57 protein-coding genes, 1 tRNA gene and 1 pseudogene (2 of these 59 only partly in view) are annotated in these 54,474 nt (G+C 69.8%); 25 read left to right on the top strand and 34 right to left on the bottom strand.

All coding sequences use genetic code 11. The features are described 5' to 3' along the window. A protein-coding gene (locus VGU03_RS13940) for a hypothetical protein (RefSeq protein ID WP_327481520.1) crosses the window boundary here: on the top strand, window positions 1-368 show its 3' portion. It extends 292 nt beyond the left edge of the window; 368 of the gene's 660 nt are visible here — the last part of the coding sequence; its start codon lies beyond the left edge, outside the window; it ends in the stop codon at window positions 366-368. 43 nt (window positions 369-411) lie between these two features. Here the strand turns inward: VGU03_RS13940 and hemF are convergent, their stop codons facing one another. Both hemF and VGU03_RS13950 read right to left on the bottom strand, forming a co-directional pair. Then, entirely contained in the window at window positions 412-1,323 is a 912-nt protein-coding gene (gene hemF, locus VGU03_RS13945) for an oxygen-dependent coproporphyrinogen oxidase (protein ID WP_327481522.1), read from the bottom strand. Between the two features lie 244 nt (window positions 1,324-1,567). Then, window positions 1,568-2,266, bottom strand: a complete 699-nt coding sequence (locus VGU03_RS13950) for a YdcF family protein (protein WP_327481524.1) — start codon at window positions 2,264-2,266, stop codon at window positions 1,568-1,570. Between the two features lie 147 nt (window positions 2,267-2,413). Between VGU03_RS13950 and VGU03_RS13955 the strand changes: the two genes are divergently transcribed. Genes VGU03_RS13955 through VGU03_RS13965 form a run of 3 tightly spaced genes read left to right on the top strand, consistent with a single transcriptional unit; the run spans window position 2,414 to window position 5,207 of the window. Further along, window positions 2,414-3,619: a beta-ketoacyl-[acyl-carrier-protein] synthase family protein gene (locus VGU03_RS13955; RefSeq protein ID WP_327481526.1), complete on the top strand. Its 1,206-nt coding sequence runs from the start codon at window positions 2,414-2,416 to the stop codon at window positions 3,617-3,619. Beyond that, on the top strand, window positions 3,616-4,413 hold the full coding sequence (locus tag VGU03_RS13960; RefSeq protein WP_327481528.1) for a beta-ketoacyl synthase chain length factor: 798 nt from the start codon (window positions 3,616-3,618) through the stop codon (window positions 4,411-4,413). The genes VGU03_RS13955 and VGU03_RS13960 overlap by 4 nt, the downstream gene beginning before the upstream one ends. Continuing rightward, on the top strand, window positions 4,410-5,207 hold the full coding sequence (locus VGU03_RS13965; protein WP_327481530.1) for a glycosyltransferase family 2 protein: 798 nt from the start codon (window positions 4,410-4,412) through the stop codon (window positions 5,205-5,207). The genes VGU03_RS13960 and VGU03_RS13965 overlap by 4 nt, the downstream gene beginning before the upstream one ends. Before the next feature lie 20 nt (window positions 5,208-5,227). Here the strand turns inward: VGU03_RS13965 and fabG are convergent, their stop codons facing one another. The 8 genes and pseudogenes from fabG to VGU03_RS14005 form a co-directional block, all read right to left on the bottom strand. After that, window positions 5,228-5,965, bottom strand: a complete 738-nt coding sequence (gene fabG, locus VGU03_RS13970) for a 3-oxoacyl-ACP reductase FabG (protein WP_327481532.1) — start codon at window positions 5,963-5,965, stop codon at window positions 5,228-5,230. Continuing rightward, the gene (locus VGU03_RS13975) at window positions 5,962-6,402 is read right to left on the bottom strand and encodes a phosphotransferase (RefSeq protein WP_327481534.1); all 441 of its coding nucleotides are present in this window, start codon (window positions 6,400-6,402) and stop codon (window positions 5,962-5,964) included. The genes fabG and VGU03_RS13975 overlap by 4 nt, the downstream gene beginning before the upstream one ends. Next, window positions 6,386-8,740 (bottom strand): MMPL family transporter, encoded by a 2,355-nt coding sequence (locus VGU03_RS13980; protein WP_327481536.1) that lies wholly within the window; start codon window positions 8,738-8,740, stop codon window positions 6,386-6,388. The genes VGU03_RS13975 and VGU03_RS13980 overlap by 17 nt, the downstream gene beginning before the upstream one ends. Before the next feature lie 2 nt (window positions 8,741-8,742). After that, the gene (locus VGU03_RS13985; protein WP_327481538.1) at window positions 8,743-9,381 is read right to left on the bottom strand and encodes a LolA-related protein; all 639 of its coding nucleotides are present in this window, start codon (window positions 9,379-9,381) and stop codon (window positions 8,743-8,745) included. Next, window positions 9,305-10,258 carry an acyltransferase gene (locus VGU03_RS13990; RefSeq protein WP_327481540.1) on the bottom strand — a complete coding sequence of 318 codons (954 nt, stop codon included), beginning with the start codon at window positions 10,256-10,258 and terminating at the stop codon, window positions 9,305-9,307. Before VGU03_RS13990 ends, VGU03_RS13985 begins: the two co-directional genes overlap by 77 nt. Next, complete coding sequence (locus VGU03_RS13995; RefSeq protein WP_327481542.1) at window positions 10,255-10,560, bottom strand: hydroxymyristoyl-ACP dehydratase; 306 nt, start codon at window positions 10,558-10,560, stop codon at window positions 10,255-10,257. Before VGU03_RS13995 ends, VGU03_RS13990 begins: the two co-directional genes overlap by 4 nt. Window positions 10,561-10,868: 308 nt before the next feature. After that, window positions 10,869-11,055 (bottom strand): annotated as a pseudogene (locus VGU03_RS15670) (hypothetical protein); the annotation flags it as partial. A gap of 291 nt (window positions 11,056-11,346) precedes the next feature. Then, window positions 11,347-11,616 (bottom strand): phosphopantetheine-binding protein, encoded by a 270-nt coding sequence (locus VGU03_RS14005; protein WP_327481546.1) that lies wholly within the window; start codon window positions 11,614-11,616, stop codon window positions 11,347-11,349. 89 nt (window positions 11,617-11,705) lie between these two features. Between VGU03_RS14005 and VGU03_RS14010 the strand changes: the two genes are divergently transcribed. Beyond that, complete coding sequence (locus VGU03_RS14010; protein ID WP_327481548.1) at window positions 11,706-12,701, top strand: pteridine-dependent deoxygenase; 996 nt, start codon at window positions 11,706-11,708, stop codon at window positions 12,699-12,701. Here the strand turns inward: VGU03_RS14010 and VGU03_RS14015 are convergent. From VGU03_RS14015 to VGU03_RS14090, 16 genes are all read right to left on the bottom strand, one after another. Further along, window positions 12,692-13,225: an AAA family ATPase gene (locus tag VGU03_RS14015; protein WP_327481550.1), complete on the bottom strand. Its 534-nt coding sequence runs from the start codon at window positions 13,223-13,225 to the stop codon at window positions 12,692-12,694. The genes VGU03_RS14010 and VGU03_RS14015 overlap by 10 nt on opposite strands. Then, window positions 13,222-14,592, bottom strand: coding sequence for a bifunctional UDP-N-acetylglucosamine diphosphorylase/glucosamine-1-phosphate N-acetyltransferase GlmU (glmU, locus tag VGU03_RS14020; protein ID WP_327481552.1), 1,371 nt, complete (start codon window positions 14,590-14,592; stop codon window positions 13,222-13,224). Before glmU ends, VGU03_RS14015 begins: the two co-directional genes overlap by 4 nt. Window positions 14,593-14,653: 61 nt before the next feature. Beyond that, window positions 14,654-15,736: a DUF748 domain-containing protein gene (locus VGU03_RS14025; RefSeq protein WP_327481554.1), complete on the bottom strand. Its 1,083-nt coding sequence runs from the start codon at window positions 15,734-15,736 to the stop codon at window positions 14,654-14,656. 73 nt (window positions 15,737-15,809) lie between these two features. Further along, the gene (locus VGU03_RS14030; RefSeq protein ID WP_327481555.1) at window positions 15,810-16,328 is read right to left on the bottom strand and encodes a hypothetical protein; all 519 of its coding nucleotides are present in this window, start codon (window positions 16,326-16,328) and stop codon (window positions 15,810-15,812) included. A 272-nt stretch (window positions 16,329-16,600) separates the two neighbouring features. Next, window positions 16,601-17,029, bottom strand: a complete 429-nt coding sequence (locus VGU03_RS14035; protein ID WP_327481556.1) for a F0F1 ATP synthase subunit epsilon — start codon at window positions 17,027-17,029, stop codon at window positions 16,601-16,603. 114 nt (window positions 17,030-17,143) lie between these two features. Further along, on the bottom strand, window positions 17,144-18,577 hold the full coding sequence (atpD, locus tag VGU03_RS14040; RefSeq protein WP_327473473.1) for a F0F1 ATP synthase subunit beta: 1,434 nt from the start codon (window positions 18,575-18,577) through the stop codon (window positions 17,144-17,146). Between the two features lie 188 nt (window positions 18,578-18,765). Beyond that, a complete protein-coding gene (atpG, locus tag VGU03_RS14045) occupies window positions 18,766-19,683 on the bottom strand; it encodes a F0F1 ATP synthase subunit gamma (RefSeq protein WP_327481558.1) in 918 nt (305 codons plus the stop codon). 121 nt (window positions 19,684-19,804) lie between these two features. After that, window positions 19,805-21,355, bottom strand: coding sequence for a F0F1 ATP synthase subunit alpha (gene atpA, locus VGU03_RS14050; RefSeq protein WP_327481560.1), 1,551 nt, complete (start codon window positions 21,353-21,355; stop codon window positions 19,805-19,807). A gap of 128 nt (window positions 21,356-21,483) precedes the next feature. Next, window positions 21,484-22,017: a F0F1 ATP synthase subunit delta gene (locus VGU03_RS14055; RefSeq protein WP_327481561.1), complete on the bottom strand. Its 534-nt coding sequence runs from the start codon at window positions 22,015-22,017 to the stop codon at window positions 21,484-21,486. 2 nt (window positions 22,018-22,019) lie between these two features. Further along, on the bottom strand, window positions 22,020-22,490 hold the full coding sequence (locus VGU03_RS14060) for a F0F1 ATP synthase subunit B (protein WP_291196643.1): 471 nt from the start codon (window positions 22,488-22,490) through the stop codon (window positions 22,020-22,022). Between the two features lie 94 nt (window positions 22,491-22,584). Next, window positions 22,585-22,863, bottom strand: coding sequence for a F0F1 ATP synthase subunit C (gene atpE, locus VGU03_RS14065; protein WP_291196641.1), 279 nt, complete (start codon window positions 22,861-22,863; stop codon window positions 22,585-22,587). Between the two features lie 53 nt (window positions 22,864-22,916). Beyond that, the gene (gene atpB / locus VGU03_RS14070; RefSeq protein WP_327473484.1) at window positions 22,917-23,723 is read right to left on the bottom strand and encodes a F0F1 ATP synthase subunit A; all 807 of its coding nucleotides are present in this window, start codon (window positions 23,721-23,723) and stop codon (window positions 22,917-22,919) included. A gap of 3 nt (window positions 23,724-23,726) precedes the next feature. Continuing rightward, window positions 23,727-24,092 (bottom strand): hypothetical protein, encoded by a 366-nt coding sequence (locus VGU03_RS14075; protein WP_327481562.1) that lies wholly within the window; start codon window positions 24,090-24,092, stop codon window positions 23,727-23,729. Window positions 24,093-24,347: 255 nt separating this feature from the next. Beyond that, window positions 24,348-24,734: a phasin family protein gene (locus tag VGU03_RS14080; RefSeq protein ID WP_327481563.1), complete on the bottom strand. Its 387-nt coding sequence runs from the start codon at window positions 24,732-24,734 to the stop codon at window positions 24,348-24,350. Between the two features lie 116 nt (window positions 24,735-24,850). Beyond that, window positions 24,851-25,213: a 6-carboxytetrahydropterin synthase QueD gene (gene queD, locus VGU03_RS14085; protein WP_327481565.1), complete on the bottom strand. Its 363-nt coding sequence runs from the start codon at window positions 25,211-25,213 to the stop codon at window positions 24,851-24,853. 78 nt (window positions 25,214-25,291) lie between these two features. After that, window positions 25,292-25,368: transfer RNA gene (locus VGU03_RS14090), tRNA-Met, on the bottom strand. Window positions 25,369-25,522: 154 nt separating this feature from the next. Between VGU03_RS14090 and VGU03_RS14095 the strand changes: the two genes are divergently transcribed. The 8 genes from VGU03_RS14095 (at window position 25,523) to VGU03_RS14130 (ending at window position 30,522) form a co-directional block, all read left to right on the top strand. Then, window positions 25,523-26,068, top strand: a complete 546-nt coding sequence (locus VGU03_RS14095) for an RNA pyrophosphohydrolase (RefSeq protein ID WP_327481567.1) — start codon at window positions 25,523-25,525, stop codon at window positions 26,066-26,068. A gap of 37 nt (window positions 26,069-26,105) precedes the next feature. Beyond that, on the top strand, window positions 26,106-26,312 hold the full coding sequence (locus tag VGU03_RS14100) for a (2Fe-2S)-binding protein (RefSeq protein WP_414655967.1): 207 nt from the start codon (window positions 26,106-26,108) through the stop codon (window positions 26,310-26,312). A gap of 91 nt (window positions 26,313-26,403) precedes the next feature. Beyond that, complete coding sequence (gene bfr, locus VGU03_RS14105; RefSeq protein ID WP_327481571.1) at window positions 26,404-26,871, top strand: bacterioferritin; 468 nt, start codon at window positions 26,404-26,406, stop codon at window positions 26,869-26,871. A 122-nt stretch (window positions 26,872-26,993) separates the two neighbouring features. Then, a complete protein-coding gene (locus VGU03_RS14110) occupies window positions 26,994-27,734 on the top strand; it encodes a DUF6776 family protein (protein WP_327481573.1) in 741 nt (246 codons plus the stop codon). 1 nt (window position 27,735) lies between these two features. Continuing rightward, window positions 27,736-28,176, top strand: coding sequence for a polymer-forming cytoskeletal protein (locus tag VGU03_RS14115; protein WP_327481575.1), 441 nt, complete (start codon window positions 27,736-27,738; stop codon window positions 28,174-28,176). 61 nt (window positions 28,177-28,237) lie between these two features. Next, window positions 28,238-28,606: an iron-sulfur cluster insertion protein ErpA gene (gene erpA / locus VGU03_RS14120; protein ID WP_327481577.1), complete on the top strand. Its 369-nt coding sequence runs from the start codon at window positions 28,238-28,240 to the stop codon at window positions 28,604-28,606. 9 nt (window positions 28,607-28,615) lie between these two features. Then, entirely contained in the window at window positions 28,616-29,563 is a 948-nt protein-coding gene (nudC, locus tag VGU03_RS14125; protein ID WP_327481579.1) for an NAD(+) diphosphatase, read from the top strand. Between the two features lie 89 nt (window positions 29,564-29,652). Further along, the gene (locus VGU03_RS14130; protein ID WP_327481581.1) at window positions 29,653-30,522 is read left to right on the top strand and encodes a beta-lactamase induction protein; all 870 of its coding nucleotides are present in this window, start codon (window positions 29,653-29,655) and stop codon (window positions 30,520-30,522) included. 33 nt (window positions 30,523-30,555) lie between these two features. Here VGU03_RS14130 and VGU03_RS14135 read toward each other — a convergent pair whose 3' ends face one another. Beyond that, window positions 30,556-32,430: an MFS transporter gene (locus tag VGU03_RS14135; RefSeq protein ID WP_327481583.1), complete on the bottom strand. Its 1,875-nt coding sequence runs from the start codon at window positions 32,428-32,430 to the stop codon at window positions 30,556-30,558. Window positions 32,431-32,646: 216 nt separating this feature from the next. Here VGU03_RS14135 and VGU03_RS14140 point away from each other — a divergent pair, with 216 nt between their 5' ends. Beyond that, the gene (locus tag VGU03_RS14140) at window positions 32,647-33,057 is read left to right on the top strand and encodes a TonB-dependent receptor (RefSeq protein ID WP_327481585.1); all 411 of its coding nucleotides are present in this window, start codon (window positions 32,647-32,649) and stop codon (window positions 33,055-33,057) included. 3 nt (window positions 33,058-33,060) lie between these two features. Here the strand turns inward: VGU03_RS14140 and purD are convergent, their stop codons facing one another. From purD to VGU03_RS14170, 6 genes are all read right to left on the bottom strand, one after another. Next, entirely contained in the window at window positions 33,061-34,344 is a 1,284-nt protein-coding gene (gene purD, locus VGU03_RS14145; RefSeq protein ID WP_327481587.1) for a phosphoribosylamine--glycine ligase, read from the bottom strand. Between the two features lie 166 nt (window positions 34,345-34,510). Further along, entirely contained in the window at window positions 34,511-35,887 is a 1,377-nt protein-coding gene (locus tag VGU03_RS14150; protein WP_327481589.1) for an AMP-binding protein, read from the bottom strand. A gap of 135 nt (window positions 35,888-36,022) precedes the next feature. Next, entirely contained in the window at window positions 36,023-36,595 is a 573-nt protein-coding gene (locus tag VGU03_RS14155; RefSeq protein WP_327481591.1) for an L-threonylcarbamoyladenylate synthase, read from the bottom strand. 2 nt (window positions 36,596-36,597) lie between these two features. Further along, a complete protein-coding gene (locus VGU03_RS14160; protein WP_327481593.1) occupies window positions 36,598-39,099 on the bottom strand; it encodes a DNA topoisomerase I in 2,502 nt (833 codons plus the stop codon). A gap of 182 nt (window positions 39,100-39,281) precedes the next feature. Beyond that, the gene (gene dprA / locus VGU03_RS14165; RefSeq protein WP_327481595.1) at window positions 39,282-40,412 is read right to left on the bottom strand and encodes a DNA-processing protein DprA; all 1,131 of its coding nucleotides are present in this window, start codon (window positions 40,410-40,412) and stop codon (window positions 39,282-39,284) included. 84 nt (window positions 40,413-40,496) lie between these two features. Further along, window positions 40,497-41,624, bottom strand: coding sequence for a LysM domain-containing protein (locus VGU03_RS14170; protein WP_327481597.1), 1,128 nt, complete (start codon window positions 41,622-41,624; stop codon window positions 40,497-40,499). A 191-nt stretch (window positions 41,625-41,815) separates the two neighbouring features. Here VGU03_RS14170 and def point away from each other — a divergent pair, with 191 nt between their 5' ends. The 9 genes from def (at window position 41,816) to VGU03_RS14215 (ending at window position 51,775) form a co-directional block, all read left to right on the top strand. Beyond that, window positions 41,816-42,325 carry a peptide deformylase gene (gene def / locus VGU03_RS14175; RefSeq protein WP_327481599.1) on the top strand — a complete coding sequence of 170 codons (510 nt, stop codon included), beginning with the start codon at window positions 41,816-41,818 and terminating at the stop codon, window positions 42,323-42,325. Next, a complete protein-coding gene (gene fmt / locus VGU03_RS14180) occupies window positions 42,325-43,254 on the top strand; it encodes a methionyl-tRNA formyltransferase (RefSeq protein WP_327482118.1) in 930 nt (309 codons plus the stop codon). Before def ends, fmt begins: the two co-directional genes overlap by 1 nt. Window positions 43,255-43,381: 127 nt before the next feature. Further along, the gene (gene rsmB / locus VGU03_RS14185) at window positions 43,382-44,677 is read left to right on the top strand and encodes a 16S rRNA (cytosine(967)-C(5))-methyltransferase RsmB (RefSeq protein ID WP_327481601.1); all 1,296 of its coding nucleotides are present in this window, start codon (window positions 43,382-43,384) and stop codon (window positions 44,675-44,677) included. 65 nt (window positions 44,678-44,742) lie between these two features. Then, entirely contained in the window at window positions 44,743-46,464 is a 1,722-nt protein-coding gene (locus tag VGU03_RS14190; RefSeq protein ID WP_327481603.1) for a glycosyltransferase family 39 protein, read from the top strand. Beyond that, window positions 46,461-47,762, top strand: a complete 1,302-nt coding sequence (locus VGU03_RS14195) for an O-antigen ligase family protein (RefSeq protein ID WP_327481605.1) — start codon at window positions 46,461-46,463, stop codon at window positions 47,760-47,762. The genes VGU03_RS14190 and VGU03_RS14195 overlap by 4 nt, the downstream gene beginning before the upstream one ends. Before the next feature lie 9 nt (window positions 47,763-47,771). After that, window positions 47,772-48,587: a glycosyltransferase family 2 protein gene (locus VGU03_RS14200; RefSeq protein WP_327481607.1), complete on the top strand. Its 816-nt coding sequence runs from the start codon at window positions 47,772-47,774 to the stop codon at window positions 48,585-48,587. 39 nt (window positions 48,588-48,626) lie between these two features. Continuing rightward, window positions 48,627-49,676, top strand: a complete 1,050-nt coding sequence (locus VGU03_RS14205) for a UDP-N-acetylglucosamine 2-epimerase (RefSeq protein WP_327481608.1) — start codon at window positions 48,627-48,629, stop codon at window positions 49,674-49,676. Window positions 49,677-49,736: 60 nt separating this feature from the next. Further along, window positions 49,737-51,458 carry an ArnT family glycosyltransferase gene (locus VGU03_RS14210; RefSeq protein ID WP_327481609.1) on the top strand — a complete coding sequence of 574 codons (1,722 nt, stop codon included), beginning with the start codon at window positions 49,737-49,739 and terminating at the stop codon, window positions 51,456-51,458. Next, entirely contained in the window at window positions 51,455-51,775 is a 321-nt protein-coding gene (locus VGU03_RS14215; RefSeq protein ID WP_327481611.1) for a tetratricopeptide repeat protein, read from the top strand. The genes VGU03_RS14210 and VGU03_RS14215 overlap by 4 nt, the downstream gene beginning before the upstream one ends. A 160-nt stretch (window positions 51,776-51,935) precedes the next feature. Here the strand turns inward: VGU03_RS14215 and VGU03_RS14220 are convergent, their stop codons facing one another. Continuing rightward, window positions 51,936-52,817, bottom strand: coding sequence for a lipid A biosynthesis acyltransferase (locus tag VGU03_RS14220; RefSeq protein ID WP_327482120.1), 882 nt, complete (start codon window positions 52,815-52,817; stop codon window positions 51,936-51,938). 115 nt (window positions 52,818-52,932) lie between these two features. On the opposite strand from VGU03_RS14220, the gene dtd reads away from it, so the two are divergent. Both dtd and rpoD read left to right on the top strand, forming a co-directional pair. Next, window positions 52,933-53,376 carry a D-aminoacyl-tRNA deacylase gene (gene dtd / locus VGU03_RS14225; RefSeq protein WP_327481613.1) on the top strand — a complete coding sequence of 148 codons (444 nt, stop codon included), beginning with the start codon at window positions 52,933-52,935 and terminating at the stop codon, window positions 53,374-53,376. Window positions 53,377-53,533: 157 nt separating this feature from the next. Further along, a protein-coding gene (gene rpoD, locus VGU03_RS14230; RefSeq protein ID WP_327481615.1) for an RNA polymerase sigma factor RpoD crosses the window boundary here: on the top strand, window positions 53,534-54,474 show its 5' portion. Its footprint extends 925 nt past the window's final position; 941 of the gene's 1,866 nt are visible here — the first part of the coding sequence; the start codon lies at window positions 53,534-53,536; its stop codon lies off the right edge, out of view.

The raw sequence follows: 54,474 nt of genomic DNA on the forward strand, positions 1-54,474 counted from the left end.
GCAAGATCGAGGCGGTCAACGGCGCCATCCGGCTCGGCCACAACGCCGACGTGGGCGGCCGCGTCTCCAACGTCAACGGCGCGATCACGCTGGACGCGGCGCACGTGGCCGAGGGCCTGGGCACGGTCGGCGGCGACATCGACGTAGGCGAGGGTTCGCGCGTGGAGGGCGGCATCCTGGTCGACAAGCCTGGCGGCTGGTTCCATTTCGGCGACAGCCGCCCGCCGCACATCGTGATCGGCCCTCACGCGGTGGTGCAGGGCACGCTGGAATTCCGCCGCGAGGTGGTGCTTCAGGTCAGCGACAGTGCCCAGATCGGCAAGGTCGTGGGCGCCACGCCGGTGAAGTTCAGCGGCGCGCAGCCTTGACCGTGCGGCCGACGGCGGCGGGCTGAAGCCCGCCCGGGGCCACCTAGGTTCCCGGCAACCAATCGCGCGGCTTGAGGTAGTCCTCCAGCCGCGCTTCCGCCGAGCCGGCTTCGGGCGCATAGGCGTACTCGAAGCGCACGCGCGGCGGCAGGCTCATCAGGATCGACTCGGTGCGCCCGCCCGACTGCAGTCCGAACAGCGTGCCGCGGTCGTAAACCAGGTTGAATTCGACGTAGCGGCCGCGCCGGTACAGCTGGAATTCGCGTTCGCGCTCGCCCCAGGGGGTGTCGCGGCGGCGGCGCACGATCGGCACGTAGGCATCCAGGAAGCCCTGGCCGACGTCGCGGGTAAAGGCGAAGCAGCGCTCGAAGCCACCCTCGTTCAAGTCGTCGTAGAACAGCCCACCGATACCGCGCGTCTCGGCCCGATGCTTCAGATAGAAGTACTCGTCGCACCAGCGCTTGTAGCGTGGGTAGACATCCGCGCCGTAGGGCGCGCATAGGTCGCGCGCGACCGTGTGCCAATGCTGCGCGTCTTCGTCGAACGGGTAGAACGGAGTCAGGTCGAAGCCACCGCCGAACCACCACACCGGTTCCACGCCTTCCTTGCTCGCCTCGAAATAGCGCACATTGGCATGCGCGGTCGGTACGTACGGATTCTTCGGATGCAGCACCAGCGAGACGCCGGTGGCGATGAAGCTGCCGCCGGCCAGCTCCGGCCGGTGCGCGGTGGCGCTGGGCGGCAGGGTGTGGCCGCTGACCCGCGAGAAGTTGACGCCGGCCTGCTCGAACAGCGCGCCGTCACGCAGCACGCGGGTGCGGCCGCCGCCACCGGCTTCGCGGGTCCAGCGGTCCTCGACGAAGCGCGCGGTGCCGTCGAGGGATTCGAGTGCGCTACAGATGCGATCCTGCAGTTCGCGCAGGAAGGCTTCGGCCTGGTCGGCTTGCTGGCTCATCGGACATCCGCAAAACGCAATGCACAGAGCTTAGCAAGCGCGCCCGCGCCGGCGCTGCGGCGCGACGACGCGGGCGCGACTTCCAGCCGGTGGCGGCCGAAATCAATTCCAGGTTGCGGCCGATGTCGCGGCGAGGTGCTGCATCCAGCCGATGCAGCTGGATGGATCAGCGGGTCCCGTCGCGCTTGATCGCGTACCTGAGGTTCTTGCGGTCGACATAGCGACGGGAACGAGCGCGGCCGTTTCAGCTGATCCGTGCCGCCATGCGCCGGTGGCCGACCAGCTGCGCCCAGCGCACGCCCAGATCGATCCACATGAGGTAGGTCGCCTCCATCGCCAGCAAGGCGAGGTAGCGCGGCGTGTATGGCAGGCGAGCCTCGGCCGCCACCGGGTGGCCGTCGAAGCCCAGCCGGCGCGCCAGCAGCAGGCAACGCGCCAGGTGGTAGCGGCTGGTGAGCAGCGCGACCGGCGGCAGCACCTCGGCGCTGTCGCCGCCCTGCAGCAACCCGCGCGCGTGGCGCAGGTTCTCCAGCGAGTCGACCGATTCCTGTTCCAGCTCCACCTCGACGTCGCCATGCAGGCCCTGTTGCAGCAGCCAGGCGTGGCCGGCCTGCGCCTCGCTGCGATCGCCGCCACTATGTCCGCCGAGCAGCAGCACGTGACGCGTACGGCCGGCCCGCACCAGTGCGAGCGCGCGGGCCAGGCGCTCGCGAAAATCGCCGTCGGGTTCGTCTCCCGCCAGCTGCCGGCCGAATACGAGCAAGACCCGACGTCCGGGCCATGCCGTCGGGCTGTACCGGGCGATGCGCCACACGTGCATCAAGTAACCCAACCACACCAGCCCGCCGCTGAGCAGCACCGCGAGCAGCGTCACTGCGGCGGCGTGCAGTACGTCGGTATCGCGCAGGTAGCGCCAGGGATTGCGATGGACGGGAGCGGCCACGGCGTCGTCAGTTGAGAGCGAACCGCGAGTGTGCGCAGGCGCCCGCGTCACCGCAATCGTGCACGCCTCCCTCACCTGCCTGAACAGGCGGACGCCACCGCGGGAGCGAGGCTAGGCAAGCTCGTGCACCGCCGCTAGGCTGGCTCGATGCCGCAACCGATCTCCCCGCTCGCGATCTCCGCCTTCACCGCCACGTCCGCCTTGGGCCGCGGCCTGGAGGCCCATCGCCAGGCCTTGCAGGATGCCCGCTGCGGCCTGCGCGCCAACGATTTCAGCCAGGCCGAGCTGGCGTGCTGGGTGGGGCGCGTGACGGGTCTGGAGGCAGCGCCGCTGCCCGGCGCCCTGGCCGCGTGGGAGTGCCGCAACAACCGGCTCGCCTGGCTGGGCCTGAACCAGGACGGTTTCCTCGATGCCGTGCGCTCGGCGTGCGAACGCTACGGCGCCAGCCGCGTGGCGCTGCTGCTGGGCACGTCCACCGCCAGCATCGGCGCCACCGAGGAGGCCTACCGCCGGCTCGACGCCGACGGCGGGTTTCCGCAGGACATGCTGCGGCCGCCGATCCACGCGCCGCATTCGCTGGCCGGATTCGTCGCCGAGGCACTGACGCTGGAAGGCCCGTGCCTGACCGTGTCCACCGCGTGTTCCTCCAGCGCCAAGGTGTTCGCCAGCGCCGAGCGGATGATCCGCCTGGGGCTGGTGGACGCCGCGGTGGTCGGCGGCGTGGATACCCTGTGCGAGAGCGTGCTGTTCGGCTTCAACGCGCTGGAACTGGTTTCGCGCGCGCCGTGCCGCCCGTTCGACCGCGCCCGCGACGGCATCTCGATCGGCGAGGCGGCCGGCTTCGCGCTGCTCGAGCGCGTCGACGCCGCGCCGCGCGCGCCGCGCCTGCTCGGCTACGGCGAAGCCAGCGATGCCCACCACATGTCCACACCGCATCCCGAAGGCCTGGGCGCCGAGATGGCCTTGCGCGATGCGCTGGCGCGCTCGGGCCTCGAGCCGGCGCGGGTCGACTACATCAACCTGCACGGCACCGCGAGCCTGAAGAACGACGAAGTGGAGGCGGCGCTGATCGCCCGCACCTTCCCGCCGTCGACGCGGGCCAGCAGCACCAAGGGCTTCACCGGCCACACGCTCGGTGCCGCCGGCATCCTCGAGGCGGTGATCACCTTGCTGACGCTGGAGCACGAGCTGGTGCCCGGCAACCTCGGTGGCGTCGACCCCGACCCCGCCTGCGGCCCGCAGTTCGCCTGGCGCAACGAGGCACGCACGGTCGAGGTGGCGCTCAGCAACTCGTTCGGCTTCGGCGGCAACAACGCCTGCCTGGCCTTCGCCCGCGCGGATCGCCGCGCATGAGCCGGTTGCAGGTGTACGTCCAGGGCGTCGGCGTGTGGTCCCCGCGGCTGGCCGATTTCGCCGCCCTGCGCGGCGTGCTCCGGGGCCAGGACATGGCGCCGCCGCCCGCGCGCCCGCCGGCCTCGCGGCTGCCGGCGAACGAGCGCCGGCGCGCGCCCGAGAGCGTGCTGCTGGCCATCGAGGTGGCCGACCAGGCGGTCGCCATGAGCGGTCTGGACGCATCGACGCTGGCTTGCGTGTTCGCCTCCTCGCATGGCGACCAGTCGATCACGGATTACATGTGCGCGGTCCTCGCGACCGCCCCGGCGGAGCTTTCACCGACGCGCTTCCACAACTCGGTGCACAACGCCCCCGCCGGCTATTGGACCATCGCCACCGGCTGCCATGCGCCGTCCAACGCGGTGTGCGCGCAACAGGCCAGCTTCGGGGCCGGCCTGCTCGAAGCGGCCATCCTGGCCGTGGCCGATGCACGGCCCGTGCTGCTGGTGTGCAGCGATACCGCCGGCAGCGGACCGCTGGCCGACGTCACCGGCTGCGTCGCGCCGTTCGCCTGTGCGCTGGTGCTCGCGCCGCAGCCGGGCGCCTGCACGCTGGGCCGACTTGATCTGCACCTTTGTCCCGCTAGCATCGCCGATGCATCGTCCGCATCGCCGCTGCCGGCCGACTGGATGGCCAGCAGCCCGTCGGCTTCGGCCTTGCCGCTGCTGGCGCTGCTGGCGCAGGGCACCGGCCGCTGCCGGCTGATGGCGGCCGCTGCGCTCGGCATGGAAGTCCAATTGGAGAAATGCGCTTGAAACCGACTTCGCCGCGTTGGTGCGTACTCATCCCCTGCCTCAACGAAGAGGCGGCGATCGAGCGGGTGATCGCCTCGGTGTTGGCGCTGAACGTGCCGGTGATCGTCATCGACGATGGCTCGGACGACCGCACGCCGCAGATCGTCGGCGCGTTGCCGGTCACCCTGCTGCGCCATCCGGTGCGCCGCGGCAAGGGCGAGGCGCTGCGCCACGGTTTCCGCGAGGCGCTCAGGCAGGGCTTCGACGCCGTGGTGACGATGGATGGCGACGGCCAGCACCTGGCCGCCGACGTGCCGCGCATCGTCGCCGCGGCGCAGCGCTATCCCGACCACATCGTGATCGGCGCGCGCCTGCTCGAACGCGAGCAGCAGCCCAAGGGCCGCCGCCGCGCCAACGCGGTGGCCGACTGGGGCATCTCCTGGGGCTGCGGCCTGCCGGTGGTCGATACCCAGAGCGGCCAGCGCTGGTACCCGCGCGCCGCGCTGGAGCTGGTCGACCTGCCGGCGGAGAACTTCGTGTTCGAAGCGGCCATCCTGATCGCCGCCTGCCGCGAAAAGGGCCTGGGCGTGGTGTCGGTACCGATCGCCTCGCGCTACCAGGGCGAGTTCCGGCTCAGCCATTTCAGCCCCGTGCGCGACGTGGTGCGCATCACCACCTACACCATCGGCCGGGTGATGCATTACGGGAACATCTTCGCCAGCTATCGGCGCTCGCACGAGGCGCCGCCGACGGTGATCGACGACGAAGGGCTGCTCGCGGTGGAGGCCGGCGAACCGGCGCGCCTGATCCGCTGACGACGCAGAGCTCGGGCGGGTCAGGCCATGCCGCCGTTGACGCCGATGACCTGCCCGTTGACGTAGCCGGCTGCCTCCGAGCAGAGAAAGGCGACCAGCGCGGCCACCTCTTCCGGCCGGCCGGCCCGCTGCGCCGGCACCATCTCGCGGATGCGCTCGGGCGGGAAGTGTTCGCCGGCCATGCGTCCCTCGATGACCCCAGGCGCCACCACGTTCGCAGTGATGCCGCGCGAAGCCATCTCGCGCGCCAGCGACTTCACCGCGCCGTGCAGGCCGGCCTTGGCCGCCGCGTAATTGGCCTGGCCCCGGTTGCCGAGCTGGCCGGCCACCGAGCCGACCGCCACCACGCGTCCGAAGCGCGCCCGCGCCATTGGCAGCAGCAGCGGCTGGACCACGTGGAAGAAGCCGTGCAGCGAGACGTCGATGACCCGCTGCCATTGCTCGGCGGCCATGCCCGCCATCGGCGCATCGTCGTGCACGCCGGCGTTGCTGACCACCGCGTGGATCGGGCCGTCGCGCAGGAGCGCTTCGGTGGCGAGCCGCGCGGCCGTCGCATCGGCGACGTCGAACACGGTCACCCATGCCTCTCCACCGCGGTCGCGGATGGCCGATGCCACGGCCTCGGCGCGCGCCGGCGCGCTGTGGGCGTGCACGATCACCTGGTAGCCGGCCGCCGCCAGCGCGTGGCAGATCGCGCTGCCCAGGTCGCCGCTGCCGCCGGTGACCAGCGCGCGGCGCAGTGACGTCTTCGTGTTCATGGCAGGGCCTCGTGGGGGTGGATCACCGCCGCGCGGCCGCTGGCCAGCACGCGGCCGGCCTGTTCCACGCGGAAGGCGTACTGGGCGCCGGCATCGTCGGCGTACATGCAATGCGAGTGGACGTCCAGACATGCGTCCGGCGATACGTATTCGATCGCCAGGGCGACATCGCGCAGGCTGACCAGCAGACCCGCGCGCACCGTCTCGATGCCACGCGCACGCGCCAGCAACGCGCCGTGCACGGCCATCGCCTGGGCGCCGAACTCGGCCAGGTGCACCGCGTGCAGGCCATGCGGCCCGCGCAGCGGATGGCCGGGGCGGGCATGCCCGTCGCTGCGGGCGTGGATGGCGTGCTCGTCCCACGCCAGCACGGCATCGAGCAGGCACATGTCGCCCGCGTGCGGGATCAGGTGCGCCCAGTCACTTTTCGGCAGCATCGTCGGCGGGCGCGTGCGGCGCCATCAGGATGGAAAGGCAGAAATGGAAGGCCACGCCCAGGCTGACCGTCAGGCCGATCGCGCGCAGCACGGGGATCGTCGCCCAGGCCAGCATGCCGAACACCAGCAGCGCCGAGAGCACGCAGACCAGCGTGGCATGCAGCGTGCGACGCTGCTCGGCCGCGTCGCCGGTGTCGCGCTCGAAGAACAGCGCATAGTGCAGGCCCAGTCCGCCGGCAAGGATCAGCGCGACCAGATGGAACAGCGAAACCTCCACCCCGGCCACGCGCTCGACCGCCAGCACCAGGAAGGTCGCCAGCGTCATCGGTGCCAGCACGTGCCAGGCGCGGCGCAGGCTGCGCAAGGCCAGGCCGATGGTCAGCACCAGCAATGCCGCGGCGGCCAGCAGGGCCTGCAGGATGCGGGTGCGGTAGGCGATCACCAGCGACTCGGCGGCGGCCTTCAGGTCGAGCACGCGCACGCCTCCGCCGCTGCCCTGGGCCAGTGCCGCCAGCGCCGCCGCATCGTGCACGCCGCTGACCGTGCCCAGGCCCAGCCAGCGGCCGTCTCGCTGGACCAGCATCGCGGCCAGGCGTTGGCCGAGCGGACTGGCCGCGAACGCACCGGGCGTGAGCGGCGGCAGTACGCGCGCGGTTTCCACGTCGGCGACGAAGGGAGCGAAAAGGCCGCTGCGGAACGGTAGGCCTTCGGTGGCCTGCGCGAGCGCATGCTCCAGCATGGCGCGGTCGGGCAATTTCTGCTGGCGTGCACGCTGGGTCGAGGTGCTGGGCAGGTAGCGCGAGGGCAGCTCGATCGCATCGACGGCATGCTGCGCGATCAACCTGTCCGCCTTCGGCTGCAGCCGTTCGGACAGCGCCAGCACCGCGTCGGGCGTGGCCGCTTCCAGGATCAGCAGGTAGCGCACGTCCGGCGCGCCCAGCGCCGCGCGCAGGCGGGCGTCGCGTTGCAGCAGGTCGGTCGGCAGCGGGGTCAGCGCGGCCAGGTCGTTCTGCCAGAACGGCCCGCGCGCGAGCCCCAGCATGCCCACGATGAGCACGGCCACCAGCCAGGGGATCCAGCGCGGCCGCGGCAGCGCATCGACCGCCGCGCGCAGGCGCACCAGCCACGACAGCTCGGCGACGTCGCGCACCCGCGCCGGCAGCAACTGCGGCAGCAGGTAGCGCGTGCTGAAGCCGGCCGCCAGCAGGCCGACGATCGTGAACACCGCCAGCTGTTTGAGGCCATTGACGCCCGAGGCATAGAAGGCCAGGTAGGCGATGCACGCCGAGGCGATCGCGGTGAGCAGCAGCGGCCACAGGTCGCGCACGCTCGCCACCGCATCCTCGCCCGCGCGACGGTGGCTCAACACGCGGATCGGGTATTCCTGCGCCACGCCGAGCAGGGTGAAGCCGAACGCCAGCGTGATGCCATGGACCTGCGGGTAGGCCAGCGTCAGCGCGGCGATGCCGGCCAGTGCGCCGCTGGCCACCGGCAGCGCGGCCAGCAGCAGCGAACTCACGCTGCGGTAGGCCAGCAGCAGCAGCGCAATGAAGCCAAGGGTGGAAATGCGGCCGATCCAATCCGCCTGCTGGCGCGTCTGCGCGCTGGCGACGACGCTGAAGTAGCCCGGGCCGGATACGGTCAGCCGGGCCGCCCTGCCGCCGGGCAGCGCGCGCAGTGCCGCTTCGATGCCGCCGATCGCCGCCTGCTGTGCGTCCGGGTCGAAGCCGGGGGCCGTCGTCTGCACCAGCAGCAGCGCCTCGCCCTGTGGCGAGAACCACACGCCCTCGCGCACCTCCGGCGCACGGGCCGGCGCCCAGCGCTGGGCGAGCTTGAGTACCTCCAGCGTCGGGTCGCGCGGCAGCAGGTCCTTGAGCAGGCTCGCCGCCGGCGAGGACAGGTCGTCCAGCCGCTGCTCCAGTTCCTCGCGCAGGAACGGCGCGTCCAGCGTGCGCGTATCGAGCGTAGGCGAGAGCAGGTAGCGGTAGGGCAGCAGCTTCGCGTCGAGCGCGGTGAGGTCGAAGCTGCCGTTGAGCACCTGCGCATAACGGGGGTCGGACTTGAGCTTCGCAGCCAAGCCCTGACTGAGCCTGGCGAGGCTGGCCTCGTCCGCGCCGGCGATCGCCAGCAGCAGCAGGCGCGAACCGGGGCCCTCGCCCACCTGCTCCATCAGCAGGCGCTGGTCGGGCGTGGTCGGCGCCGGCATGAAGCTGCGCAAGTCGGTGCTGACGTGAAGCCGCTGCACCACCCACAGGCCCAGCAGGGCCAAGGCCAGCAGCCACGCCGCAGCCAGCAGGGCGACGCGTACGCGCTGCGGCGTGCCCGGCCTGCCGCGCATGCTCATCCGCCCTTGCAGAGCGCGGCGAGCGCCTCGCGGGTGGGCGCCGCCGGCATCTTCGCGGCCAGGCTGCCGAGCAGGTCGACGGCGACGTCGCCGTCGGCCTCCTGCATCCACATGCAGCGCGCTTGTCCGTTCTCGCCGTCGATGCGGATGCTGGCCACGGTACGCGCCACCGCGAGGTCGCGCGGCGTCAGGATCAGCGACCAGGCGCCGTGCGCGTCGCCGCGGCGGGCGATCGCGAAGGCCTTGCGCAGGCGGCTGGCGTCGCCGCCGAGCAGGGCGACGAAGCTGTCGACCAGCACCTTCAGCTGCGGCGCGCGCTCCAGCGAGAAGCTGCGCTCGCCCTTGCCTTCGCGCTGCTGGGTCACCTTGCCCCCGGCGATGCGCGCGGTTTCCGCGTGCGGCTTCTCCACGTGGCGCTCGAGGGTGTCCCCGCCCAGCCAGGCCAGCTCGCCGGAAACCACCAACGGGCGATCGAGCACCTGCATGAAGCGCGCCTCGGCAAAGGCGGTGCGCGCGGGCGCGGGGCGGCCGAGCTGGCTGATCAGCGCATCGGTGGCGTCAGGTGCCGAGGCGTTCGCCGAGCAAGCCAGGGCCAGGGCGCACAGCAGTGCGCTGATCTTGCTGCCAGAAATCATAGAAATTGAACCAGTTGTAGGGAACTACGTGGACGTAATGTTCCAGTCGCTGGGCATAACGGGCGATGAGTGCGTCCAGCGCCGGGCCGCGGTTGTGGCGCGGGATGTCCACCCGGTCGGCCAGCGGTTCGAACACCAGCCGGTAGCGCCGGCCGCCCAGGTACAGGCCGAAGCACAGCACCACCGGTACCTTCAGCGAATGCGCCAGCAACCAGGGCCCCACCGGGAACGGCGCGTTCTGGCCGAGGAAGGGAACGTGCCGCAAGGCCTCGTGGGCGCGCCCGCGGTCGGCCAGCAACGCCACCAGCGCGCCGTGCTGGCAGGCCTCGTTGATGGCCAGGGTGATCGAGGTGCCGTCCTGCGAGGCGTCGATCACGCAAGCGCCCACGTCCGGCGCGAGCGCTTCGAGCAGTTCGGTCATCGCCGGGGTCTTCTGCTTGTCCAGCAGCACGCGCAGCGGCATTTCCGGGCGGCGCGCGCCGATCGCGCGCAGCGCCTCGAAACTCCCTTGGTGCGAGCCGAAGAGGAGCACGCCGCGGCCTTGCGCCAACCGTTCGTCGAGCATCTCCAGGCCGACGGTCTCGATCTCGAAATTCTTCTCGCCGTGGGCGAGCAGGAAGATCCGGTCCAAGGTCGTGGCCGCGAAGCAGTGGATGTGCCGCATCACCTCCCAGGACGAGGCGCGCCGGCCGAATACGCGGCTCAGGTAGGCGCGCGAGGCGGTCCGCTCGGGTTCCCGCCGCAGGAAGAAATAGAGCGTGATCGGATAGAGGAACAGCCGCCCGAACCGCCGCCCGCCATGCAGCGCGATGCTGCGGATCAGCCACAGCGCGAAACGGCCGCCGCCCTCGGGCCGGCTTTGCCAATGATGATTCATGCGTCCGCCGCTCCCTCGACCAGGCCGCGCGCGAGCAGCTGGCTGCCGCGGTGTATCTCGAAGCGTACCCGTGCGCCTGCCGGCGTCAACTGCAATTGGGCAGTCTCCGCCGGGCCGAGCGGGGCGACGAACTTGGCCTCCCACACGCAGGCCAAGCGCTCGCCGCGCCAGGCGCGCAGCGCTCGGGCCACCTGTTCGAGCAGCAGCACGCCGGCGACGAGCGGGCGCCCCGGGAAATGCCCGGGCAGGCTCGGGTGATCCGGCGCGAAGCAAAACGTCGTCTGATAGGCACAGGGGGTCATGGCGCGTGGTTCCTGCCGCGGACCAGCTGCGGCCAGCGCAGGGCCAGCCGGTGCAACAGCGCCGGTAGCGCCAGGTGCGGCAGATGGCGCAGGTGCCAGCGGCGGAACAGATACTCCAGCACGAAGACCGCACCCAGCAGCAGGTAGGCGCCCGCGTGCATGTAGCCCTGGACCCACGCCAGCGGCACCGGCCATGGCGAGGGCAGGCCCAGCCGCGCCAGGATGCCTCCGGGTACCTGGCAGAACAGCATGGCGCCCAGCACCAGCGCCTGCCCGCCCAGCAGCGTGGCCCAGAACGCGGTGAGCCGGCGCGCATAGCGCGCGATGCCCGGCATCGCCAGCCGCGGCGTGCCTTCGATGGCCTCGATGAACTGCGCGACGAGCGGCTGGCGCCCGGCCCGCAAGGTGCGGCCGAACAGCCAGGCGAGCAACACGTTCAGCAGCAGCGGCACCGCGTCCAGGGCGAGCGCCGCGAGGCCGCGCGCGGCAAGCCAAGCCAGGCCGCCGAGCAGGCCCAGCCACGCCAGCCATGCGCCCGGCCGGCCGGCGCGCAGCGCCGGCCACAGCAGCAGGCCTGCCAGCAAGGCGGACGCAGCCAGCGTCAAGGCTTGCCAATGGGTGAGCGCGCCGGCGACGGCCAGCAGCGGGTAGGCGAGCAGCAGCGGCAATGGGCGCGTTTGCGCGTGCCGGGTCTCGGACATGGCGTGCGCGTGCATCAGCAGAGGTGGGCGGGATGATCCGCGCAGGAACCTGTCGAAGGCGTCATTGCCGCGCGTGCACGCCCGTTCAGGCGGCGCGGCTCTGCTCGATGTGCGCCGCGAGCGTGGCCAGGCTGGTGAAGATGCGGCGGTTGTCCGGGTTGTCCGAGCGCAGCTGGAACCCGTAGCGTTTGGATACGGCGAGCGCGATCTCCAGCGCATCGATCGAGTCGAGCCCGAGGTCGCCGCCGAACAGCGGTGCGTCCGGATCGATCTGCTCGGCCGTCAGCGAATCGAGATTCAAGCTCTGGACGATCAAGGTGGCCAGCTCGTGCTGCGCCGCGGTCTGTTCTGCCATTGCGTAGTCCGTACCCCATGTGTGCCTCCCCCCGGCGGCAGCGGGCGCGGAGTGTAACATAGCGGCCTTTATTCCCGGTTCCGCGACGCATGGCTGAAGCTTGCGAAAACACCCTGGCCGAGGCCGTGCCGCCCCGTCGCGCGCCACGGGTCACCTACCGCGGCGGCGGGGCGGCCTGGGCCTTGGCCGAGGCCGGCACGCTGGCGGTGTTCGGATTTGGCGCCGGCGCGCAGGAGATGGAAGATCCCCGCTACCTGAGGATCGAGCTGGAATGTTTCGATGCGCCCGGGCCGCTGGAGGTGTGGCAGGTCGATGCACCGGTCGAGCACGGCTGCGATGGCGCGGTGCGCTGGGCGCGCGGCGGCGGCTGGCTGTTTGCCGGCATCGAGCTGGACGAGAGCGACCACGGCGGCCCACGCGCTACTGCGCGGCACGCCTATGAAGAGCTTCGCTGCGTGGTCGGGGCGCACGCCGAGCGCCATGTGCTGCGCGTCTGGAATTACCTGGCTGCGATCAACCAGGGCGAGGACGACGCCGAGCGTTACAAGCTGTTCTGCGACGGCCGCGCCGCCGGCATGGGCGACTTTTTCGCCGACGGCTTCCCCGCCGCCACGGCGATCGGGCACCACGGAGCGCGACCGGTGTTGCAGGTCTACCTGCTCGCCTGCGACCAGCCCGGTGAGCGGGTGGAAAACCCGCGCCAGGTCAGCGCCTGGCGCTACCCCAGGCAGTACGGCCGCACCCCGCCCAGCTTCGCCCGTGCGATGGCCTTGCCGGCGGCCGACGTGCTGGCGATCTCCGGAACCGCCGCGGTCGTGGGCCATGCTTCGACCCATGCCGACGACCTGCATGCGCAACTGGCGGAAACCTTCACCAACCTCGACACCCTGCTGGCCACCGCAGGCATGGCCGAGGGCTTCGACACCCATTCGCCGTTGAAGGCGTACGTGCGCCATCCGGCCGATGCCGCGCAGGTGCGCGAGTTCATCGCCCGCCGCCTGCCCGGCGTGCCGGTACTGCTGCTGCACGGCGACATCTGCCGGCGCGAGCTGTTGGTGGAGATCGACGGCTGGCGCTACGCCTGATCGCGCGCCAGCGCGGCATCCGTCGCCCGCGGCAGCTGCGGCAGCAACTCGGCCACGCAGTCGTCGGCCGTGCGATGGGCGGTATCGATGCGCAGCGGCGGGTGGTCCCACGGCGCGTAGTCGCGTGCCGACACCCGTGCCCAGTCCGGCAACTCGAGGCCGGCGATATCCGCTCGCCGGGTTTCCACCCGGCGCCGGTGCTCGATGGCGTCGGAGCAGCAAACCTCGATCTCGACCAGCCGCGCCTGGGCGCCAGCGGCCGTCGCCCGCCATCCACGGCGCGCCTGCTCGACCGCGTTGACCGCATCGGCGATCACCACGTGGCCGAGTGCGAGCTGGTCGCCGGCCAGGGCCATCGCGATGGCATAACCTTCCTCCTCGGGTGCGATGCCCGCGTGGCGCAAGGCCTGCTCGATCGTGTCGATGCGCAGGTGCACCGCGCCGGTGCGCGCCGCCAGCGCCCGCGCCAGGGTGGTCTTGCCAGCGCCGGGCAGGCCGGCCAGCACGATCAGCAGGCCGCTCACTTGGGCTTTTTTTGCGGCCGCTGCCAGCCCTCCAGGCTGATCTGGCGGCCGCGTGCGATGGTCAGCGTATCGGCCGGCGCGTCATGGGTAACCACCGAACCGGCACCGATGGTGGCGCGGGCGCCGATCGTCAGCGGGGCCACCAGCGCGGCGTTGGAACCGATGAAGGCGCCATCGTCGATGGTGGTGACGTGCTTGTTGGCGCCGTCGTAGTTGCAGGTGATGGTGCCCGCGCCGACGTTGACGCCCGCGCCGATCCGCGCGTCGCCAAGATAGCTGAGGTGATTGGCCTTGCTGCCCTCGCCCAGGCGGGCCTGCTTGGTCTCGACGAAGTTGCCGATGTGCACGCCGGCGGCCAGTTCGGTGCCGGGGCGCAGGCGTGCGAACGGGCCGATGGCGCAGGCGCCACGAGTGACGACGCCTTCGAGGTCGCAATGGGCGAGCACCACGGTGCCGGCGGCCAGCTCGACGTCCTTGAGCCGCACGAACGCGCCGATGCGCACGTCGTCGCCCAGCACGACGCGTCCTTCGAGGACCACGTCGATGTCCAGTTCCACGTCCATGCCGGCATCGACCGTGCCGCGCAGCTCCAGTCGGCGCGGATCGGCGATGCGCACGCCGGCGAGCATCAGCTCGCGCGTCGCGCGGCGGCGGTGGTGGTCCTCCAGCTCGGCCAGCTGCACCGGGTTGTTGGCTCCGGCCGCCTCGACGGGATCGGCGCATTCCACGCAGGCGGCCGGGCAGCCCTCGGCGGCGGCCATCGCGAACACGTCGGTGAGGTAGTACTCGCCCTGCGCGTTGTTGCGGTCCAGCCGGGCGATCCACCGGGCGAGCGCTGCCACATCGCCGGCCAGGATGCCGGTATTGACCAGGCGGATCGAACGCTGGGCGGTATCGGCGTCCTTCTCCTCGACCACGCCGGCGACACGGCCGGATGGGTCGCGCAACACGCGGCCGTAGCCGTGCGGGTCCTCCAGCGCGGTGGCAAGCAGGGCCAGGCCCGAGGTCTGTGCGAGCGGTGCGAGCGTGCTGGCGCGCAACAGCGGTACGTCGCCGTAGAGCACGAGCACGCGCGCCTCGCCCGGGATGCCTGCAAGCGCCTGTGCGAGCGCATGGCCGGTACCGAGGCGCTCGGTCTGTTCGACCCAGCGCAGGTCCGCTTCCTGGGCGAAGGCGGCGCGCAACTGGTCGCCGGCATGTCCGTAGACCACGTGGATCGCGAACGGTGAAAGCGCGCGCGCCGTGTCCAGCACGTGCGCCAGCAGCGGGCGACCCGCCAGCGGCATGAGCACCTTGGGCTTGCGCGATTTCATCCGCTTGCCCTCGCCGGCGGCGAGGATCACGACGTGCAGGGGCGTGGCTGGCATCTTCGACCCATGGTGAGGTGGCAGGCCGGCGAGGATAGCAGCGCTCGCCTGAGCGGACGGATCAGTCCTTCTTCGCGGGCGCGGGCTTGAGGTCCTCGAGCTTGGGCGAGTAAGCCTGGACGAAGGCGTTGTGCAGCACACCGACGATCGCGCCCCAGGTGCTGATGTCCTTGTTGTCGATGCGGCCGCTGATCGGTATGCGGGTGGCGAACTGGTCCTGCTGGTGGTTCTTGAACAGCGAGGTGATGCCCTGCGCGAGGGCCTCCCAGGCGATACGCAGCGGGTTCTGGTGTTCTTCCTCTACGTCCTGCTTCCAGCTGAAGATCTGCACGTCGTGCAGCAACGGCTTGGCATAACCGTCGAGCGCGCCGTCCTTGGCCTCCAATTGCATCACGAAGGTGCCGTGCCCGCCGGCAAAGTCCAGCTTGGCGTAGGCGCGGGCCAGGTCGTTGAGGCGCGTCAGCTCGATGTCGTTCACGCGCAGGGCGAAGGTGAAGTCCAGCAGTTGCGGCGCGAGCGGGTCGAAGCTGGCCTTGGCGGTCAGCGGAGCGTTGCCAAGTACCTTGGCGGTGGCATCGAGGTCGGCTACGCGCCGGCCTTGGCTGCGGTCGGCGTTGGTCAGGTTGACCACGGTGGCGTCGACGTCGGTCATCTTCAAATCGACCTTCGGCTTCGATACGAAATTGTGGAAGGTGACCTGGCTGCGGCGCACGCGCACCTCGTCCAGCCGGATCGGCAGCAGCATTTCCAGCTGCTGGCGCCAGTCCACGCCCTTGCCGGACTGGCCGGAGGCCTTGCCCTCGCCATCGACGAAGTTGAGGCTGGCCTGGTCGAACTCGACGCGCCCGCGCACGGTGCCGTGGGTCAGCGCGCGCCAGCTCAGAGCGATGTCGGTGGTGGCGGCGGAGAAGAACGGCACCGGCACCTTGCCGGTGACCTTGTCGATCCGCAGGGCGTCGATGCTGTAGGCGCCGCGCCAGAGATGGATGTCGATGTCGGCGATGTGGCCGTGGTAATCGCCCATGTGGTCCATCTTGCGGTTGAGGTAGTCCTTGACCACATAGGGTAGGGCCAGTCGCGCCGCCACCAGCAGCGCGACGATGGCCAGCACGACGATCAGCGTGCGGCGGGCGACGTGTCTCATGCGCGCTCCTGGCAGCCCAGCTCGCCTTGAGTCTAGGCGCGCAAGTGTGGGCGCCGTGTCCAAGGCGGCGCGATCAGCGGGCCGCCTGCTCCGGACCGGACGTCACTGCGGTATGGCCGTGCTCGCAGCGGAAGGTGAAAACGTAGTCAAGGCTGAAGGGCTTGGCCTCGCTGTCCACCGGGTGGCTGGCGCCGTCTGCGTCGGCAGCCCAGCGGGTGATCGTGAGCGGGGTGTAGCGCCAGCCCTGCACGGCCTGGCGTACGGCGTCGGCGAAAGGGCTTAGCGCCTGCGGCGGGCTCATCCGCACTTCATCGACGCTGCCCCGTGCGTCAACGATCACCCTTGCCGGCAGTTCGACCCGCGGCTGGCAGGTGGCAAGCATGGCATCGGGGTAGGTGGGTGCTGGGTGCGCCTCGAGCGTGGCGCCTATGGCGATCTGCCCCATCGCCAGGTGGTAGTGCGCCAGGCCAGTGCCTTCGGCGGCGCGGTAACTGGCCGAACCGAAGCCAGGTTCGGCGGGCGGCCTCGATGCCGTGTGAGCACAGCCGGCCAGCAGCGTGGCGGCTGCGAGCAGAGTGATCGCGCGGGTCATGGTCGTCCCTCCTGGATGCCGTGGGACAGCCTAGCGGGCAGGGACGCAAGTACCAAGTTCGCAGGAGAGGCTCTGCCTCCTCTTTCCTCCCGGGAGAGGACCGCGGTGAGGGGTTGGGGCTCGCGGGAAGCTTGGCGAGCGGCAACTTGGAAGCCAAGTCCTTTCGCAACAGTGGCCTCTCACGCCAACCCTCTCCCCGGAGGAGGAGCTAAAAGAGCAGAAACGAAAACGCCGGCGCGAGGCCGGCGTCTTTCGTCAGGCCAGGAAGCCCGTCAGTGCTTGAGGTTCCTGCGCAGGCGCTCCAGCGCCTGCAGCTGGGTCAGCGCGGCGACCAGCTTGGCCTGCGCCTCGGCCACGTCGATGGCGTCGGAGCGGTTGGCCAGCGCGTCCTCGGCTTCCTTTTTGGCGGCCAGCGCGGCGGCTTCGTCGATGTCCTCCGAACGCAGCGCGGTATCGGCCAGTACGGTGACCGCGTGCGGCTGCACTTCCAGGATGCCGCCGCCGGTGATCGAGATGTCTACCTTCTCGCCGCCGGCCTCGGTCACGACGACCTTGCCCGGCTTGAGGCGGGTGATCAGCGGGGCGTGGCGCGGGGTGATGCCGAGCTCGCCCTGGTCGCCGGTGGCGACGACCATCGTGGCCTCGCCCGAGTAGATCGCGGCTTCGGCGCTGACGACTTCGACGCGGATGGTGGTTGCCATGGGTTTGTCTCGCTGTGCTCGACGGGAACGGGAACGGGGAACGGGGAACGGAAGGCCCAGGCTACGGCGAACTACACGTTCCCCGCTCCCTGTGCCCCATTCCCCGCCTTTACATCAGGCCGCCTTCTTGGCGGACATCTCCTCGCCCTTCTTGATCGCCTCGTCGATGCCGCCGACCATGTAGAACGCCTGCTCCGGCAGGTGGTCGACGTCGCCGTCCACGATCATCTTGAAGCCGCGGATGGTCTCGGCCAGCGAGACGTACTTGCCCGGCGCGCCGGTGAACACTTCGGCCACGTGGAAAGGCTGGCTGAAGAAGCGCTCGCACTTGCGCGCGCGCGACACCACCTGCTTGTCTTCCTCGGACAGCTCGTCCATGCCCAGGATCGCGATGATGTCCTTGAGCTCCTTGTAGCGCTGCAGCGTGCCCTGCACGCGGCGGGCGACGTCGTAGTGCTCGGCGCCGATCACGTTCGGATCGAGCTGGCGACTGGTCGAATCCAGCGGGTCCACCGCCGGATAGATGCCCAGCGCGGCGATGTTACGCGACAGCACCACGGTGGCGTCCAGATGGGCGAACGTCGTGGCCGGCGACGGGTCGGTCAGGTCGTCCGCGGGCACGTACACGGCCTGGATCGAGGTGATCGAGCCGGTCTTGGTGGAGGTGATGCGCTCCTGCAGCACGCCCATTTCCTCGGCCAGGGTCGGCTGGTAGCCCACCGCGGAGGGCATACGGCCGAGCAGCGCGGACACCTCGGTGCCGGCCAGGGTGTAGCGGTAGATGTTGTCGACGAACAGCAGCACGTCCTTGCCCTTGCCGGACGCGTCCTTCTGGTCGCGGAAGTACTCGGCCATGGTCAGGCCGGTCAGCGCCACGCGCAGGCGGTTGCCCGGCGGCTCGTTCATCTGGCCGTAGACCATCGCCACCTTCGACTCGGGCAGGTTGTCGAGCTTGACCACGCCCGCGTCCTGCATCTCGTGGTAGAAGTCGTTGCCCTCGCGGGTACGCTCGCCCACGCCGGCGAACACCGACAGGCCCGAGTGCTGGGTCGCGATGTTGTTGATCAGCTCGAGCATGTTCACGGTCTTGCCCACGCCGGCGCCGCCGAACAGGCCGACCTTGCCGCCCTTGGCGAACGGGCAGACCAGGTCGATCACCTTGATGCCGGTCTCGAGCAGCTCATTGGCCGCGGCCTGCTCGTCATAGGTCGGCGCTTCGCGATGGATGACCCAGTGGTCTTCCGCGTTGATCGGGCCGACCTCGTCGATCGGGTTGCCGAGCACGTCCATGATGCGGCCGAGCGTGGCGCTGCCGACCGGCACCTTGATGCCCTCGCCGGTGTTGCGCGCGACCAGGCCGCGACGCAGGCCTTCGGTGGAGCCCAGCGCGATGGTGCGCACGACGCCGTCGCCCAGCACCTGCTGGACCTCCAGCGTGATGTCCATGCCGTCGATCTTCAGTGCGTCGTACACCTGCGGCACCTGATCGCGCGCGAACTCGACGTCGATGACCGCGCCGATGATCTGAACAACTTTGCCCTGGCTCATGGATGTGCTCCGGATGGATTCTTTCAAGTTTTCGTTACAGCGCCGCCGAAGCGTCGCTCTATCTAAGAGTGCAACCATGGATGGTTGCTTTTTGATCTTGCCGTGCGATCACGGATGATCGCCTTGATTCAACCGCGGCCATGGATGGCCGCTTCTCGACTTGCTTCTGCAGGCATGGATGCCTGCACTCATACAGCCGCGGCACCGCCCACGATTTCAGAAATTTCCTGGGTGATCGCCGCCTGGCGCGCCTTGTTGTAGCTCAGGGTCAGCTCGGCGATGACCTTGTTGGCGTTGTCCGAGGCGCTCTTCATGGCGACCATGCGCGCGGCGTGCTCGCTGGCGAGGTTCTCCAGCACGCCCTGGTACACCACCGACTCGATGTAGCGACCGAGCACGTGCTCCAGCACCGCCGCGGCGTCCGGTTCGTAGATGTAGTCCCAGTCGTGGGTCTGCTCGAGCGTGATGCCGGCGTAGGCGTTGTCGCCCGAGGCCTGCTGCGCGGCCAGCTCGGCCGCGACCAGCGGCAGCGGCAGCAGCGCATCGACCATTGGCTTCTGCGTCATGGTGTTGACGAAGTCGTTGTAGGCCAGGAACACGCGATCCAGGCCGTTGGCCGCATAGGCGTCCAGCACGACCTTGATCACGCCGACCAGTTGCTCGAGCTTGGGCCGCTCGCCCAGATGGCTGACGCTGCCGACCAGGTTGACGCCCTTGATGCGGCGGAAGAACTGGATCGCCTTCTGGCCGATGGCGACCACGTCGACCTGCGCGCCCTTGTCCTGCCATTCGCGCACGGCCGGCAGCACGCGGCGGAACAGGTTGGAGTTCAGGCCGCCGCACAGGCCGCGGTCGGTGGAGATCACGATGAAAGCCACGCGCGCGACGTTCTCGCGCTCGAGGAGGAACGGATGCTTGAAGTCCGTGTTGGCCTGGGCCACGTGGGCGATCACCCGGCGCATCATCCGCGCGTACGGACGCGAGGCCTTCATCAGGTCCTGCGCCTTGCGGATCTTCGAGGCCGAGACCATCTCGAGCGCACGCGTCACCTTGCGCATGTTCTGCGTGCTCTTGATCTTGGTTTTGATTTCGCGTCCGCTTGCCATGGGTCTCGCTCGCTATGCTTGCTCGGGGGAACGGGGACTGGGGAACGGGGAACGTGGAGTTCGGGCTGCACTTGCCGCTATCCGCATGTTCCCTGTTTCCGTTCCCTGTTCCCGGGCTGGTTCACCAGGAACCGGTCTTCTTGTATTCGTCCAGGCCGCTCTTGAAGACGCCCTCGATCTCGCCGTTCCAGTCGCCGGTGGCGACGATCTTCTTCATCAGTTCCGCGTGGTTCTGATGGAAGAACGCGTGCAGGCCACGCTCGAAGTCGAGCACCTTGCCGACCGGCAGGTCGTCCAGGTAGCCCTTCTCGGCGGCATACACCGACAGCGCGAGCTCGGCGATCGACAGCGGCGCGTACTGCTTCTGCTTCATCAGCTCGGTCACGCGCTGGCCGCGGTCGAGCTGGGCGCGGGTGGCCGGATCCAGGTCCGAGGCGAACTGCGCGAACGCGGCCAGCTCGCGGAACTGGGCCAGCGACAGCTTCACGCCGCCGGAGAGCTTCTTGACGATCTTGGTCTGCGCCGCACCACCGACGCGCGACACCGAGATACCGGCGTTCACGGCCGGACGGATACCGGCGTTGAACAGATCGGTTTCCAGGAAGATCTGACCGTCGGTGATCGAGATCACGTTGGTCGGCACGAATGCGGACACGTCGCCGGCCTGGGTCTCGATGATCGGCAGCGCGGTGAGCGAGCCGGTCTTGCCCTTGACCTCGCCGTTGGTTTCCTTCTCGACGTAGGCCTCGTTCACGCGCGCGGCGCGCTCGAGCAGGCGCGAATGCAGGTAGAACACGTCGCCCGGGTAGGCTTCGCGGCCCGGCGGGCGCTTGAGGAGCAGCGAGATCTGGCGGTAGGCCACGGCCTGCTTGGACAGGTCGTCGTACACGATCAGCGCGTCTTCGCCGCGGTCGCGGAAGTACTCGCCCATGGCGCAGCCGGAATACGGTGCGATGTACTGCAGCGCGGCCGACTCGGAAGCCGAGGCGACGACCACGATGGTGTTCGCCAGCGCACCGTTCTCTTCGAGCTTGCGCACCACGTTGGCGATCGACGAGCGCTTCTGGCCGATCGCGACGTAGATGCTGTAGATGCCGGAATCTTTCTGGTTGATGATCGCGTCGATCGCCACGGCGGTCTTGCCGGTCTGGCGGTCGCCGATGATCAGCTCGCGCTGGCCGCGGCCGATCGGGATCATCGAGTCGATCGCCTTGTAGCCGGTCTGCACCGGCTGGTCGACCGACTTGCGCCACACCACGCCCGGCGCGACCTTCTCGATCGGCGAGGTCTTCTTGGCGGCGATCGGGCCCTTGCCGTCGATCGGGTTGCCCAGCGCGTCGACGACGCGGCCGAGCAGCTCGGGGCCGACCGGCACTTCGAGAATGCGACCGGTGGTCTTGGCGGTGTCGCCTTCCTTGAGGTGCTGGAACTCGCCCAGCACCACGGCGCCGACGGAGTCGCGCTCGAGGTTCAGCGCGAGCGCGTAGGCATTGCCCGGCAGCTCGATCATTTCGCCCTGCATCACGTCGGCCAGGCCGTGGATGCGCACGATGCCGTCGGACACGCTGATGATGGTGCCTTCGTTGCGGGCCTCAGCGCCGAGCTTGAACTGCTCGATGCGGCTCTTGATCAGTTCGCTGATCTCGGACGGGTTCAGAGTGGTGCTGGACATGGTCGCTTTCCTGAATTTGGGAATGCTTTTTCAAGCGTCCGACCCCATGGCCGGCTTGCTCTAGGTTTTTTTTCAAACTCGGCCACGGATGGCCGGTTCTGCTTTCGCGGCACGGATGCCGCGTCTAATCAACTGATCAGCGCAGAGGCGAGGCGCTGCAGGCGACCGCGCGCGGAGCCGTCGATCACCTCGTTGCCGGTGTCGATCACCACGCCGCCGAGCAGCGCCGGATCGACCTTCGCTTCCAGCTCGATCTCGCGCCTGAAGCGGCGCTTGAGCGACGCCTTCAGCTGTTCGGCCTGGGCAGCGTCCAGCGCCCTCGCGCTGGTCACCTTGACCTTCAGCTGCGAGCCAGCTTCACGCTTGTGGTCCTCGTACAGCTCGGCCACTTCCGGCAACAGTGCCAGGCGGCGCTGTTCGGCCAGCGTCTTGAGGAACTGCGCGAAGGCGGTATCCGCGCCCATGCCCTGCGGCAGGTGCAGCGCCACCAGCTGCGCCGGCTGCACGCGCGGGTCGCCAACCAGCGCGGCCACGCGGGGGTCCTTCGCCACCGCAGCGGCGAAGGCGAACGCCTGCGACCATTCGCCGAGCGTGCCGGCCTCGTGCGCCAGCTCGAAAGCGGCGCGCGCGTACGGACGGGCGAGGGTGATTGCCTGGGCCATGGTCAGATCTCGGTGGCGAGCTGGTCGAGCAACGCCTTGTGCGCGGCCGGATCGATCTCGCGCTGCACGATCTTGGCGGCGCCCTGCACGGCGAGCGCGCCGACTTTCTCGCGCAGCTCCTCGCGGGCACGCTGGGCCATCGAGGCGATGTCGTCCTGCGCGCTGGCCTTCAGGCGGTTGATCTCGCCGATGGCGTCGGCGCGGGCCTTGTCCAAGATCTGGTTGGCCTGCTGCTGGGCGCGGTCGATGATCTCGGCCGCCTGCTGGCGCGCCACCTTGATCTCGGCGGCGACCTTGCTGTCGGCATCGCGCAGCTCGGCGCGGGCGCGCTCGGCGGCGTCGAGGCCTTCGGCGATCTTGAGCTGGCGCTCTTCGATGGCCTTGTTGATGTGCGGCCAGATGAACTGGACGGTGAACCAGATCAGGATCGCGAAGGCGATCATTTCGCCGATCAAGGTCGCGTTGAAATCCATCGCTGCGTTACCTGTTAAATGCGGGGTGGTACGGATACGGGCGCCGCTGGCGCGGGCGCCCGTAGGGGAGCGGCGCGCAGGCGCCGCCTCGTGCTTACTTTGCCGTCAGGGCCGACAGCAGCGGGTTGGCCACGGCGAAGTACATCGCCAGCGCCACGCCGATCAGGAACGCCGCGTCGATCAGGCCGGCCAGCAGGAACATGCGGCCCTGCAGCAGCGGCACCAGCTCAGGCTGGCGAGCGGCGGCTTCGAGGAACTTCGAGCCCATGACGCCGATACCGATACAGGCGCCCAGAGCGCCCAGGCCGATGATCAGGCCCAGCGCGATGGCGGTGAAACCCTGGATTTGCGCGATTTGAACGATAGCTTCCACGACGATCTCCTCAGAAAGAAAAGCTTAGTTGTTCGATGAAAAAGAACTGCAGGTCAGTGGTGGTCGTGAGCCATCGAGATGTACACGACGGTCAGCACCATGAAGATGAAGGCCTGGATCGAAATGATCAGGATGTGGAAGATGCCCCACACGGTGTAGCCGATGATGCCCATGCCATACAGCGCCCAGCTGCCGGCAGTGAACAGCCCGGCAATCAGCATGAACACGAGCTCGCCGGCGTACATGTTGCCGAACAGTCGCATCGCAAGGCTCACCGGCTTGGAGAGCAGCTCGACCAGGTTCAGCGCGAAGTTGGGGATCCACAGCAGCGGATGCTTGCCGAACGGCGCAGTGAACATCTCGTGCATGTAGCCGCTGAAGCCCTTGGCCTTGAAGCTGTAGAAGATGATCAGCAGCAGTACCGTGAGCGACATCGCGAAGGTCATGTTGATGTCGGCCGTGGGCACGGCGCGGAAGTGGCCGAGGCCGAACTTCGCGGTGATCCAGGGCAGCAGGTCGACCGGCAGCAGGTCCATCGCGTTCATCAGGAACACCCAGACGAACACGGTCAGCGCCAGCGGACCGAGCACGCGACGGTCGCCATGAAAGACGTCCTTGACCTGGCCGTCCACGAACTCCAGCACGATCTCGACGAAGGCCTGGCCTTTGCCCGGCACGCCGGCGGTGGCCTTGCGCGCCTTGGCCCAGAACCACAGGCAGAACAGCACGCCGAGCACCAGCGACACGGTGACCGAATCGATGTGCACCGCCCAGAAGCCTTCCGGACTCGTATGCGGAGTCAGGTGCTTGAGGTGGTGGGAAATGTATTCGGTAAGACCGCCCTGCGGCTCGCTTGCCATGTGTCAGCCCTTGAATCGAAACGCCAGCAGATGAACCGCGTAAGCAGCCGCCAGCCCCGTGATGGCGGCCAGCGGCGGCAACTTCAGTTTGATCAGGATCACGCCCATCCCTCCGATGACCGCGATCCACTTGAGGACCATGCCCACCAGCAGCCGGCCCAGCGCCATGCCCGCTCCATGCATCCCGGCGAAGGCCCGCGCGCCAAGCAGCGCGTTGCCCAGCGCCATGACGAGGGCGCCTGCAGCAGCCGCCAAGGCTTCACGGCGTCCCTGCACCAGGAAGATGAGGCCGACCAGCGCTGCCGCGGCGGCCTGCCACATCACGATGCGCAGGGCCAGGCGACGACCGGAGGCAAGACTGTTGAGCACGTGTGTTCCCGCGCGGCTTCGCACCAGGCGTCACCCTTGCAGCTACGGGCCACGATCCAATCCGCAAAAGTATATCAGCCGGGCTTTTGGACCGACAAGCCGCGCAGCCGCGACATCTTGTCATGTAGGCGTCGACGTTCACTTTTCCGGCGCGCAAATTCTTGCCGATGGCACACAAAAAAAGGCCGGACTTGCGAAGTCCGGCCCAGGGAGCGCGTCCCGGCGGGGAGGGATGCTGGGGACGCGGGCAGAACCCTACTTGGCGGCTGCCTTGCGGGTGGCTGCAGCCGTGGCCGCAACCGCGTCATTGGCGGCCTGCAGCGGCTGCACCAGCGCACCGAGCGATTCGGCGGTCTGCCGGCCGACGGCGGCCAGGCTTTGGGTCAGGGCCACGGCCTGTTCGGTCTGTGCGCGGCTGAGCGCAACGCCCTTGTCCCACAGGCCGCGCAGGCCGTCGGCGTCGCGCAGTTCGCCCGCGGCGAGCAGGAATTCGGCGGCCGAGCGGGACTGCTGCTCGAGCGTGCCCAGCTGCAGGCCGGCGGCCTGCTCCAGGCCCTTGAGCACGAGCGCCTGCGCCTTGAAGGCGCTGTCGGCGAACTGCCTGGCATAAGCGAAAACTTGAGTGTCGATCTGCTGCGTCATGGCTTGTCCCTCACGGGAGTTGGGAGTGAAGCAAGCCTAGCAAAGCATTTTGTGCAATGCAACAAGGATCGGTTGTGGGCTAGCCCGCCAGGGCCCGCGACTCATCTTGCACTGCGTCAGAAACTGGCTCGGCTGCAACTGGCGCCGGAAGTGCAGGTCTCGTGCACCACCACCTTGTCCAGCCCGGTCAGGCGAGGCTCCAGGCGACGGAAGATCCAGCGCGCCAGCGTTTCGCTGGTGGGATTTTCCAGTCCCTCGATCTCGTTGAGGTAGTGGTGGTCCAGTTGCTCGAACAAGGGTGCGAAGGCCGTTTTGACATCGGCGAAGTCCATCACCCAGCCCAGCGCCGGATCAGGCTCCCCTTCGACATGGATCTCGATGCGGAACGAGTGCCCATGCAGCCGGGCGCACTTGTGGCCGGCCGGCACGTTGGGCAACCGATGCGCCGCCTCGATCTGGAAAACCTTATGGATATGCATGGCGAGCGATTGTGGGTCGGCCCGCGACAAGACAAGCGCGAAAACCGAAAGCGGGAATAGGCGCCGCGCCGCAGGCATTGGTGGCTATGGGTGGACTCGAACCACCGACCCCAGCATTATGAGTGCTGTGCTCTAACCGGCTGAGCTACATAGCCAAGGGCATCGCTGGCCAGGTGCGCCAACGGAGCCCGGCAGTGTAATTGGCGGGTCGGGCCGGTTCAAGCCTCTTCGCTTTCCCGCGTCGCGCGCGTTATGGTTGAATCCGCGCCGAAGCCGCTGCATTCGCGGCATGCCGGCCCAGGAGGCGACATGATCGACGCGGATGGCTATCGCCCAAACGTAGGCATCGTGCTGCTCAACGGCGACGGCCGGCTGTTCTGGGCGCGGCGGGTCAATCACGACGGCTGGCAATTCCCGCAGGGCGGCATGCGCAGCGACGAGACGCCGCTGGAGGCGATGTACCGCGAACTGGCAGAGGAAACCGGGCTGGCGCCCGAGCACGTCGAGGTGGTCGCCAGCACCCGCGGCTGGCTGCGCTATCGCCTGCCCCATCGTTACGTGCGCCACCACCAGCACCCGACCTGCATCGGCCAGAAGCAGGTGTGGTTCCTGCTGCGCCTGGTCGGCGGCGAGGATGCCTTCAGGCTGGATGCCTGCGACAAACCGGAATTCGACGTCTGGCGCTGGGTCGATTTCTGGTATCCGGCCGAGCATGTGGTCAACTTCAAACGCCAGGTCTACGAGCGCGCGCTGCGCCATTTCGCTCCGCTGGTGGAGGAGTTGCTGAGCGTCCAGCTGGGCGCGCAGCCGCGCGTCGCCGGCGGTGGCGGATCGGGCGGCCGCGCCGTGGCCTGATCCGATCTAGTTGACAATCATTCGCATTTGGGCTGCAATGCGCGGCATGTACATCTGCCTCTGCAATGCCGTCACCGACGGCGACATCCGCCGCGCGGCCGCCGACGGCGTGCGCACCTTCGCTGAGCTGCAGGCGCGCACCGGTTGCTCGGACTGCTGTGGCTGCTGCGAGCCCGAGGCGCGCGCGACACTGGATGCGGCGATGGCCCAGGTGGCCTTCCCGCTTCCGCTGCTCACCGCCTGACCGCCCGCCGGGCGTCGAAACCGCAACCCGTTCGCGTGCCCTCCGGTCCCCGGCCGTATAGTCGCCGGTCAAATGCAACCGGAGACCTCCGATGAAAGGCGACGCCAAGGTCATCGAGTACCTCAACAAGGTGCTCTACAACGAACTGACCGCGATCAACCAGTACTTCCTGCATTACCGCATGTTCAAGGACTGGGGCTACGACGAGCTGGCCGGGCACGAGTACAAGGAATCGATCGAGGAGATGAAGCACGCCGATCGCCTGATCGAGCGCATCCTGTTCCTCGACGGCCTGCCCAACCTGCAGCACCTGGGCAAGCTTCGCATCGGCGAGAACGCGCTCGAATGCATCCAGGGCGACCTCGACCTGGAGCTGGCCGCCGCGATCGATCTGCGCGCCGCCATCGCGCACAGCGAGGGCATCGCCGACTACATCAGCCGTGACCTGTTCAAGACCATCCTGCACGACGAGGAAGAACACATCGACTGGCTCGAGACCCAGCTGAACCTGGTCAAGGACATCGGCGCCGAACGCTACCTGCAGAGCAAGATGGGCTGACTGCGCGTGTGGGCTGGGCCGGAAAGGCCTGGCGCAGGTTCGGTGCAAAGCGTGCAGCCGTTCCTTGACGCTCTCGTCACGCTGACGCTATACCGGACCTCCGTGCCGTTCCGGATATCCCCATGGCTTCACGCCCACCACCGCGCTTCGTCGTGCGCCCGCATGACGAAGCCCGCCTGCGCCGTCGCCGGCTATGGCTGGGGGCCGCTTGGCTGGCCAGCCTGCTGCTGACGGCGCTGGTCGTCGGTACGCTGGCCTGGCGCACCACGCCTGCTGCGGTCGACCGGCGCGAAGCAAGGCAGTTGGCGGAGCAGAACGACGCACTCGAGCAGCAGCTCGCCAACCTCCGGCGAGCCCAGCAGGTCACCGAGATCGCCACCAAGTCGCTGCGCGGCACGCTTGCCGAGCGCGAAGAGGAAATCAACGGATTGCGCGCGGACCTCGGCTTCTATTCGCGCCTGGTCGGTGGCAACGCCCAGCGCGAGGGATTGAAGGTGCAGGAGGTACAGTTGCGGCCGGTGCCCGGCGCGCATGCCTGGAACCTCGCGCTCAGCCTCACCCAGAACGCCAAGCGCGGCAGCGACGTCAGCGGCACGGTCACGCTCGGTGTGGAAGGCGTACGCGGCGACAAGGTGGTGGCGCTGGACTGGCCGCAGCTCGGCGATGCGGCGCAGAAGGACGGCCTGCTCTTCCGCTTCCGCTACTTCCAGCAGCTGCACGCCACTTTCATGTTGCCGGCCGATTTCAAGCCGACCCGGCTGCGCATCCACGTCCGAGCCGAAGGCGAGGATGGCGTCGACCGCACGGTCGCCTGGAGCGATGCGCTCTCGGGCAACCTCACGACCATCGAAGGGGGAAACTGACATGCTCAATCGTCGACGCGGCGACCGCGCCGCCAGCACCAGCAGCGACACCAGCCTGATCGCCCGCGGCACGGTGATCCGCGGCGACCTGCGCTTCAGCGGTGCGCTGCATCTGGATGGGCGCATCGAAGGTTCGGTGCTCGCCGAAGGCGAGGATGCCGTGTTCACGCTCAGCGAGCAGGGCCAGGTGCAGGGCGAGATCCGCGTGCCGCACGCGATCATCAACGGCCAGGTGCAGGGCGACATCCATGCTGCCGAGCGGCTGGAGCTTGCCCCGCAGGCGCGCATCGCCGGCGACGTGTACTACCGCACGCTGGAGATGGCCGCCGGCGCCCAGGTCAATGGCCGCATGAGCCACCGCGTCGAGAGCGGCGCGCCGCGCGAGCTGCCCGCGCCCGGCGCGCACGAGGAGCCAGGGCTGGACGAAGCGGTGCCGGCCTGAGCGGACGCCTAAGCCAGGCGCTATCCTTGAGATCGCACCCTGGCAACCGCACATCCGCCGCATGGAAACCCTCGTCTCGATTCCCGATTACCGTCAGGCCGGCGCCCCGCTGGTCTTCACCGAAGCGGCCGCGCGCAAGGTGCACGAGCTGATCATCGAGGAGGGCAACCCGGCGCTGAAGCTGCGCGTCTACATCAGCGGCGGCGGCTGCTCGGGCTTCCAGTACGGCTTCACTTTCGACGAGGCCCAGGCGGAGGACGACTTCGCGCTGGACCGCGAGGGCGTCACGCTGCTGGTCGATCCGCTGTCGCTGCAATACCTCACGGGCGCGGAAATCGACTATGCCGAGAATCTCTCCGGCGCGCAGTTCGTGATCCGCAACCCGAACGCCAAGACCACTTGCGGCTGCGGTTCCTCGTTCTCCACCTGAGACGTGCCGATGGCTTGCACCAATGTCTTCGCCGGCCTGAGCCTGGTGCTGGATCGCATGTCCGAGCGTCGCGACCAGGACGCGTGGGTCGCCGAACAGGGCGCCCATGCCGGTGCGCGCTACCTGCTGCTCGACCCTTCCGGCGAAAGCTATCTGCTGCGCGATGAGGAAGGCTTGCGCTGGCTGAGCGCCGCCGAACGGCGTGAGTTGTTCGCCGACGCCGAGGTGAGCCTGCTGGGCATCGCGGACGAACGGCCGCATTTCCTGCTCGCGCTCGGCGAGGGCGAGCCGCTCGACATCCTGGAAGAGCGCCTGCATGCCCGACGCATCGGGCTGCGCGAAGCGGGCATGCGCCTGCCCGCCGACGAGGCCGGGCTGTTCGCCTACGCCAAGGGCCTGGCGCATTGGCAGCGCGAGACGCGGTACTGCAGCGGATGCGGCGCGCCGCTCAAGCGTGTTTCCGCAGGCCACCGCATGCAATGCACCAATGGCGCCTGCGGCCGCCTGCATTTTCCGCGCACCGACGCGGCGATCATCGCGATCATCGAACATGAAGGCGCCTGCCTGCTCGGTCGCCAGGCCAGTTGGCCGCAGGGCCGCTGGTCGACGCTGGCGGGGTTCGTCGAGCCGGGCGAATCGCTGGAAGACGCCGTGCGGCGCGAAGTGGCAGAGGAAGCCGGCGTGCGCGTGGGCGAAGTGCGCTATCACTCGTCGCAGCCCTGGCCGCTGCCGGCCTCGCTGATGGTCGGCTTCACCGGCACGGCGCTGGGGCGCACGATCGACCTGCGCGACGGCGAGCTGGCCGATGCGCGCTGGTTCACGCCGGAGCAGATCGTCGCGGGCCTCGCCGATGGCAGCTTCGCCACGCCCACCCGACTGTCGGTGTCCTACCAGTTGCTCGCGCACTGGCTGCGCGAGCGCGCGGGCCTCGAGCTGGATGCCCTCACGGCTGAGTGACCTGCGCCTTGGCACCGTGCGCGCGGCACTCCACGGGCTGAACGAAGTGCTTGGCCTACAATGGCAGGCATTTCCAGGAGCATCGACCGATGGCCTTGAGCCTGCTTGCCGTCCTGATCGCCCTCGGCCTGCTGCATCTGCTGCCGCAGCTTGTCCAATGGCGCGACGACAGCGTGTTCCGCGGCTGGGTACGCCAGCTGGACGACACGGCGGGCCGCGGCCGCGTGCTGATCACCCTGATCGTGCCCACGCTGTTGTGCCTGCTGCTGTCCGACCTGCTCGCCCGGGCGCCGCTGGGCGGCATCCTGCAGTTGATCTTCGCCGTCGCGGTGCTGCTCTATGGCCTGGGCCCGCATGCGTTCGAGGCGGATCTGGAGGCGGTCCTGCATGCCCCCGATCCGCTGGCCCGCGAGGCGGCCGCGCAGCGCCTCGCCGAGCCCGGCCAGCGGGTAGCCTGGAATGCCCATGCGCTGGGCCAGGCGGTGGCCATGGCGGCGCTGCGCCGCCGCTTCGGCGTGCTGCTGTGGTTCTTCCTGCTCGGGCCGGCGGGCGCGCTGCTCTACCGGCTGGCGCAGACGCTGGGGCGCGACGACACGCTCGCGCTGGACGCGGGCAGCGGCACCCACGCGCGCTTCGTCGCCAACGCGCTGGACTGGCTGCCCGCGCAACTGCTGGTGTTCACCCTGGCGCTGGTCGGCCATTGGGATGCGGTGATGGCCTCGTGGCGCCGTTGGCGGCAGCGCGCGGCGCCGACCAGCTGGTACGCTGACGAGCCCGATTTCCTCGCCGCGGCGGCCTGCGCGGACATCGACGTGGAAATCGAGGCGGGCGACGGCTACGTCCAGGAGCGCACCGACCCGCTGCTGGAACTGACCCGCATGCGCAGCGCCTTCCTGCGCGCGCTGCTGGCGTGGTTGAGCGTAGTGGCGCTGATCGTGCTGGGCGGCTGGGTGACCTGACCGCCCGGGCGGCTCGTTGGACGGCCTGGGCGGCTACGCCAGCGCGCCACGCAGCTGGCGCACGCGCGCTTCCAGCGCCTCCAGCCGTAGCGGCTGCGGCGGTACCGGCGCGTCGACCACCAGCTCGACCCGTGCGCGGAAGCGTCGCGGCAGGCGCGCGCGGCCCAGGCGCGTGTCGCGCCGGCTCCACACGCTGCCCCACAAGCCGCGCAAGGCCATCGGCACCACCGGCACCGGCCGGCGCTCCAGTACGCGCAGCATGCCGGGCCGGAACGGCGCGATCTCGCCGTCGCGGGTCAGGCCGCCTTCGGGAAAGATGCATACCAGCTCGCCGGCGGCGAGCGCCTGGTCGATCGCTTCGTAAGCCGCGGCCAGCACCGCCGGGTCTTCCTTCTGGCCAGCGATGGGGATCGCCCTGGCGGTGCGAAAGATGAAGTTGAGCACCGGGATGTCGAAGATGCGGTAGGACATGACGAAGCGCGCCGGTCGCCGCAGGTTCGCCATCAGCAGCAGCGGGTCCATGAAGCTGACGTGGTTGCACACCAGCAGCGCCGGCCCTTCCTCCGGCACGTGGCGCATGCCTTCCACGCGCACGCGGTAGAGCGTGTTGACCAGCACCCAGGTGATGAAGCGCATCGGGAACTCGGGCACCAGCGTGAAGATGTACGCCGCTACCGCCACGTTGAGCACGGCTGCGGCCAGGAACGTCTCCACCGCATCGAAGCCCAGCACGCCCAGACCCAGCCCGAAACCGGCCGCCAGCACGATCAGCAGCGCATTGACGATGTTGTTGCCGGCGATCACGCGCGAAAGCTGCTCGCGCGGCGCGCGCGCCTGCACGAAGGCGAACAGCGGCACGACGTAGAAGCCCGCGAACACGCCGATCAGGGCGAGGTCCAGCGCGATGCGCCAGCTTCCGCCACTACGCAGGAAGGCCAGCCAGTCCAGCCCATGCGCAACGGCTGCGCCGTGCCGGGCGAAATAGAGGTCCACGCCGAACACGGTCAGGCCGAACGCGCCCAGCGGCACCAGGCCGATCTCCACCCGCCTACCGGACATGCGCTCGCACAGCAGCGCGCCCACGCCGGTGCCGATGGAAAAGAGCGTGAGCACCAGCGTGTTGACCGAGCCGTCGCCGCCCAGCGTTTCGCGCGTGTAGTTGGGCAGCTGCGCGATCAGCACCGTGCCGAAGAACCAGAACCAGGAGATGCCCAGCACGGCGTTGAACACGGCGCCATCGCGCCGCACGATGCCGAGCACGCGCGCGGTTTCGCTCAGGGGGTTCCAGTTCAAGCGGAGCTCCGGCGCGGTAGCCGGCGCCGCCGGAATGCGCCGGCTCGCCAGGTAGCCGGCCACCGCCACCGCGATGGTGGCGGCCGCCGCCAGCCATGGTCCGATGCCGGTGACCAGCATCAGCGAATTGCCGGCGATCATGCCGATGAGCATCGCCAGCTGCGTGCCCATCTCGACCAGGCCGTTGCCGCCCACCAGCTCCTGCGGCTTGAGCGCCTGCGGCAGGATCGCGTACTTGATCGGCCCGAACGTGGTCGAGTGCAGGCCCATCAGGAACAGCACGGCCAGCAGCAGGCCGGTGTCGTGCGTGAGAAAGCCGACGGCGGCCAGCGCCATCGCGCCGATCTCGAACAGCTTGACCCAGCGGATGATGCGCGTCTTCTCGTATTTCTCCGCCAGTTGCCCGGCGGTCGCCGAGAACAGGAAGAACGGCAGGATGAACAGCGCCGGCGCCAGATTGGTGTAGAGCGACACGCTCCTGTCGTCCAGCCCCATCTGGAACGCCACCAGCATCACCAGCGCGTTGCGGAAGGCGTTGTCGTTGAACGCGCCCAGCGCCTGGGTCCAGAAGAACGGCGCAAAGCGGCGCTGGCCGAGCAGGCTGAACTGGCTCATGCGGGTCCCGGTCCCAAGGCTGGCGCTAGCCTAAAGCGCCGGAGCCTCTGCCGCCATCGCGTCGGGCGGCGTTGCGGCCGGCGCCTTATGGGCATACCTTCCGCCGCGGAAGCCGCGGTTGGGGCCGGCGCACGCATGACATCGCCTGCCAGCGGGCCTTCCGTGGCGCTCATGGCGCCCGCCCACATGGCGCCTGTGTTTTCGAGGGGAAACACCATGGACTTCAGCCGCAGATACCTGGTCTTCGCCTTGTGCTATGCCGCTATCGGCATGGCGCTGGGCATCTACATGGCCGCCTCGCACGATCACGGTCAGCTGGTCACGCATGCTCACGTGCTGCTGGTGGGTTTCGTGCTCTCGCTGATCTACGGAATCATCCACCGGCTGTGGCTGGACGCGCCGCGTCGTGCCCTCGCCAACATCCAGTTCGTGCTGCACCAGGTAGCGGCGCCGGCAATGTTCGTCGGCTTGTTCCTGCTCTACGGCGGCAAGGCCGCCGAAGCCACGCTCGAGCCGCTGCTTGGCTTCGGTTCGTCCGGCGTGCTGGCCGGCATGCTGCTGATGCTCTACATGGTGCTGCGGCCAGGGGCCGTGCCCACCGCCCAGCCGGACAAGGCGGCCGCCTGAGCTTCAGCCTCGCCGCAACGCCCGGTGCGCGATGTCGCGCCGGCAGAACGCGCCGTTGAAGTGGATCCTGGCGACGGCTTCGTAGGCGTGCTCGCGCGCGGCGGCGAGGTCGTGGCCCAAGGCGCAGACGGTCAGCACGCGGCCGCCCGCAGTGGCCGCACGGCCTTGCGCGTCCAACTTGGTGCCGGCGTGGAACACCTTCACGGTGGGATCGAACGGGCCTTCCAGCCCGCCGATCGGATCACCGCTGCGCACGCGGCCGGGGTAGCCCTCGGCCGCGACCACCACGCCGATCGACGGACGGCTGTCCCATTGCGCACGGGTGTGGCGCAGCTCGCCGTCCAGCGCGGCCTCGATCAGCTCGACCAGGTCGGACTTCAGGCGCAGCATGATCGGCTGGGTCTCCGGGTCGCCGAAGCGCACGTTGAACTCGATCACCTTGGGAGCCCCGGACTTGTCGATCATCAGCCCGGCGTAGAGAAAGCCGATGAACGGCGCGCCTTCGGAGGCCATGCCGTGCAGGGTCGGCTCGATCACTTCCTTCAGGATGCGTTGCTCGACCGCGCTGGTGACCACTGGCGCCGGCGAATAGGCGCCCATGCCGCCGGTGTTCGGTCCGAGGTCGCCCTCGTCGCGGCGCTTGTGGTCCTGGCTCGAAGCCATCGGCAGCGCGTGGCTGCCATCGCTCATCACGATGTAGCTGGCTTCCTCGCCTTCGAGGAATTCCTCGATCACCACGCGCGCGGAGGCATCGCCGAAGGCGTGGCCGCCCAGCATGTCGTGCAGCGCCTGCTCGGCGTCGGCCAGCGTCAGCGCCACCACCACGCCCTTGCCCGCGGCCAGGCCGTCGGCCTTGATCACGATCGGCGCGCCCTGCTCGCGCACGTAGGCCAGCGCGCCGGAGAGTTCGGTGAACACCGCATAGCGCGCGGTGGGAATGTTGTGGCGGAGCAGGAAATCCTTGGCGAAGGCCTTGGATCCCTCCAGCTGCGCCGCGATAGCGCGCGGGCCGAAGATGCGCAGGCCGGCGGCGCGGAAGCGGTCGACCACGCCGGCGACCAGCGGCACTTCCGGGCCGACCACGGTCAGGCCGACCTTCTCGGCCTTGGCCAGCGCGAGCAGGCCGTCGAGGTCGTTCATCGCCACATCGGCGTTGCGTACGCCGCGCTCGCGCGCGGTGCCGGCGTTGCCGGGCGCCACGATCACCTCGCTGACCCGCGGCGACTGCTTGAGCTTCCACGCCAGCGCGTGTTCGCGCCCGCCGCTGCCGATGACCAGGACCTTCATGCCGACTCCACACGTGTGCGCCCCGCGGCGCAGGCGCGCATTGTAGCCGAGCGCATACGGCTTCCTTACCGGCTACGCGCGGGAGACCGGGCCATTGCCCGTGTGTCGCGGCCGGTTCCGGCGTGCCTCACCCACCCTCCCCGAGAGCCGGGGATTCCAGGCACGATCAGGCGTGGTGACGGGCGAGCAGTTCCAGCAGCGCGGCGCGGGGCAGTTTGCCGGTCTCGTTGCGGGGCAGGACGGCGACCCGCAGCAGTGGCCGCGGCAGGAAGACCGGATCGACCGCGCGGCGCAGTGCCTCCAGGATGGCGTGCTCGTCCAGCTCCGGCGCCACCGCCAGCGCGGCAATGCGGTGGACTCCCAGCGCATCGCCGCCTTCGAGCTGGAACACCACGCCGTCCTGCACGCCGGGAATGGCCAGCAGGCGCCGGGTGAGGTCGCCCAGCGAGGCGCGCTTGCCGGCGATCTCCAGCATGTCGGCCTGGCGCCCGCGCAGGCGGAAGCCGCGGCCGTCGGCGGTCAGGGTGACAATGTCGGGCAGCAGCCGCGGTGCATCCAGTTGCGGCGCGTCGACCTGGGTGCCGTCGGGCTGCGGGTGCAGCTGTGCGCCGGCATAGAGCGTCCAGTGCTCTTCGGTCGTGGTGCGGCGGCTGGCGAACACGCAGGTTTCGGTGGAACCGAAGACCTCCAGCAGCGGCGCGCCGAAGCGTTGCTCGGCCGCCTGCGCAAGCTCCACCGGCATCGGCGCCGTGGCCGAGACCATGGCCGCCAGCGGCGGCAGCGCAATGCCGGACTCCACCAGCGCGCGCAGGTGTACGGGGGTGGTCACCAGCACGCGCGGCGCCGGCGCCTGGGCCAACGCGGCGGCCACGTCGGCGGGGAAGAACGGCCGTCCGGCATGCACGCCCACGCCGCCCAGCAAGGGCAGCAGCACGCTCATCTCCATGCCGTACATGTGCTGCGGCGGCACGGTGGCGACCACCGCGAAGCGCTCGCCCACCGCCGCGCGCAGCATCGCCAGGTTGCCGGCGTTGCTGGCGTGGAAGCTGCGCCAGGTCTTGGCGTTGGCGCTGGGCGCGCCGGTGGAGCCGGAGGTGTAGCCGATCGCCACCACCTGTTCGGCCGGAATCTGCGGCCAGTCGTCGGTCTCGCCGTCCACCGGCTGCGCCGACAACGCCGGCAACCGGTGGTAGCCGGCCGGCGCCGGGTCCAGCGCCTGCTCGCCCAGCGCATAGCAACCCGGATGCGCGGCCATCACCTCGTCCACCGCCTGCGGGGCACGCGAGGACGGCAGCAGGTTGGCCTGGCCGCGCAGCGCGATCGCGCAGAAGGCGACCAGGAAGGCGTAGCGGTCCTCGCACAGGTTCACCGCGGCGCCGGCGCCCGGCAACGCCGCGGCGACCTGGCGCACGTGGGCCAGGAACTGCGCGGCGCTTACCGGTTCGCCGTCGCGCCAGGCCAGCACGCGCCCAGGTGTATCCGCGTGCAGCAGCGCCAGACGCTGCGGCGCCTCGCGCTGGAAAGTGTCGTAAACGATGGCCAAGCCGCTTATCTCCCAGTCCGCCATGCGCCAGACGCACACAGCATGGCCGCCGACCGCCGCAAGTCGGCGTGAACCGTGCGTTTGTCGTTGTCCCGCCGCAGGCCGGGCAAAAGGCGCGCGGCGCCCCTTGGACGCTCAGGCGCGGATGATAGCGCCGGTGAGCGCATCGCGGATCACCGTCGGACGGTCCTGGCTGCCCAGCGGCGCATCGAGGACGCCGCCAAGCGCGTCGCCGAAGTAGTCCAGCGCCTGCTGCGCGCTGCGCGCCGGCGGCGAGCCGTGCGGGTTGGCGCTGGTCGACACCAGCGCGCCGCCCCAGGCGCGGCACAGCGCGGCGGCCGGTTCGTGCGCGGTGACGCGCAGCGCGATGCCCGCGTGCGCGCCGGCCACCCAGGCCGGCACCGCTGCGGTGCGCGGAAAGATCCAGGTGTTCGGCCCGGGCCAGCTCGCCTTGACCTGCGCCATTACCTCGGCGGGCACCTTGGCCAGATCGATGTAGCGCTCGATTTGGGCGAAGTCCGCCGCGATCAGCAGCACGCCCTGGGTCGGCGGGCGCTGCTTGAGCGCGAACAGGCGCTCGAACGCGGCCTGGTCGCGTGGGTCGCAGCCCAGGCCGTAGACCGCCTCGGTCGGATAGGCCAGCACGCCGCCATTACGCATCAACGCGGCGGCGGCGCCGCATTCGGACAGATTGAAGCGTGCGGTCATGGTCAGGCGCCGGCGGGCTTTTTCGCGGTCGCCTTCTTCGTGGCGGCCTTCTTGGTGGCCGTCTTCTTGGCAGCCGTCTTCTTGGCTGCGGCCTTCTTCGCTGGCGCCTTTTTGGCCGCCGTTTTCTTGGACGCGGCCTTCTTGGCGGCCGGCGCCTTCTTCGCGGCCGCCTGCTTGGTGGCGGTCTTGCGCGCGAAGCGGCCCTTCTTGGCCGGGGCGGCGGCCAACAGCTCCAGGCACTGAGCTTCGGTCAGGTCCTTCGGCTCGGTGTCCTTGGGGATGCGCGCGTTCTTCTCGCCGTCGGTGATGTACGGGCCGTAGCGGCCGTTGAGCACCTGCACGCCGTTGCCGAAGTCGGCGATGACGCGGTTGGCGAGCATCTCCAGCTTCTCGCGCACGATCTGCAGGGCGCGTGGCAGTTCGATGGTGTAGGGATCGTCCTCGGCCTTGAGCGAAGCGTAGGTGCCGCCCTGCTTGACGAACGGGCCGAAGCGGCCGATGCCCACGCTGACCTCTTCGCCGCTGTCGCTGCTGCCCAGCACGCGCGGCAGCTTGAACAGCTCCATCGCCTGCTCCAGCGTGATGGTGTGCATGCTCTGGCCGGGCCGCAGGGAGGCAAACTGCAGCTTCTCGTCGGTGTCCTTGTCGCCGATCTGCGCATACGGCCCATAGCGGCCCAGGCGCACGGACACCGGCTTGCCGCTCTTGGGGTCGATGCCCAGCTCGCGTGCGCCGGTGGCTTCGCTGCGGTCGACCGACTCGGTCTTTTCCTCGACCTGGGTCTTGAACGGCTGCCAGAAGCGCTCCATCAGCGGCACCCAGGCTTCCTCGCCGCGGCTGACCGCATCCAGCTCGTCCTCGAGCTTGGCGGTGAAATCGTAGTCGACGTACTGGTTGAAGTGCTGGGTGAGGAATTTGCCGACCGCGCGGCCGACGTCGGTCGGTTTGAAGCGGCGGTTGTCGAGGAATACGTACTCGCGGTTCTGCAGCACCTGGATGATGCTGGCGTAGGTCGACGGGCGGCCGATGCCGTATTCCTCCAGCGCCTTGACCAGGCTGGCTTCGGAGTAGCGCGGCGGCGGCTCGGTGAAATGCTGGTCGGCCAGGATGTCGGAAAGCGCGACCTGCTCGCCCTTGGACAGGCGCGGCAGACGGCGGCCTTCCTCGTCGTCCTCGGCGGTGCGGGTGTCGCGGCCTTCCTCGTACACGGCGAGGAAGCCCGGATCGACCACCGTGGTGCCGGTGGCGCGGAACGCGGCCGGGCCGCCGGCGGCGTTCGGCAGTTCGAAGTCCACCGACACGGTGTTGAGCGTGGCGTGGATCATCTGGCAGGCGACCGTGCGCTTCCAGATCAGCTCGTAGAGCTTGCGCTGCTCGTCGTTGAGGAAGGCCGCGACCTGGCGCGGCGTGCGCATCGCCGAGGTCGGGCGGATCGCCTCGTGCGCTTCCTGCGCGTTCTTGGACTTGGTCCGGTAGACCTGCACGCCGTCGGGCAGCGCCTCGCGGCCGAAGTCGCGCGCGATCAGTGCGCGCAACTCGTCGGTCGCCTCGGTCGAGAGCGAGGTGGAATCGGTACGCATGTAGGTGATCAGGCCGACGTTGCCCTCCTGTCCCAAGCTCACGCCCTCGTACAGGCCCTGCGCGATCTTCATCGTGCGGCTGGTGCCGAAACCGAGCTTGCGCGCGGCCTCCTGCTGCAGGGTGGAGGTGGTGAACGGCGCCGCCGGGCGGCGCTTGCGTTCCTTCGAGGTGACTTCGCTCACGGTCAGGCGGCCGTGCGCGGCATCCTTGAGCGTGGCGCGCGCGGCCATCGCATCGGGTTCGTTGGTGAGGTCGAACTGTTCGAACTTCTTGCCGTTGAGCCGGGTCAGGCGGGCGCCGAAGTCGCCCTCGGCGTGCTTGAGCTTCGCCTCGACCGTCCAGTACTCGCGGGCGACGAAGGCTTCGATCTCCTCCTCGCGCTCGACGATCATGCGCAGCGCTGGGCTCTGCACGCGGCCGGCCGACAGGCCGCGCTGCACCTTGCGCCACAGCACCGGCGAGAGATTGAAGCCGACCAGGTAGTCCAGCGCGCGGCGGGCCTGCTGGGCGTCGACCATGTCGTGCGACAGCCCGCGTGGCTGCGCCACCGCGGCCTTGATCGCCTTGGGCGTGATCTCGGAGAACACCACCCGGTGCATGCGCTTGCCTTCGGTCAGTCCGCGCTCCTTGAGAATCTCGCTGATGTGCCAGGAAATGGCTTCGCCCTCGCGGTCCAAGTCGGTGGCGAGGTAGATGTCGTCGGCCTGCTTGGCTGCCTTGGCGATCGCATCGACGTGCTTCTCGTTGCGCTCGATCACCTCGTACTTCATGGCGAAGTGGTTGTCCGGGTCGACCGCGCCCTCCTTGGGCTTGAGGTCGCGCACGTGGCCGTACGAGGCCAGGACCTGGAAGTCCTTGCCGAGGTATTTGTTGATCGTCTTGGCCTTGGCAGGCGATTCGACGATGAGGAGGTTCTTGGCCATCAGCTGGGGATTCCGGAAGCGGTCCGTGCCGCCGGCTGGCGGGCACACTCTTTATTAGTTGAGCCATGCGCGCGCGTGGGCTGTCAAGCCGGATCGCGTGAAAGCGCGGCCCGGCGCGGGTTGCGAGGGCTGCAGCGCGCGGGCGCCGCGCATGCGCGGTGGCCCCCGGCTGCATGTGGCGGCTAGCACACGCACTGGAACCGGTTGCCGGGCAGGCTCTCGACGCGTCCGTCCAGTTCGAGCATCAGCAACATGGAGGACAGCGCCGCCGGCGGCAGGCCGGTGCGCGCCGCCAGTTCGTCGAGCGTGGCCGGATCGTGGCCCATCGCCCGGTACAGCAGGCGGTGCTCGGGATCCGGGTCCGCCGCGCCGGCGGCAGCGGTCACGGCGGTTCCGGTTCCGGCCGCCAGCCGCGCGGCCAGCTCCATGCCCAGCGCGCGTGCCGCCGGCGCCAGCGCCTCGATCAGTTCGTCCGGCTCCTCGACCAGCCGCACGCCTTCCCGGATCAGGCGGTGGCACCCGCGCGCCAGCGGGTTGTGCACCGAGCCGGGCAGGGCGAACACTTCGCGGCCCTGCTCGCCGGCCAGCCGCGCGGTGATCAGCGAACCGGACTTCAGGCCCGCCTCGACCACCAGCGTGCCCAGCGACAGCCCGGCGATGATGCGGTTGCGGCGGGGGAAGTGGTCTGCACGGGGCGCCATGCCGGGCGGGAACTCGCTGACCAGCGCGCCACGCGCCGCGATGGCGCGCGCCAGCGCCTGGTGCTTGCGCGGGTAGACGCGATCCGGGCCGGTGCCGACCACCGCGACGGTCGGCGCGCCGGCATCCAGCGCCGCGGCGTGCGCCGCGCCGTCGACGCCTTCGGCCATGCCGCTGGTGATCACGAAGCCGGCCTGCGTCAGCGCGCTGGCGAACCGGCGGGCATGCGCCAGGCCGCCCGAGGTGGCGCCACGCGCGCCGACGATGGCGACCTGCGGGCGCAGCAGCAGGGCTGCATCGCCGTCCACGAACAGCGCCGCGGGCGGTTGTGCGATGTGTTCCAGCGGCGGCGGGAAGTCCGCGTCGGTACAGCACAGCAGGCGACGGCCGGGGGCGTCGAGCCAGGCGAGATCGGCGGCCAGTCGCGCTTCGTCCGGCCGCGCCAGCCAGCCGCGGGCCGCATCCTCCAAACCTGCCGGCGCGCGCCGCAGTGCATCGAGCACGGCATGCACGTCACCGCTCCCGTCGGCCAACCGCTCGCGCAGCCAGGCGGGCCCGATGCCGGGTGTTCGCAGCAGGATCAGCCAGGCGCGCAGCGCGTCAGGGTCGCTCATCCGGGCCAGTGTAGGGAGCGCTCCACGAAAAACGGCGCGGCCGAAGCCGCGCCGTCCTGTCGGAGAAGCCCGAAAGTGGAAGCCTTACTGGGGAAGTTCCAGGCGGTCGCCGCGATGCACCGGCCGCAGGCCATCCATCACCAGGCCGTAGCTGACCCGGTCGAAGGTGCGGAACACCATCACGTGGCCGACGAACTCCTCCGGCAGGGTCACCTTTTCACCGACGCCGCGATCCCAGCTGCTGCTGGCAACGTCGTCGTGCACCCGCTCGCCGGGATGGAACAGGGCGTAGGTCTGGCCGTTGTCCACGCCGTCCTTCGCGCCGATCGACAGCGCCACCACCTGGCGGCGGCCGGCTGCGTCCATCGCGTCGGCGAACGCGATCACCCTCGCATTGCGCGGCAGCGACTGCGGCGCGTGCGGGTAGTAGTACGGATCGTAAGCGGGGCCATCCAGCGGCAGGACACGGTCGCCGGCGCGGATTTCCTGGGTGGCGTCCAGCAGCAGCAGCGTGGACGGATCGCCGTCGCGCAGCGTCTCGGCGGTGCCGATCACGCTGACTTCGACGCCGAGGTCTTCGCCGCGGCCGTAGTGGCCGTCGTCGCGGAAATCCTCGGACCACGGTGTGCGGACCATCGCCACATCACTGTCCAGCTCGTGCCCGACGACCTCTTCGCCGCCGTCACCCTTGTCGCCCTGGGCGAAGCCACGGAACACGTGGGTCGGGCGGACGATCGCCCAGCGCTGGCCCGGGCTGCTCTTCAGGCCACGCACGTAGAGGTTCTGGCCGACCGCGCCGCGCAGCCGCGCCTCCTCGAAGCCGACCACGTAGGGCGCCGAGCTGACCGCATTGGAGTCCATCACGCGCATGTCCTTGAGGAACATGCGCAGCTGGTCGAGCGGGATCGCAGGAACGGCCTCGCCTTCGCGGTGCGCCGAGGGCTCCAGCTTCACCCGCGGACCATTGATGAAGGAAAGGTTGAGCATGTCGCCCGGATAGATCAGGTGCGGGTTGCGCACCTGCGGGTTGGCCTGCCAGATCTCCGGCCAGAGCCAGGGCTTGGAAAGGAACTTGGCCGAGATGTCCCACAGCGTGTCGCCGCGGCGCACGGTGTAGGTATCGGGGTGGTCGGCGCGCAACTGGGCGCCGGCGGCATACACGGCAACGGTGACCAGCATGCCGGCCAGCAGCCCGATGGACTTCTTGATCATGTGCGGGATTCCCCTACCCCCGAGGCTCGGGCGAGTGTAACCGAACGGTGAAGGCCCGCAACCGGGAGCAGTTGGCAAAATCGCCTGCCGCACGGGAGCTTGCCGCCGTACAATAAGGCCCATTCTAGTTTGCGCCGGGGCCTTTCGATCCGCCGATCCGCCCGCATCCGAAGGCGCCAAAGGTGATTGAAATGTCCGTCCTGACGATCCTCGAATTTCCCGACCCCCGGCTGCGCACGCAGGCCGCGGCGGTGACCGCGTTCGACGCCGAACTGAAGCAGTTCGTGGCCGACATGTTCCAGACCATGTACGAGGCCAACGGCGTGGGCCTGGCGGCGACCCAGGTCAACGTGCACAAGCGTGTGCTGGTGGCCGACATGAGCGAGGAGCGCAACCAGCCGCTCGCGCTGATCAATGCGCAGATCGTGGACAAGGAAGGTTCGCAGGTATACCAGGAGGGCTGCCTGTCCTTCCCCGGCATCTATGCCGACGTCACCCGTGCGCTGAAGGTCACGGTCAAGGCGCAGGACGTGGACGGCAACGAGATCACGGTGGAGGCCGAGGGCCCGCTGGCGGTGTGCATCCAGCACGAGCTGGACCATCTGGCCGGCAAGGTGTTCGTCGACTACCTCTCGCCGCTCAAGCGCAACCTGCTGCTCAAGCGCCTGGAGAAGCAGCGCAAGCAGGCGGCGAGCGCTTGATCCGCGTCGTTTTCGCGGGCACGCCGGAGTTCTCCGTTCCCTGCCTGGAAGCCTGCCGCGCCAGTGGTGCGCAGGTCGTCGCCGTCTACACCCAGCCCGACCGCCCTGCCGGCCGCGGGCGCAAGCTCGCCCCCAGTCCGGTCAAGCAGGCCGCGCTGGCTGCCGGCCTGCCGGTGGAGCAGCCCGAGTCGCTTAAGTCGGCCCAGGCCCAGGCCACGCTGGCCGGCTACGCGCCGGACCTGATGGTGGTGGTCGCCTACGGGTTGATCCTGCCGCGCAAGGTGCTCGCCATTCCGCGCCTCGGCTGCTGGAACGTGCACGCCAGCCTGCTGCCGCGCTGGCGCGGCGCGGCGCCGATCCAGCGCGCGATCCTCGCCGGCGACGCGGAAACCGGGGTCGACCTGATGCGCATGGAGGCCGGCCTGGACACCGGCCCGGTGCTGCTGGAGAAGCGCACGCCGATCCATCCGGTCGACACCGGCGGCACGCTGCACGACCGGCTCGCCGTGCTGGGCGCCGAGGTGCTCGCCGAAGGCCTGCGCCGCGCGCTAGCCGGCGAGGTGCCGGCCGCGGTGCCGCAGCCGGCCGCGGGCGCGACCTACGCGCACAAGCTGGACAAGGCCGAAGCGCGGCTGGATTTCGCCCGTCCCGCGGTCGAGCTGGAACGCGCCGTGCGCGCGTTCGACCCCTGGCCGGTGGCCGAGGGCGCGCTCGCCGGCGAGAACGTCCGGATCTGGGCCGCCCAGGCCGTCGGCCGCGAACACGGAGCCACGCCCGGCACCGTGCTGGCCGCCGGCCGCGACGGCATCGAGCTGGCCTGCGGCGAGGGCGCTCTGCGCATCACCGCACTGCAACGCGCCGGCGGCAAGCGCATCAGCGCCGCCGATTACCTCAACGCGCGTCCCGAACTGCGCGGAGCGCCCAAGTGAGCCACGCCGTGCTCCCCTGCCCACGAGGGAGAGGGGGCATCGGTCGCGGCCCCGTGGCGTCCGTGCGCGAGCCCATCCCGGATGGCCGTCGGTTCGGTAGCCGGCCTCGGGCGAGCGGGACCAGGCCATGACCGACACCCGTGCCCTGGCCGCCACCGCGCTGGCCGACATCGCCCTGCGCGGCGCCTCGCTGCGCGAGGCGATGGAGCGCCATGCGGGCAAGCTGCCCGACCCGCGCGACCGCGCCCTGCTGATGGCGCTGTTGAGCGAGGGCGCACGCTGGTGGCTGCGCTTCGATCCGGCGCTGGATCGCCTGCTGGCGCAGCCGCTGCGGCGCAAGGAGCCGCAGGTGCATGCGCTGCTGGTGCTCGGCCTGGTGCAGCTGGAAATCCTGGAGCTCAGCGACTACGCCGCGGTGGCGGCCACCGTCGAGGCGACCCGGGCGCTCAAGCGCCCGCGCTTGGCCGGGCTGGTCAATGCCGTGCTGCGCCGCTGGCAGCGCGAGCGCGGCGAGCTGCTGGCCTTGCTCGATGCCAATCCCTCCACCCGCCATGCCCATCCGGCCTGGCTGGCCGATGCGATCGCCCGCGACTGGCCCGACCAGGCCGAGGCCGTGCTGGCTGCCGACAACCGCGAACCCCCGCTGATGCTGCGCGCCAACCGCCGCCGCACCACGCGCGAGGCGCTGCTCGAACGCCTGCGCCTGCACGGCCAGGCGGCCGAACCGCACCCCTGGCTTGCCGACGCCGTCGTGTTGCCGCACAGCGGCGACGTCACCCGCCTGCCGGGTTTCGCCGAGGGCCTGTTCGCGGTGCAGGACGGCGCCGCCCAGGCTGCCGCCGACCTGCTCGATGCCCGCCCCGGCCAGCGCGTGCTCGATGCCTGCGCCGCGCCGGGCGGCAAGGCCTGCCACCTGCTCGAACGCAACGAGCTGGACCTCACCGCCTTGGATTCGGACCCCGCCCGCCTGCGCCGGATCGGCCAGAACCTGGAGCGCCTGGGCCTGCGCGCCGACCTGCGCGCCGGCGACGCCAGCGCGGCGGAGGCGTGGTGGGACGGCCGGCCCTACGACCGCATCCTGATCGACGCGCCCTGCTCGGCCACCGGCGTGCTGCGTCGCCGGCCGGACGTACGCCTGCACCGGCGCGCCAGCGACATCGACGCGCTGGCCGCGCTGCAGCAGCGCATCCTCGCCGCGCTGTGGCCGCTGCTCAAGCCGGGCGGCCGGCTGGTGTACGCCACCTGTTCGCTGCTGCGCGCGGAAAACGAGACGGCCGTCCAGGCCTTGCTCTGGAGCGCACCCGACGCGCGCGCGCTGCCATTCACCCTGCCGGCGGGGCAGGCGGCCGCCGTGGGCTGGCAGATCCTGCCCGGCGATGGCGATCTGGACGGCATGTACTATGCCGTGCTGGAAAAGCGGTAACCGCGGCTCAGCGCCAGGTAAGCACGCCCAAGCTAAAAACCCTTGCTGCCTCGCACGGATCGCCCATGACCCTTTCCCATGCCACGCCGCAGGACCGCCGCCGTTTCTGGCTGCTGATGCTGATCGCCCTGGTGGTGGTCGGCGCCGGCATCGGCCTGCGCGATCCCTGGCCATCGGACGAGCCGCGCTTCACGCTGGCGGCCAAGCAGATGGTCGAGGGCGGCGACTGGCTTTTCCCCCACCGCGGCAGCGAGCTCTACGCCGACAAGCCGCCGGTGTTGATGTGGACCGAGGCGGCGAGCTTCGAGGTGGTACGCAACTGGCGCATCGCTTTCCTGCTGCCCTCGCTGCTGGCGGCCCTGGGCACGCTGGCGCTGGTCTACGACCTCGGCCGGCGGCTGTGGAGCCGCCAGGCGGGCCTGTACGCGGCGGCCGGGCTGCTGCTGGCGTTCCAGTTCGTCTACCAGACCAAGCGCGCGCAGATCGATCCACTGGTGATGTTCCTGATCACCGCGGGCAACTGGGGCTTGCTCAGGCACCTGCTGCTGGGGCCGAACTGGCGCGCGTACTGGCTGGGCTGCTTCTGCGCCGGCCTGGGGGTGATCACCAAGGGCGTGGGTTTCCTGCCGCTGCTGCTCTTGCTGCCTTACGCCTTCGCGTTGCGGCGCGGCTGGGACGGCGTGGTGCGGATGGGGCCCGGCCAGGCGATGCGCTGGTGGCTGGGCCTGCTCGCCGTGCTTGCGGCGATCGCGCTGTGGCTGGTGCCGATGTTGCTGGCGGCCCGTGCGCATGCCGGGAATCCGGCCTACGCCGCCTACGTGCGCGACATCCTGTTCCACCAGACCGCCGACCGTTACGCCAAGTCGTGGGGGCACATCCACTCGCCGCTCTACTACGTGCCGATCGTGCTGTTCAGCTGGCTGCCGCTGTCGCTGACCTATCCCGGCACGCTGCCGCGCTGGTGGCGCGCGCTGAAGGCCAGGGATGCGCGCATGCTGCTGCCGCTGGCCTGGGTCGCGCTGGTGCTGGTGTTCTTCTCGATTCCGGCCGGCAAGCGCGACGTCTACATCCTGCCCGCGCTGCCGATGGTCGCGCTGGCCAGTGCGCCGTTCCTCGATGAACTGATGCGCATGCGCTGGCTGCGCACGGCGGGGCTGGTGTTCGTGGGCCTGTTCGGCACGCTGCTGCTGGTGGTGGGCGCCTATGCGCTCCTGGCCACGCCCGAAGCCGCCACGCAATGGGCGCTCGATCGAGGCTTCGCCGGTGTGCGCGCGCTGTGGTGGTGGCTTGCCGCCATCGGCGCGACGCAGTTGCTGCTGGTGGCCGCGCTGCGGCTGCGCCGCGCGGCGTGGGCGGTCGGCGGCGGCATGGTCGCGCTGTGGCTGGGCTGGAGCTTCGGCATCGCGCCGCTGCTCAACCAGTCCAGCTCCGCCGCCGGGCTGATGGCCAGGGTGGCGGCGCGCATGCAGCCCGGCGACGCGGTCGGCCTGGTCGCCTGGAAGGAGCAGAACCTGCTGATGCTCGACCGGCCCGAGGTCGATTTCGGTTTCACCCGTCCCTGGCCGCAGCAGTACGCCGCGGCGGTCGCCTGGCAGGCGGCTGATCCGGCGCACCGCTGGCTGTTCGTGCAGGAACCGGCGATGGGCCATTGCGTGCGCCGCGACCGCGCGATCGACGTGGGTCCGGCCAACCGCCGCGAGTGGTGGATGTTCAAGGCCGACGCCGTGATCGCCGGCTGCCTGCCCGATCCGTCCGCCGAATCGGCCGATGCGAGTGTGCCCGAATGAACGCGCGCGGCCAGGACCTGACGGCGCCGCAATGCGAGTCCGGTCCTCCGGCTTCGCCTGCGTGGCTGACCTGGGCGCTGTCGGCGCTGGTCGCCGTGATGCCGCTGTCGTTCTCGATCGAGCCGGGGATCAAGGCGCTGCCGGCGGCGCTCCTGTTCATCAGCGGCGTGGCCTCGCTGTGGCGCGCGCCGGTTCGCCGCAGCTACCGGGCGGCGGTGCCGGTGGTCGCCGGCGCCCTGGTGCTGGCCGCGCTCGGTGTCGGCAACGTGCTGTGGCACCGGCTGGGCGCGCGTCCGCTGGACCACTCAGCGCACGTGCTGCTGTACGTGGTGGTGGCGGCGGTGTTCGCCCGGCCGCTGAGGATGGCGCTGGTGTGGGCGGGCTTCAGCTTCACCGCGATCGGCCTGGGGTCGGTCTGCCTGGTGCAGCACTATGGCCTGGGCATCGCGCGCGCCTACGGTCTCAACGGCGGCGATTCCAGTGCGATCGAGTGCGCCACGGTGCTGCTCGGCCTGGCGCTGCTGGCGCTGGTGCAGGTGCTGCACGCGCGCGCCGGCAGCGCACGCTGGTGGCTGCACGTTGCGGCGATGGTGTTCGGCATGTACGGCGCGTTGCTCACGCAGAGCCGCGGGCCGCTGCTGGCGTTCGTGCCGGCGTTCCTGCTGGTATTGCTGGTGCACGCTCGGCGCAGCGGCCGCTGGAGGGGAGCCCTGGCGGTGAGCGCCGCGGTCTGCGTGGGCGGCGCGCTGGCCACCGTGACGCTGCATGGCGCCATGCTCGGGCGGTTCGACAACATCCACCAGGAGGTCGCCGACTTCGACCGCGGCGACCCGGACGGCTCGGTCGGCCAGCGGCTGGAGATGTGGCGCACGGCGTTGCGTGCGTTTGCCGAGCATCCGCTGGCCGGGATCGGCATCGATCAGTTCGACAAGTACGTGCAGGTAGAGATCGCGGCCGGGCGCACCGATCCTTCCATCGCCCGCTACAACCAGCCGCACAACGAGTATCTGCGTGCGCTGGCGACCGGCGGCGTGCCCCAGCTGCTCGCATTGCTGGCCGTGTTCGGGCTGCCGCTGGCCTGGTTCGGCAGGCGCCTGCGCGATCCGGACGCGACGGTGGCGGCCACTGCCAGCGCGGGGCTGGCGATCGTGGTGCTGTACCTGCTGTGCGCCCTCGGCGAGAGCGTGTTCTACCGCGTGATGTCGCAGTCGTTCTTCTTCTTTCTGGTGCTCGGCCTGGCCGTGCGCGTCGGCCAGCGCACGAGCTGTCCACTGCGCGACACGCAGCCGGCACCCTAGAATGCCCGCATGGCCACCTTGCCCCTGACCCTCGTCGTCATTACCCACAACGAGGCCGAAAACATCGCGCGCTGCCTGGACAGCGTGCCCTTCGCGGCGGAAAAGCTCGTCGTCGATTCGGGCAGCGATGACGATACGGTGACCATCGCGCAGGCGCATGGCGCGCGGGTGGTCCACCAGGACTGGCTCGGCTTCGGCCCACAACGCAACTTCGCCACCACCCAATGCGCGCACGACTGGATCCTGGCGCTGGACGCGGACGAATTCCTCTCGCCCGAGCTGGCCGCGGAGATGGAACGCCGCCTGCCTGCGCTGATGGCGGGCGGCGCGCCGGCCGCCTGGCTGCGCCGGCGCACCGTCTACATGGGCCGGCCGATGCGCTGGTACCGCCCGGCGGTGGGCGAGAGGATGGCGCGCCTGTACCACCGCGCCCGCGCGCACTGGACCGATGCGCGCGTACACGAATCGCTGCGCTTCGAGGGCAGCGCGCCCACCTTCGACGCGCCCTTCGACCACGTCAACAATCCCACCCTGGTGCACAAGCAGCTCAAGGTGCTGCGCTATGCCGAGCTCAAGTGCAGGGACTGGCTCGACAAGGGCAAGCCGGCGCGCATGTGGCAGGCGCCGTTCGTGTACGTGCTCGCCTTCGCCAAGGATTACCTGTTCCGGCTCGCCTTCCTGGACGGCTGGCGCGGCTTCATGATCGCGCAGACGGCGGCCAGCTATGCGCTGTACAAGCGCATGCGCTACTACGAGATGGTGCACAACCGCGCTTCGGTCGAGCGCGCCGGCGCGGCGCTCGCGCGGCACGGGCTGGACCGCTGACCGCGCCGCAAGGCCCTCACCCGAGACTGCGATACCTCCATGCAAACGCCCTCCAAGCGGCACTACCTGCTCTACGGTTCCGAACGCTACGCGCTGGCCATCCTGCGTCCGCTGCAGGCGGCGATCCGCGCGCGCGGCGACGAGGCGGCGTGGTTCTTCGACGGGCCGGGCGCGGAGGACCTGGCCGCCGATGAGCGCCTGCTGAGCGTGCAGGAGGTGCGCCGCTGGAAGCCGGTGGCGGTGCTCACGCCCGGCAACCACCTGCCACACTTCTTCCCCGGCGTGAAGGTGGAGGTCTTCCACGGCTTCGACGCGGGCAAGCCGCGGCACATCTACATCCGCGGCTTCTTCGACCTGTATTGCACCACCGGTCCGCGCGACACCGCGCAGTTCCAGGCGCTGGCCGACCGGCTGGGCCACTTCAGCGTGGCCGAGACCGGCTGGCCCAAGCTCGATCCGTTCCTCAAGCAGATCGCAGGTGCCGTGCCGCCGGTGCGCACGCCGCCGGTGATCCTCTACCACTCCACCTTCTCGCCTTCCTGGAGCGCGGCGGAGACCTTGTACGAGGAGGTCAAGCGGCTTTCGCGCGACGGACGCTGGCGCTGGATCGTCACCTTCCACCCGAAGATGAACCCCGAGACCGTGGCCAAGTACAAGGCGCTCGAGAACGAGTACCTGAGCTACGCGGAGAACGACAACATCCTCGAGCTGTTCCCGCAGGTGGACATGATGTGCTCGGACACCTCCTCGGCGCTCAACGAATTCCTGCTCACCGGCAAGCCGGTGGTCACCTTCAGGAATCGCCGCCCGGGGCCGCAACTGATCGATATCGACGACCCGACGCAGTTCGAACCGGCGATCGAGCGCGCGCTGGCGCGGCCGCCGCAGCTGATGGCCGCGATCCGCGACTATGCCGACGCGATCCACCCTTATCGCGACGGCCATGCCAGCGAGCGCGTGCTCGCCGCCATCGACGCCTTCGTCGCCGCGGGCGGGCGCAACCGCCGCGCCAAGCCGCTCAACCTCTGGCGCAAGCTCAAGCTGCGTCGGCGCATCGGCTACTGGGGCCCGGCGCGGCTGCCGCGCTAGCGCCGGCTCCGGCGCACCGCTCGGGCTAGAATCGGGATCTTCCCAGCCACGAGCCTCTCCGTGCAGCCCAACGCCTACCGCCGTTCCGAACACTTGCGCGCCCTGTGGCCGTGGCTGCCGCTGTGGGCGGCGGCGGCGTTGCTGGCGATCTTCTCGCACGGCCCGATGCCGCTGTATTCGACCCGCACGCTGGCGGTGGCCTGGGAGATGTGGACGCACGGCCACTGGCTGGTGCCCTACAACAACGGCGTGCCGTACAGCGAAAAGGCGCCACTGTTGTTCTGGATGATCCAGGCCGGCTGGTTCGCCTTCGGCGTGAACGACGTCTGGCCGCGCGTGCTGGAGGTGATCTTCGGCGGCAGCCAGCTGGTGCTGCTGGCGGCGCTGGCACGGCGGCTGTTCCCGGACCGGCCGTGGGTGGCCAGGGCGGCGCCGTGGATGCTGCTGGCGCTGTCCTACGCCTTCCTGTTCGGCTTGCAGGTGATGTACGACGTGCTGCTGGCGGCGTGGGCGCTGGCAGCGCTCTTGTGCCTGACGCGCACGCCCTCGCGGGAGGAGCCGCGCTGGTGGCTGTTCGGCATCTGCCTGGGGCTGGGCCTGCTGACCAAGGGCCCGGTGATGGCCCTGCACGTGGTGTTCCCGTGGCTGCTCGGCCCCTTGTGGAACGATTGGGCGAACCGGAACCGCGCGCGCTGGTACGGCCGCGGCCTGCTCGCCTTCCTGCTCGGCTTCGCGATGCTGCTGGCCTGGGCGCTGCCGGCCGGCTTCAGCGGTGGCGAGGCCTATCGCCAGCGGCTGTTCTTCACCCAGACCGCCGGCCGCGTGGTGAACGCCTTCGACCATGCCCGCCCGGTGTGGTGGTACCTGGTGTCGCTGCCGCTGCTGCTGTTCCCCTTCAGCGGCTGGCCGCGCGCCTGGGTGGCGCTGGCGTTGCTGCGGCGGCCGCTGGATGCGGGCGTGCGCTTCGCGCTGTGCTGGGTGGTGCCGGTGTTCCTCACCTTCTCGCTGATCAGCGGCAAGCAGTTGTACTACCCGCTGCCGGAGTTCGCCGGCGCGGTGCTGCTGGTGGCCGGCGCGGTCGCATTGCTGCGCGAGCGACGCCCGCCGCTGGCCTACAACGGCTGGCTGGGCACCTGGCCGCTGGCGCTGGGCGGCATCGCCTTCGCGGTGTTCCTGTTCGTGCTGCCCTGGCTGGTGCGCGCCGGACGCCTGCACGGCGACTGGTTCGAGACCACCGCTCCCTACAGCCGCTTCTTCAGCGTGGTGTTCCTGCTGCTGGGCGGCTTGCTGCTGCTGCGCGGCCGCGGCGAGATGCGCCGGCTGGCGTTCGCCGGACTGCTCGGCACGCTGGCGGTCAACACGCTGTTCACCCTGACGTTGTGGCCGCGCTACGACCTCACGCCGGCCACCCGCCTGCTGCACGCGGCCGACGCGCAGAACCGCGCGATCGGCTTCACCGGCGCGTACGAGGGCCAGTTCCATTTCGCCGGCCGGCTGGAGAATCCGATCGCCGAGCTGCAGGGCGACGCGGCGGTCGAGGCCTTCGCCCGTGCCCATCCGGACGGCCTGGTCGTGACGCATCCGGGCAAGCTCGATGCCGACGCGCTGCGTTATCCGCTGCTGGTGCAGCCGTTCCGTTCCTCCTGGCTGGTGGTCTGGCCGGCCGCCACGCTGGCCGATCTGCGCATGGGCCAGCGCCCGCCGGAACCGGCCCAGCCCACGCGCATCTACCCCGGCACTGCCTATCCCGGCACCGACGGCCGTTACCGGCCGCTGCCGTGAACGCCGCGCTGATCGCCGGCCTGCGCGCGCAATGCGGTGGGCCGCGCGATGGCGCGCTGCTCAGGTTCTCGCTCGGCAACGCCCTGCTGGCCGACGGCCAGCCAGCCGAGGCGGCAGCCGAACTGCGCCGCGCGCTCGACTTCGACGCCGGCTATTCGGCGGCGTGGAAGCTGCTCGGCAAGGCCTGCCTGGCGATGGACGACCACGCGGGCGCGGCCGCGGCCTGGCGCCGGGGCATCGCGGTGGCCAGCCAGCGCGGAGACAAGCAGGCGGAGAAGGAGATGTCCGTGTTCCTGCGGCGGCTGGAGCGGGAATAGGACGATTCGCCTCGACCTCTCCGTCGAATCCTTCCACCGCGAACGCGGCCGACAGGCGGATGGGGCGCTCTTGGGCGCAGGGCCTGGGCTCGAGGCGAGGTTTCCCCTCGTCCGCCCTGCGGGCATCTCTCGCGTAATAGCAACGGAGCCAGCCATCCTTTCAGCCGTAGGGATTGGGCAGGCCGTGGGCCGACCAGCGCCGGTAGTGCCACTGATACTGCGCGAACGCGACTTCGACGCAGGCCTCCACGCCACGGTTGAGTGCCGCGCAGGCCTGCCGCGGATCGGCGTCGTCCAGCCCCGCGGGCGCCGGCAGCAGATGGATGCGGAAACCCGCGCCGCGCGGCAACCGCTCGGCGAATGCGAACAGCACGGCCGCTCCCGTGCGCGACGCCAGCCTCGGCAGCAGCACCATGGTCAGCGCGTCGCGGCCGAAGAACGGCGCGAACTCGCCCTCGCCGGCGCGCGGCTTCTGGTCGGGCAGGATGCCCACCGCGCCGCCGGTGGCGAGGCGCTTGTACAGCGCGCGCACGCCGGCGCCCTCGGCGCGCACCTGCTCCGGCGCCAGCGCGCCGCGCACCTTGCGCAGCAGCTGCTCCACCGCCGGGAAGCGCGGCGGGCGGTAGAGGATCGCCAGCGGCGTGCGGCTGCACAGCCAGTAGTTGAGCAGCTCCCAGCAGCCCAGGTGCGGCGCGGCGATGATCACGCCGCGGCCCTCGGCCAGCGCCGCGTCCAGCAGGTCGGCGCCGCGCACCTCGCGCACCAGGCCCAACGCCCGTTCGGCGCCGGCGCCCCAGACCTTGACGATCTCCGCGCCCGACTTGCCGCCCTCGGCCATCACCTCGCGCAGCAGCGCCGCCCGGGCCTCCGGCGCCAGCTGTGGCCGCGCGATCGACAGGTTGACCGCGGTGACGTGCGCCGTGCGGCCCCGCCGCCAGCGCAACAGGCGGCCAAAAAGGGCACCCGCGCCCTGCAGCCACCGCAACGGCAGCAGGCCCAGCAGGCGTAGTGCGAGGTAAAGCAAGTAGACGTCGGGGCGCATCGTGGGGGTGAGGTCCGGGCCGCTCTCTGCGGCGATCAAGGGAACGGCGGGCCTGCCGCTAAGGACGGACCATCCCGTATTCTTGCAGGGACGCCCTGCGGACGTTACCCCCGGCATGATCAGCCTCATCCAGCGCGTGCAGTCCGCCAGCGTGGTGGTCGACGACCAGTGCGTGGGCGCGATCGGCCCGGGGCTGCTGGCGCTGGTGGCGGTGCAGCCCGCCGACGGCGAGGCGCAGGCCAGGCGGATGCTGGAACGCCTGCTCGGCTACCGCGTCTTCGCCGACGAAGCCGGGCGCATGAACCGCTCGCTGGCCGACACCGGCGGCGGCCTGCTGCTGGTCAGCCAGTTCACGCTGGCGGCCGATACCCGCTCGGGCATGCGGCCGAGCTTCACCTCCGCCGCGCCGCCCGAGCACGGCAGGCGCTGGTTCGAACGCCTGGTGGAACTGGCCCGCGCCGCGCACGCCGGAGGGGTGGAAACCGGGCGCTTCGGCGCCCATATGGAAGTCCGGCTCGTCAACGACGGCCCCGTCACCTTCTGGCTCGACGTGCCATGAGCAGCACAAGCGCCCTCCACGAACAAGCTGGTCCGCCGCGCAAACGCCCATCTGGCGCGTTTTTTGCGTAGGCGGCCGATGAATTTTTTCACTCCCGAACTGGTCAAAAAAGCGCCACATCGCTATACTGATCGGTTCCTGCATCCCGGCGGTAGGTATGAACAACAAAGCTCCCGAGCAACAGTCTGAAATCAAGGCGCTCATCTCCAAGGGCCTGGAACAGGGTTACCTGACGTACGCCGAGATCAACGACCACTTGCCCGACGACATCGTCGATCCGGAGCAGATCGAAGACATCATGGCGGTGCTCAAGGGCGTCGGCATCGAGGTGCACGACGCCGCGCCGGACGCCGACCCGCTGGCCGACAACGCCCCCGGCACGGGCAACGACGACGAGGCGGCCGCCGAGGAAGCAGTCGCGCTGCTCTCGGCCGTCGACGCCGAAGTGGGCCGCACCACCGATCCGGTGCGCATGTACATGCGCGAGATGGGCACGGTGGAGCTGCTCACCCGCGAGGGCGAGATCGCCATCGCCAAGCGCATCGAGGAAGGCCTGGCGCAGGTGCAGACCGCGCTGGCCAGCTTCCCGCTGACCATCGAGCTCCTGCTGGAGGAGTACGACCAGCACCTGGACGGCAAGCGCCGCCTGTCCGAGATTCTGGCCGGCTTCGCCGACCTGGAGCAGGCCGCCGACGCCGCCCTGGCCGAAGCGGAGGAAGCGGCCGCCAATGCGGTCGAGGGCGAGGCCGACGAGGAAGAGGAAGAGGAAGTCGAGGCCGCCGAGGAAGAGGAGGCCGGCCCGACCGGTCCCGATCCGGAGGAGGTCAAGCGCCGCATGGAGCTGCTGCGCGACTACTACGGCAAGTTCCAGAAGGCCGCGCCCAAGGCCACCGGCATCACCGACAAGAAGATCGTCAAGCTGCGCGACCAGATGGCCGAGGAGTTCCTGAAGCTCAAGCTGCCGTCCGCGCTGATCGACAGCTTCGTGCGCAAGCTGCGCGAAGTGGTGGGCGACATCCGCCACCACGAGCGCGTGTTGATGGACATCTTCGTCAAGCAGGTGAAGATGCCCAAGGCCGAGTTCCTGAAGACCTTCCC

Origin of the sequence: Frateuria sp., from assembly GCF_035944355.1 — a bacterium.
Classification (GTDB): domain Bacteria; phylum Pseudomonadota; class Gammaproteobacteria; order Xanthomonadales; family Rhodanobacteraceae; genus Frateuria_A.

What these genes read in the sequence shown, in the direction of transcription:
- atpA (WP_327481560.1), bottom strand. Translation starts at nt 21,355, where the DNA reads ATGTCCAGCACCACTCTGAACCCGTCCGAGATCAGCGAACTGATCAAG.
- dprA (WP_327481595.1), bottom strand. Translation starts at nt 40,412, where the DNA reads ATGAGCGACCCTGACGCGCTGCGCGCCTGGCTGATCCTGCTGCGAACA.
- fabG (WP_327481532.1), bottom strand. Translation starts at nt 5,965, where the DNA reads ATGAACACGAAGACGTCACTGCGCCGCGCGCTGGTCACCGGCGGCAGC.
- VGU03_RS13960 (WP_327481528.1), top strand. Translation starts at nt 3,616, where the DNA reads ATGAGCCGGTTGCAGGTGTACGTCCAGGGCGTCGGCGTGTGGTCCCCG.
- VGU03_RS14190 (WP_327481603.1), top strand. Translation starts at nt 44,743, where the DNA reads ATGACCCTTTCCCATGCCACGCCGCAGGACCGCCGCCGTTTCTGGCTG.
- VGU03_RS13975 (WP_327481534.1), bottom strand. Translation starts at nt 6,402, where the DNA reads ATGCTGCCGAAAAGTGACTGGGCGCACCTGATCCCGCACGCGGGCGAC.
- VGU03_RS13980 (WP_327481536.1), bottom strand. Translation starts at nt 8,740, where the DNA reads ATGCGCGGCAGGCCGGGCACGCCGCAGCGCGTACGCGTCGCCCTGCTG.
- VGU03_RS14140 (WP_327481585.1), top strand. Translation starts at nt 32,647, where the DNA reads ATGGACTTCAGCCGCAGATACCTGGTCTTCGCCTTGTGCTATGCCGCT.
- nudC (WP_327481579.1), top strand. Translation starts at nt 28,616, where the DNA reads ATGGCTTGCACCAATGTCTTCGCCGGCCTGAGCCTGGTGCTGGATCGC.
- VGU03_RS14115 (WP_327481575.1), top strand. Translation starts at nt 27,736, where the DNA reads ATGCTCAATCGTCGACGCGGCGACCGCGCCGCCAGCACCAGCAGCGAC.
- VGU03_RS13955 (WP_327481526.1), top strand. Translation starts at nt 2,414, where the DNA reads ATGCCGCAACCGATCTCCCCGCTCGCGATCTCCGCCTTCACCGCCACG.
- atpB (WP_327473484.1), bottom strand. Translation starts at nt 23,723, where the DNA reads ATGGCAAGCGAGCCGCAGGGCGGTCTTACCGAATACATTTCCCACCAC.
- VGU03_RS14035 (WP_327481556.1), bottom strand. Translation starts at nt 17,029, where the DNA reads ATGGCAACCACCATCCGCGTCGAAGTCGTCAGCGCCGAAGCCGCGATC.
- VGU03_RS14130 (WP_327481581.1), top strand. Translation starts at nt 29,653, where the DNA reads ATGGCCTTGAGCCTGCTTGCCGTCCTGATCGCCCTCGGCCTGCTGCAT.
- rsmB (WP_327481601.1), top strand. Translation starts at nt 43,382, where the DNA reads ATGACCGACACCCGTGCCCTGGCCGCCACCGCGCTGGCCGACATCGCC.
- atpG (WP_327481558.1), bottom strand. Translation starts at nt 19,683, where the DNA reads ATGGCAAGCGGACGCGAAATCAAAACCAAGATCAAGAGCACGCAGAAC.
- VGU03_RS14025 (WP_327481554.1), bottom strand. Translation starts at nt 15,736, where the DNA reads ATGAGACACGTCGCCCGCCGCACGCTGATCGTCGTGCTGGCCATCGTC.
- VGU03_RS14055 (WP_327481561.1), bottom strand. Translation starts at nt 22,017, where the DNA reads ATGGCCCAGGCAATCACCCTCGCCCGTCCGTACGCGCGCGCCGCTTTC.
- VGU03_RS14095 (WP_327481567.1), top strand. Translation starts at nt 25,523, where the DNA reads ATGATCGACGCGGATGGCTATCGCCCAAACGTAGGCATCGTGCTGCTC.
- VGU03_RS14195 (WP_327481605.1), top strand. Translation starts at nt 46,461, where the DNA reads ATGAACGCGCGCGGCCAGGACCTGACGGCGCCGCAATGCGAGTCCGGT.
- erpA (WP_327481577.1), top strand. Translation starts at nt 28,238, where the DNA reads ATGGAAACCCTCGTCTCGATTCCCGATTACCGTCAGGCCGGCGCCCCG.
- VGU03_RS13990 (WP_327481540.1), bottom strand. Translation starts at nt 10,258, where the DNA reads ATGAATCATCATTGGCAAAGCCGGCCCGAGGGCGGCGGCCGTTTCGCG.
- dtd (WP_327481613.1), top strand. Translation starts at nt 52,933, where the DNA reads ATGATCAGCCTCATCCAGCGCGTGCAGTCCGCCAGCGTGGTGGTCGAC.
- VGU03_RS14220 (WP_327482120.1), bottom strand. Translation starts at nt 52,817, where the DNA reads ATGCGCCCCGACGTCTACTTGCTTTACCTCGCACTACGCCTGCTGGGC.
- atpD (WP_327473473.1), bottom strand. Translation starts at nt 18,577, where the DNA reads ATGAGCCAGGGCAAAGTTGTTCAGATCATCGGCGCGGTCATCGACGTC.
- VGU03_RS14005 (WP_327481546.1), bottom strand. Translation starts at nt 11,616, where the DNA reads ATGGCAGAACAGACCGCGGCGCAGCACGAGCTGGCCACCTTGATCGTC.
- VGU03_RS14160 (WP_327481593.1), bottom strand. Translation starts at nt 39,099, where the DNA reads ATGGCCAAGAACCTCCTCATCGTCGAATCGCCTGCCAAGGCCAAGACG.
- VGU03_RS14080 (WP_327481563.1), bottom strand. Translation starts at nt 24,734, where the DNA reads ATGACGCAGCAGATCGACACTCAAGTTTTCGCTTATGCCAGGCAGTTC.
- VGU03_RS14030 (WP_327481555.1), bottom strand. Translation starts at nt 16,328, where the DNA reads ATGACCCGCGCGATCACTCTGCTCGCAGCCGCCACGCTGCTGGCCGGC.
- VGU03_RS14205 (WP_327481608.1), top strand. Translation starts at nt 48,627, where the DNA reads ATGCAAACGCCCTCCAAGCGGCACTACCTGCTCTACGGTTCCGAACGC.
- VGU03_RS13995 (WP_327481542.1), bottom strand. Translation starts at nt 10,560, where the DNA reads ATGACCCCCTGTGCCTATCAGACGACGTTTTGCTTCGCGCCGGATCAC.
- VGU03_RS14155 (WP_327481591.1), bottom strand. Translation starts at nt 36,595, where the DNA reads ATGACCGCACGCTTCAATCTGTCCGAATGCGGCGCCGCCGCCGCGTTG.
- def (WP_327481599.1), top strand. Translation starts at nt 41,816, where the DNA reads ATGTCCGTCCTGACGATCCTCGAATTTCCCGACCCCCGGCTGCGCACG.
- VGU03_RS14010 (WP_327481548.1), top strand. Translation starts at nt 11,706, where the DNA reads ATGGCTGAAGCTTGCGAAAACACCCTGGCCGAGGCCGTGCCGCCCCGT.
- VGU03_RS14060 (WP_291196643.1), bottom strand. Translation starts at nt 22,490, where the DNA reads ATGGATTTCAACGCGACCTTGATCGGCGAAATGATCGCCTTCGCGATC.
- VGU03_RS14110 (WP_327481573.1), top strand. Translation starts at nt 26,994, where the DNA reads ATGGCTTCACGCCCACCACCGCGCTTCGTCGTGCGCCCGCATGACGAA.
- VGU03_RS14170 (WP_327481597.1), bottom strand. Translation starts at nt 41,624, where the DNA reads ATGATCAAGAAGTCCATCGGGCTGCTGGCCGGCATGCTGGTCACCGTT.
- VGU03_RS14135 (WP_327481583.1), bottom strand. Translation starts at nt 32,430, where the DNA reads ATGAGCCAGTTCAGCCTGCTCGGCCAGCGCCGCTTTGCGCCGTTCTTC.
- glmU (WP_327481552.1), bottom strand. Translation starts at nt 14,592, where the DNA reads ATGCCAGCCACGCCCCTGCACGTCGTGATCCTCGCCGCCGGCGAGGGC.
- VGU03_RS14100 (WP_414655967.1), top strand. Translation starts at nt 26,106, where the DNA reads ATGCGCGGCATGTACATCTGCCTCTGCAATGCCGTCACCGACGGCGAC.
- VGU03_RS13985 (WP_327481538.1), bottom strand. Translation starts at nt 9,381, where the DNA reads ATGATTTCTGGCAGCAAGATCAGCGCACTGCTGTGCGCCCTGGCCCTG.
- VGU03_RS14200 (WP_327481607.1), top strand. Translation starts at nt 47,772, where the DNA reads ATGGCCACCTTGCCCCTGACCCTCGTCGTCATTACCCACAACGAGGCC.
- bfr (WP_327481571.1), top strand. Translation starts at nt 26,404, where the DNA reads ATGAAAGGCGACGCCAAGGTCATCGAGTACCTCAACAAGGTGCTCTAC.
- queD (WP_327481565.1), bottom strand. Translation starts at nt 25,213, where the DNA reads ATGCATATCCATAAGGTTTTCCAGATCGAGGCGGCGCATCGGTTGCCC.
- hemF (WP_327481522.1), bottom strand. Translation starts at nt 1,323, where the DNA reads ATGAGCCAGCAAGCCGACCAGGCCGAAGCCTTCCTGCGCGAACTGCAG.
- purD (WP_327481587.1), bottom strand. Translation starts at nt 34,344, where the DNA reads ATGAAGGTCCTGGTCATCGGCAGCGGCGGGCGCGAACACGCGCTGGCG.